The sequence below is a fragment of the Halonotius terrestris genome, from assembly GCF_006861665.1.
Classification (GTDB): Archaea; Halobacteriota; Halobacteria; order Halobacteriales; family Haloferacaceae; genus Halonotius; species Halonotius terrestris.
In genome coordinates, this window is record NZ_RKLU01000001.1 from 179,014 (window position 1) to 221,129 (window position 42,116).

General features: G+C 64.4%; 48 protein-coding genes and 2 pseudogenes (2 of these 50 only partly in view). 30 read left to right on the top strand and 20 right to left on the bottom strand.

Going from position 1 to position 42,116, the window contains the following annotated elements:
• The 4 genes and pseudogenes from EGH24_RS00905 to EGH24_RS00920 all read left to right on the top strand — a co-directional run.
• Positions 1-638 carry the 3' portion of a cbb3-type cytochrome c oxidase subunit I gene (locus tag EGH24_RS00905; protein ID WP_142978776.1) on the top strand. The gene continues 1,138 nt to the left of window position 1, outside the view, so the window shows 638 of its 1,776 coding nt (coding positions 1,139-1,776); the start codon falls outside the window, past its left edge; its stop codon occupies positions 636-638.
• 205 nt (positions 639-843) lie between these two features.
• Positions 844-1,095: pseudogene (locus EGH24_RS00910) on the top strand (DUF7520 family protein); the annotation flags it as partial.
• A 221-nt stretch (positions 1,096-1,316) separates the two neighbouring features.
• Complete coding sequence (locus EGH24_RS00915; RefSeq protein WP_142978293.1) at positions 1,317-1,586, top strand: DUF5816 domain-containing protein; 270 nt, start codon at positions 1,317-1,319, stop codon at positions 1,584-1,586.
• 135 nt (positions 1,587-1,721) lie between these two features.
• The gene (locus EGH24_RS00920; protein WP_142978294.1) at positions 1,722-2,633 is read left to right on the top strand and encodes a MinD/ParA family ATP-binding protein; all 912 of its coding nucleotides are present in this window, start codon (positions 1,722-1,724) and stop codon (positions 2,631-2,633) included.
• A gap of 36 nt (positions 2,634-2,669) precedes the next feature.
• On the opposite strand, the gene acs is transcribed toward EGH24_RS00920, so the two are convergent.
• On the bottom strand, positions 2,670-4,661 hold the full coding sequence (gene acs / locus EGH24_RS00925) for an acetate--CoA ligase (RefSeq protein WP_142978295.1): 1,992 nt from the start codon (positions 4,659-4,661) through the stop codon (positions 2,670-2,672).
• A gap of 235 nt (positions 4,662-4,896) precedes the next feature.
• Here acs and EGH24_RS00930 point away from each other — a divergent pair, with 235 nt between their 5' ends.
• Positions 4,897-6,000, top strand: coding sequence for an FIST signal transduction protein (locus EGH24_RS00930; protein WP_142978296.1), 1,104 nt, complete (start codon positions 4,897-4,899; stop codon positions 5,998-6,000).
• Positions 5,997-7,922, top strand: coding sequence for a sensor histidine kinase (locus EGH24_RS00935; RefSeq protein WP_142978297.1), 1,926 nt, complete (start codon positions 5,997-5,999; stop codon positions 7,920-7,922). The genes EGH24_RS00930 and EGH24_RS00935 overlap by 4 nt, the downstream gene beginning before the upstream one ends.
• A gap of 68 nt (positions 7,923-7,990) precedes the next feature.
• Here the strand turns inward: EGH24_RS00935 and EGH24_RS00940 are convergent, their stop codons facing one another.
• Positions 7,991-8,629, bottom strand: a complete 639-nt coding sequence (locus tag EGH24_RS00940; protein ID WP_142978298.1) for an FAD-dependent oxidoreductase — start codon at positions 8,627-8,629, stop codon at positions 7,991-7,993.
• 205 nt (positions 8,630-8,834) lie between these two features.
• Here EGH24_RS00940 and EGH24_RS00945 point away from each other — a divergent pair.
• From EGH24_RS00945 to EGH24_RS00965, 5 genes and pseudogenes are all read left to right on the top strand, one after another.
• Positions 8,835-10,598, top strand: a pseudogene (locus EGH24_RS00945) (2-oxoacid:acceptor oxidoreductase subunit alpha).
• Positions 10,595-11,458, top strand: coding sequence for a thiamine pyrophosphate-dependent enzyme (locus EGH24_RS00950; protein WP_142978299.1), 864 nt, complete (start codon positions 10,595-10,597; stop codon positions 11,456-11,458). The pseudogene EGH24_RS00945 and the gene EGH24_RS00950 overlap by 4 nt, the downstream one beginning before the upstream one ends.
• Positions 11,459-11,619: 161 nt before the next feature.
• Complete coding sequence (locus EGH24_RS00955; RefSeq protein WP_142978300.1) at positions 11,620-12,393, top strand: DUF4397 domain-containing protein; 774 nt, start codon at positions 11,620-11,622, stop codon at positions 12,391-12,393.
• A gap of 67 nt (positions 12,394-12,460) precedes the next feature.
• Entirely contained in the window at positions 12,461-12,739 is a 279-nt protein-coding gene (locus EGH24_RS00960) for a winged helix-turn-helix domain-containing protein (protein WP_142978301.1), read from the top strand.
• A 28-nt stretch (positions 12,740-12,767) separates the two neighbouring features.
• On the top strand, positions 12,768-13,073 hold the full coding sequence (locus EGH24_RS00965) for a hypothetical protein (RefSeq protein WP_142978302.1): 306 nt from the start codon (positions 12,768-12,770) through the stop codon (positions 13,071-13,073).
• 75 nt (positions 13,074-13,148) lie between these two features.
• Here EGH24_RS00965 and EGH24_RS00970 read toward each other — a convergent pair whose 3' ends face one another.
• Complete coding sequence (locus EGH24_RS00970) at positions 13,149-13,868, bottom strand: DUF6517 family protein (RefSeq protein WP_142978303.1); 720 nt, start codon at positions 13,866-13,868, stop codon at positions 13,149-13,151.
• Between the two features lie 127 nt (positions 13,869-13,995).
• Between EGH24_RS00970 and EGH24_RS00975 the strand changes: the two genes are divergently transcribed.
• The 4 genes from EGH24_RS00975 (at position 13,996) to EGH24_RS00990 (ending at position 17,369) form a co-directional block, all read left to right on the top strand.
• A complete protein-coding gene (locus EGH24_RS00975; RefSeq protein ID WP_142978304.1) occupies positions 13,996-15,369 on the top strand; it encodes a geranylgeranyl reductase family protein in 1,374 nt (457 codons plus the stop codon).
• Positions 15,370-15,453: 84 nt separating this feature from the next.
• Positions 15,454-16,290, top strand: a complete 837-nt coding sequence (locus EGH24_RS00980; protein WP_142978305.1) for an aldo/keto reductase — start codon at positions 15,454-15,456, stop codon at positions 16,288-16,290.
• Positions 16,291-16,374: 84 nt separating this feature from the next.
• Complete coding sequence (locus EGH24_RS00985) at positions 16,375-17,109, top strand: hypothetical protein (RefSeq protein WP_142978777.1); 735 nt, start codon at positions 16,375-16,377, stop codon at positions 17,107-17,109.
• 65 nt (positions 17,110-17,174) lie between these two features.
• Positions 17,175-17,369, top strand: a complete 195-nt coding sequence (locus EGH24_RS00990) for a DUF7333 family protein (RefSeq protein WP_142978306.1) — start codon at positions 17,175-17,177, stop codon at positions 17,367-17,369.
• A 27-nt stretch (positions 17,370-17,396) separates the two neighbouring features.
• On the opposite strand, the gene EGH24_RS00995 is transcribed toward EGH24_RS00990, so the two are convergent.
• Together EGH24_RS00995 and EGH24_RS01000 are read right to left on the bottom strand one after the other, a co-directional pair.
• Complete coding sequence (locus EGH24_RS00995) at positions 17,397-18,491, bottom strand: DUF373 family protein (protein ID WP_142978307.1); 1,095 nt, start codon at positions 18,489-18,491, stop codon at positions 17,397-17,399.
• Between the two features lie 57 nt (positions 18,492-18,548).
• A complete protein-coding gene (locus EGH24_RS01000; RefSeq protein ID WP_142978308.1) occupies positions 18,549-19,460 on the bottom strand; it encodes a coiled-coil protein in 912 nt (303 codons plus the stop codon).
• Positions 19,461-19,776: 316 nt separating this feature from the next.
• On the opposite strand from EGH24_RS01000, the gene EGH24_RS15205 reads away from it, so the two are divergent.
• The 6 genes from EGH24_RS15205 to EGH24_RS01025 all read left to right on the top strand — a co-directional run bounded on the left by EGH24_RS15205 (position 19,777) and on the right by EGH24_RS01025 (position 23,294).
• A complete protein-coding gene (locus tag EGH24_RS15205; RefSeq protein ID WP_185903204.1) occupies positions 19,777-19,932 on the top strand; it encodes a hypothetical protein in 156 nt (51 codons plus the stop codon).
• Positions 19,933-20,031: 99 nt separating this feature from the next.
• Entirely contained in the window at positions 20,032-20,487 is a 456-nt protein-coding gene (locus EGH24_RS01005) for a DUF371 domain-containing protein (RefSeq protein ID WP_142978309.1), read from the top strand.
• 88 nt (positions 20,488-20,575) lie between these two features.
• The gene (locus EGH24_RS01010; protein WP_142978310.1) at positions 20,576-21,091 is read left to right on the top strand and encodes a DUF1097 domain-containing protein; all 516 of its coding nucleotides are present in this window, start codon (positions 20,576-20,578) and stop codon (positions 21,089-21,091) included.
• Positions 21,092-21,139: 48 nt separating this feature from the next.
• Entirely contained in the window at positions 21,140-21,619 is a 480-nt protein-coding gene (locus EGH24_RS01015; RefSeq protein WP_142978311.1) for a hypothetical protein, read from the top strand.
• A 57-nt stretch (positions 21,620-21,676) separates the two neighbouring features.
• A complete protein-coding gene (locus tag EGH24_RS01020) occupies positions 21,677-22,495 on the top strand; it encodes an endonuclease III domain-containing protein (RefSeq protein ID WP_142978312.1) in 819 nt (272 codons plus the stop codon).
• Positions 22,496-22,601: 106 nt separating this feature from the next.
• Entirely contained in the window at positions 22,602-23,294 is a 693-nt protein-coding gene (locus tag EGH24_RS01025; protein WP_142978313.1) for a redoxin domain-containing protein, read from the top strand.
• 3 nt (positions 23,295-23,297) lie between these two features.
• Here EGH24_RS01025 and EGH24_RS01030 read toward each other — a convergent pair whose 3' ends face one another.
• From EGH24_RS01030 to EGH24_RS01060, 7 genes are all read right to left on the bottom strand, one after another.
• Complete coding sequence (locus EGH24_RS01030) at positions 23,298-23,846, bottom strand: DUF7332 family protein (protein WP_142978314.1); 549 nt, start codon at positions 23,844-23,846, stop codon at positions 23,298-23,300.
• A gap of 33 nt (positions 23,847-23,879) precedes the next feature.
• Positions 23,880-24,254 (bottom strand): methylglyoxal synthase, encoded by a 375-nt coding sequence (locus EGH24_RS01035; RefSeq protein WP_142978315.1) that lies wholly within the window; start codon positions 24,252-24,254, stop codon positions 23,880-23,882.
• A gap of 71 nt (positions 24,255-24,325) precedes the next feature.
• Positions 24,326-25,429: an aldo/keto reductase gene (locus tag EGH24_RS01040; RefSeq protein ID WP_142978316.1), complete on the bottom strand. Its 1,104-nt coding sequence runs from the start codon at positions 25,427-25,429 to the stop codon at positions 24,326-24,328.
• A gap of 77 nt (positions 25,430-25,506) precedes the next feature.
• Positions 25,507-26,688 (bottom strand): DHH family phosphoesterase, encoded by a 1,182-nt coding sequence (locus EGH24_RS01045; protein ID WP_142978317.1) that lies wholly within the window; start codon positions 26,686-26,688, stop codon positions 25,507-25,509.
• Positions 26,689-26,821: 133 nt separating this feature from the next.
• A complete protein-coding gene (locus EGH24_RS01050) occupies positions 26,822-27,721 on the bottom strand; it encodes an SDR family oxidoreductase (protein WP_142978318.1) in 900 nt (299 codons plus the stop codon).
• 1 nt (position 27,722) lies between these two features.
• Entirely contained in the window at positions 27,723-28,154 is a 432-nt protein-coding gene (locus tag EGH24_RS01055; RefSeq protein ID WP_142978319.1) for a DUF5791 family protein, read from the bottom strand.
• A gap of 125 nt (positions 28,155-28,279) precedes the next feature.
• Positions 28,280-29,623 carry an alkaline phosphatase family protein gene (locus tag EGH24_RS01060; protein WP_142978320.1) on the bottom strand — a complete coding sequence of 448 codons (1,344 nt, stop codon included), beginning with the start codon at positions 29,621-29,623 and terminating at the stop codon, positions 28,280-28,282.
• A gap of 141 nt (positions 29,624-29,764) precedes the next feature.
• Here EGH24_RS01060 and EGH24_RS01065 point away from each other — a divergent pair, with 141 nt between their 5' ends.
• The gene (locus EGH24_RS01065; protein WP_142978321.1) at positions 29,765-30,202 is read left to right on the top strand and encodes a DUF5788 family protein; all 438 of its coding nucleotides are present in this window, start codon (positions 29,765-29,767) and stop codon (positions 30,200-30,202) included.
• A 54-nt stretch (positions 30,203-30,256) separates the two neighbouring features.
• Positions 30,257-32,053, top strand: a complete 1,797-nt coding sequence (locus tag EGH24_RS01070; RefSeq protein ID WP_142978322.1) for a helix-hairpin-helix domain-containing protein — start codon at positions 30,257-30,259, stop codon at positions 32,051-32,053.
• A gap of 12 nt (positions 32,054-32,065) precedes the next feature.
• Here the strand turns inward: EGH24_RS01070 and EGH24_RS01075 are convergent, their stop codons facing one another.
• The gene (locus EGH24_RS01075) at positions 32,066-33,133 is read right to left on the bottom strand and encodes a DUF7139 domain-containing protein (protein ID WP_142978323.1); all 1,068 of its coding nucleotides are present in this window, start codon (positions 33,131-33,133) and stop codon (positions 32,066-32,068) included.
• Between the two features lie 132 nt (positions 33,134-33,265).
• Here EGH24_RS01075 and EGH24_RS01080 point away from each other — a divergent pair, with 132 nt between their 5' ends.
• The gene (locus tag EGH24_RS01080; RefSeq protein WP_142978324.1) at positions 33,266-33,439 is read left to right on the top strand and encodes a protein translocase SEC61 complex subunit gamma; all 174 of its coding nucleotides are present in this window, start codon (positions 33,266-33,268) and stop codon (positions 33,437-33,439) included.
• Entirely contained in the window at positions 33,439-33,876 is a 438-nt protein-coding gene (locus EGH24_RS01085) for a transcription elongation factor Spt5 (protein WP_142978325.1), read from the top strand. Before EGH24_RS01080 ends, EGH24_RS01085 begins: the two co-directional genes overlap by 1 nt.
• Positions 33,877-33,971: 95 nt before the next feature.
• On the opposite strand, the gene EGH24_RS01090 is transcribed toward EGH24_RS01085, so the two are convergent.
• Positions 33,972-34,268, bottom strand: a complete 297-nt coding sequence (locus tag EGH24_RS01090) for a DUF7565 family protein (RefSeq protein ID WP_142978326.1) — start codon at positions 34,266-34,268, stop codon at positions 33,972-33,974.
• A gap of 86 nt (positions 34,269-34,354) precedes the next feature.
• Here EGH24_RS01090 and EGH24_RS01095 point away from each other — a divergent pair, with 86 nt between their 5' ends.
• The gene (locus EGH24_RS01095; RefSeq protein ID WP_394348358.1) at positions 34,355-35,143 is read left to right on the top strand and encodes a PHP domain-containing protein; all 789 of its coding nucleotides are present in this window, start codon (positions 34,355-34,357) and stop codon (positions 35,141-35,143) included.
• 30 nt (positions 35,144-35,173) lie between these two features.
• On the opposite strand, the gene EGH24_RS01100 is transcribed toward EGH24_RS01095, so the two are convergent.
• The gene (locus EGH24_RS01100; RefSeq protein ID WP_142978328.1) at positions 35,174-35,668 is read right to left on the bottom strand and encodes a metal-dependent hydrolase; all 495 of its coding nucleotides are present in this window, start codon (positions 35,666-35,668) and stop codon (positions 35,174-35,176) included.
• A 154-nt stretch (positions 35,669-35,822) separates the two neighbouring features.
• Between EGH24_RS01100 and EGH24_RS01105 the strand changes: the two genes are divergently transcribed.
• From EGH24_RS01105 to EGH24_RS01120, 4 genes are all read left to right on the top strand, one after another.
• Positions 35,823-36,926 carry a pyridoxal phosphate-dependent aminotransferase gene (locus tag EGH24_RS01105; RefSeq protein WP_142978329.1) on the top strand — a complete coding sequence of 368 codons (1,104 nt, stop codon included), beginning with the start codon at positions 35,823-35,825 and terminating at the stop codon, positions 36,924-36,926.
• A gap of 71 nt (positions 36,927-36,997) precedes the next feature.
• On the top strand, positions 36,998-38,173 hold the full coding sequence (locus EGH24_RS01110; RefSeq protein ID WP_142978330.1) for an ArsA family ATPase: 1,176 nt from the start codon (positions 36,998-37,000) through the stop codon (positions 38,171-38,173).
• 49 nt (positions 38,174-38,222) lie between these two features.
• Positions 38,223-38,603: a helix-turn-helix domain-containing protein gene (locus EGH24_RS01115; protein WP_142978331.1), complete on the top strand. Its 381-nt coding sequence runs from the start codon at positions 38,223-38,225 to the stop codon at positions 38,601-38,603.
• Complete coding sequence (locus EGH24_RS01120; protein ID WP_142978332.1) at positions 38,600-38,971, top strand: type II toxin-antitoxin system PemK/MazF family toxin; 372 nt, start codon at positions 38,600-38,602, stop codon at positions 38,969-38,971. Before EGH24_RS01115 ends, EGH24_RS01120 begins: the two co-directional genes overlap by 4 nt.
• Before the next feature lie 14 nt (positions 38,972-38,985).
• Here EGH24_RS01120 and EGH24_RS01125 read toward each other — a convergent pair whose 3' ends face one another.
• From EGH24_RS01125 to EGH24_RS01140, 5 genes are all read right to left on the bottom strand, one after another.
• The gene (locus tag EGH24_RS01125; RefSeq protein ID WP_142978333.1) at positions 38,986-39,810 is read right to left on the bottom strand and encodes an SDR family oxidoreductase; all 825 of its coding nucleotides are present in this window, start codon (positions 39,808-39,810) and stop codon (positions 38,986-38,988) included.
• A 62-nt stretch (positions 39,811-39,872) separates the two neighbouring features.
• Positions 39,873-40,682 carry an endonuclease V gene (locus EGH24_RS01130; protein WP_142978334.1) on the bottom strand — a complete coding sequence of 270 codons (810 nt, stop codon included), beginning with the start codon at positions 40,680-40,682 and terminating at the stop codon, positions 39,873-39,875.
• Between the two features lie 2 nt (positions 40,683-40,684).
• Complete coding sequence (locus EGH24_RS01135) at positions 40,685-41,605, bottom strand: rhomboid family intramembrane serine protease (RefSeq protein WP_142978335.1); 921 nt, start codon at positions 41,603-41,605, stop codon at positions 40,685-40,687.
• A gap of 120 nt (positions 41,606-41,725) precedes the next feature.
• The gene (locus EGH24_RS15740; RefSeq protein WP_281284918.1) at positions 41,726-41,854 is read right to left on the bottom strand and encodes a hypothetical protein; all 129 of its coding nucleotides are present in this window, start codon (positions 41,852-41,854) and stop codon (positions 41,726-41,728) included.
• Between the two features lie 124 nt (positions 41,855-41,978).
• Positions 41,979-42,116, bottom strand: partial view of an inorganic diphosphatase gene (locus EGH24_RS01140; RefSeq protein ID WP_142978336.1) — the 3' portion only. Its footprint extends 393 nt past the window's final position; 138 of the gene's 531 nt are visible here — the last part of the coding sequence; its start codon lies off the right edge, out of view; its stop codon occupies positions 41,979-41,981.

A 42,116-nucleotide genomic window follows, 5' to 3' on the forward strand; every position in this document is an offset into this window, starting at 1 on the left:
TNCGGCTGACGACGCCGATGCTGTTCTGTATCGNCTTCGTCGCAAACTTCGTCATCGGTGGNATCACCGGCGTCTTCCTCGCNTCCATNCCCATCGACCTCGTGNTNCACGACACCTACTACGTCGTCGGNCACTTCCACTNNATCGTGATGGGCGCGATCGCCTTCGCCGGCTTCGCGGGCATCTACTACTGGTTCCCGCTGGTCACCAAACGGATGTATCAGGCCAGCCTCGGGAAAGCCCACTTCTGGCTGACGATGGTCGGGACGAACATCACGTTCCTCGCCATGATCCTGCTGGGCTACGGCGGTATGCCGCGGCGGTACGCCCAGTACCTGCCGGAGTTCGCCAGCCTCCATCAGTTCGCCACCCTCGGCGCGCTCATCATCCTCGTCGGCCAGATCATCTGGCTGTACAACATGGTGTCCTCGTGGTTCGAGGGCAAACGCGTCGAAAGCGGCGATCCGTGGAACCTCCAGCAGGACGACGTGCGCACCATCGAGTGGCAGTGGTTCGAGAGCAAACTCGACACCGAAATAGCGACCGACGGCGGCGACGAGGAAGTCGCCACCGACGGCGGCACACCCGTCGACAACGAAGCGACGGCTGCCGCTGACGACGACACGGCCGAGAAGTAAGCGACTGCGGATTGCGGAGCGGCTGTTTTCGCGGCGATTGGTCCTAGATCACCAGTACGATCCCGGTGATGAACATCAGCACGGCGATCCCCCCGAGGACGATCCCGAGTAGGTCACTGTCTTCCATACCGGCTCTTGGGCCGTGGCCCGCAAAACAACATCGGTCGGACGAAACCGGTAACTGTCGGCCGGCCCGACTGTGAGTATGAGCTCGGGCATCGGTGGGAAACGTCTCGTTGTCGGCCTCTATCTCGGAATTGTCTGTTTCACCGGCGTCGCCGGCTACCTCACTGCGAGCGTCGTCGATGAGATCACGCCGCCGCGGTTCCTCTTTCTGATCGAGTTCCCGGCGACGGCGTTCGGACTGGCAGCCTACGGCGCGCTGACGATCGCGCTCATCCTCGGTGTGTTGTTGGGGCTAGTGACGGTCGTCTCGGAGCGAATCGACGACGCCTCGCCGGGCACGGACGACGACGTTGAGCGGGCTGGCGACGACGTGGAACACGCCGGCGACGGCGTGGAGCCCGCTGGCGATGAGGGTACTGACGAACTCCCCGACTGAGTTCTGGGGTTGAGATTCGTACAGTAGCTGGCGGGTTCGGAGTGCAAAATCGAACGAACAGCCGGTTTTTCCGACCGCTCAGTAGTCTTTAGTGATCGTACATGATAGATGTGTGTATGGATTTCGATAGCACCGACGGCGATGCCCTCACGGCCGAGGTGGAAACGGAGGACGGCACCGTCTATGCCGCCTACAACGAGCGCGACCACGGCTCGACGGGGCCGTTCTTCGTCGCCTACAACGACGCCGAGCGAACCGAGCGGTACGGCTACGTCTGTGGGGCCTGCGGCAGCCTCGGCGTGTCGATGGACGCGATGGGCCGCGTCGAGTGTACCGACTGTGCGAACAGCCGCAAACCGATGAACTGGGATGCGGCGTACCTCTGAAGGGCTGTTTTCCTCGCTACGTCGCTATCGACTGCGGTGAGTGACCATTCAGAGCCATGAATCCACGCGCCGAGCGGAGTCTCAGAGATAGGTATAAAACGTAGATTTATGCCCGTGTCGTCGTGAATAGGAAACATGGCAGACGGGCGCGTCATCGCAGTCGCCGGCGCGAAAGGGGGCGTCGGGAAAACGACGACCGCGATCAACATCGGCGTCGCCCTCGCGGAGGCCGGCGAAACGGTCGCCATCGTCGAGTTGGATCTGGCGATGGCCAACATCATCGACTTCCTCCAGTTCGAGCCCGAACGGACCCTCCACGACGTCCTCTCGGGGACGGTCCCGACAACCGAAGCGCTCTATCCGATCGAGGAGCGACTGCACGTCCTCCCGGCCGGCACCGAACTCGCGGAGTTCAACGCGATCAACGTCGCCGCGCTCGCGCCGGTGATCCGCAGCCTCCGGCCCGCCTACGATTTCGTCCTGCTGGATACGGCCGCCGGCGTCAGCCCCGAGACGATCTACCCGCTGCGGCTGGCCGACGAGGTGATGATCGTCTCGACGCCGCGGGTCGCCTCGATCCGCGACGCGAAAAAGACCATCGAGCTCGCCCACCGCGTCAACGGCGAGGTGGCCGGCGTCGTGTTCAACCGCGCCGGCACCGGTCGCGCCCCGCCACCGGAACGGCTGGCGGGCTTTCTCGAAACCGACCTCATCGGCGCGATCCCGGAGGACGAAACCGTCGCCGCAGCGCAGGACATGAGCCGGCCGGTGACGCTGTTCGATCCCGACAGCGACGCGGCTGCGGCCTTCCATGAGATCGCCGACACGCTCGTCCTCAGTGACGCGCCGAGTGACGACGAGGACGACAACGTCCTCGGGACGGGCGGCTTCTCGGATCTGCAAAACGCCGAGGAGATCGTCAAAAGCGCGGCCGAGGCCGACCCCGACGGGATGGGCGGGACGACCAAACCGCTGGAAGCCGACGAGCTTTCGACGGGCGACCCCGACGACAACGGCTTCGAGTTCGTCAAGCGAAAAGGGGAGTAGTCGGCTGACGCATTCGCTTCAGCGACCGACGGTGGATCAGTCGTCGCCGGCAGCCGCTTGAATGTCGGCAACGATATCGGGGTTTCGCAGGGTGCTCGTATCGCCTAACTCCTCGCCGTTTGCGATGTCTTCGAGCAGCCGACGCATGATCTTGCCCGAGCGCGTCTTCGGCAGTTCCGGCGTGAAGATCACGGCTTCGGGCCGAGCGATCGGGCCAATGGCGTCCTCGACGCCTGCGATGATGCGGTCGCGGAGGTCGTCGTCCTCCTCGTAGCCGTCTTCGGTGATGACGTAGGCGTAGACGGCCTCACCTTTGATCTCGTGGTCGCCGCCGACGACGGCAGCCTCGGCGACGCCTTCGACGCCGACGATGGCGGATTCGATCTCCATCGTTCCGAGGCGGTGCCCGGAGACGTTGAGCACGTCGTCGACGCGACCCAGCACGGTAATGTAGCCGTCCTCGTCGAGTTTCGCGCCGTCCTCGGGGAAGTACACCCAGTCGGCTGGGTCGTCGCTGTCGACATCGGAGTATTCGCGCCAGTATTCGTCGATGAACCGCTCGTCGTTGCGGTACAGCGTCCGCAACATGCCGGGCCACGGTTTGTTGACGACGAGGTAGCCGGCCTCACCTGCATGGACCGGGCTGCCGCTTACGTCGACCACGTCGGCACTCACGCCCGGCAGCGGCGGCCCCGCCGAGCCGGGTTTCATCTCGCCGACGCCGGGGAGCGTGGTGACCATCATCCCGCCGGTCTCGGTCTGCCACCACGTATCGACGATGGGGCAGGACTCGTCGCCGACGTGTTTGTAGTACCACTTCCACGCACGCGGGTTGATCGGCTCGCCGACCGTGCCGAGCAGCCGCAGCGAGGAGAGGTCGTGGCTTTCGGGGTACTGTTCGCCCCACTTCATGAACGCCCGGATCGCCGTCGGCGCGGTGTACAGTTGATTCGCTTCGTACTCCTCAATAATCTCCCACAGTCGGTTGCGGTCGGGGTAGTCGGGCGTGCCCTCGTACATCATCGACGTGGTCCCNAGCGCGAGCGGCCCGTAGACGATGTANGAGTGGCCGGTGATCCAGCCGATNTCGGCGGCACAAAAGTAGGTGTCATCGGGTTTCACGTCGAGGACCGCGTGGGAAGTCCAACTCGCCCACGAGAGATAGCCGCCCGTGGTGTGTTTGACGCCTTTCGGCTCGCCCGTTGTCCCGGAGGTGTACATCAGGAACAACATGTCCTCGGCGTTGCGGGAGACGGGCTCGACGATCGCGCCTTCGTGGTCGGCGACGAGGTCGGCGTAGCGGTGTTGGCTGTCGGTGCGGTCGTGGCCGAAGGCGTCGGACTCGGGCAAGCGGTCGACGACGACCGTGTCGGTCGCGTGCTCGACATCGGCGAGTCCGTCGTTGGCTTTGTCGAGATGGTCGAGCGGATCGCCACGGCGGTAGTAGCCGTCGCAGGTGACTAGATACTCCGAGTCGGCGGCGTTCATCCGCGTGGCCAGCGCGTCGGCGGAGAAGCCGGCGAAGACGACCGAGTGGGGCGCGCCGATCCGCGCGCAGGCCAGCATGGCAATCGGCAACTCGGGGATCATCGGCATATACATCGTCACCACGTCGTCCTCTTCGACGCCGAGATCGCGGAGAGCCGCGGCGAACTCGTTGACTTCGCGGTGGAGTTCCTCGTAGGTGTAGGTCCGGTTGGCCTCGTCGGTGGGTTCGCCGATCCACTCGATGGCGGCCTCGTCGCCGCGCTCATCCAGATGGCGGTCCAAACAGTTCGCAGCCGCGTTCAATTCGCCGTCGGCGAACCACTCGTAGAACGGCGGGTTGCTATCGTCGAGAATTTCCGTATACTCCGTCTCCCAATCGAGCAGATCGGCCGCCTGCGTCCAGCAGTCGGGCCAGTTCTCATCGAACTCGTCGTAGATCGCGGGATCGCTGACGTTAGCTTGCTCGACGAACTCGGCTGGCGGTTCGAAGGAATCCTGTTCGGCGAGGCGGGCTTCGAGTTCAACATCAGGATCGGACATCGGTATGCTATTTGAGTCAATTGTCCATGATAAACCTATGCCACACCCGCGGGCGACGGTCTTGTGACGCTGAGAGATACTCCCCACCGAACCACGGCGGCCGATGACTGATGCCAACTGACCGATTTCGTGTCAACCGAACAATAATACTGCGACGACGCCGTAGCGACGTCACACCACCGGCGTTGCTCAGGGCACAAAACTATAGTATCTCTCGGCAAAAACAGTCAGAGAAATGGAGGCGACATACAGTACCGCTACCGGAACCGACCTCCGTGAAACACTCGCCGCGGTCGCCGACAGCGACGGCGTCAACGGGCTGTTGCTGTTGGCGACACCGTCAGTCGACGTGGCCAGCGACGAGTTCGCGGCGACACTTGCGGGGCTGTCGGTGCCGGCCTTCGGCGGCGTCTTTCCCGCAGTCATCCACGAGGGCACGGCGAAGGAGTCCGGCCTGCTCGCCGTGGGGCTTCCAGCAACACCCGATGTGACCGTCCTCCCGAATGCAAGCGACCCCGACGCCGACTTCGCCGACACCCTCGATCCCGAACTCCCGGCGAACGGGTACGAAACGGCGTTCGTCTTCGTCGACGCCTACGCCGAGGCTGTCCCGACAGTCATCGAATCGTTGTTCCGCACCTACGGCGTCGGTATGAACTTCATCGGCGGCGGGGCGGGCCAACTGGACGACGACCGCGGGCCGTCAGTGTTCACCAACGACGGCGTCTTTGCCGATGCCGCGGTCATCGCCGCCGTCGAGCAGCCGATCGAGATCGGCGTCCAACACGGCTGGGAAACGCTGGACGGCCCGTTCCGTGTGACCGGTTCCGAGGGCCCGACAGTGACAGAACTCGACGGCTCGCCGGCGTTTTCGGTCTACCAAGAGGTGATCGAATCCCAAACCGAGACGAGCGTTACCCGCGAGAACTTCTTCGAGGTCGCACAGTCCCATCCGTTCGGCATCACGCGCCTCGACGCCGAACAGATCGTCCGCGACCCCTTCGCCGTTGAGGGCGACGCGCTGACCTGCTTCGGCAGCGTTCCCGAAGGCGAGTTCGTCAACATCCTCACCGGCGACGACGAGTCGCTGATCGCGGCCGCCGCGGCCGCCTACGAATCCGCCGTCGGCGACGACACCGACGGCTCGCTGTACGCCTTCGACTGCATCTCCCGGAGCCTCTATCTCGACGACGACTTCGACCGCGAGTTGGCTGCCGTCGACACCGGCGACCGGCCGGTCGTCGGCGCGCTCACGATCGGCGAGATCGCCAACGACGGCTCCGGCCATCTCGATTACTACAACAAAACGGCCGTCATCGGGGCGGTGAGAAACGAATGAGCAGTCGCCAAGAGCGGATCCAGACGCTGTACGAAATCTCGCTGTCGATCGGGCCGAAGGAGACGCTGGAGGAAACCGCCGAGGAAGCCCTCTCGGGGTACCTCCAGAAACTGAACTGCTCGGTCGGCGGCATCTATCGCCGGCGGGAGGACGGCAGCTACGAGCCGACGGCGACGGTGCCGGCGGAGCCGACCGCCAGCGACCTGCTGTCGACGGCCGCCAACAGCCTCAACGCCATCGACACCGCTGGCGGGATCGACGAAGCCCTCCCGATGACAGGCGCGACGGCAAGCGACGAGCACTACTACCTGTTCGAACTCCCTGAGTTCGGCGTCCTCGTGTTGGGGAAACGGACTGGCGAACTCGACGCAGTCACTCGGTCGGCACTGGCCTCGCTCAACGAGAAACTGGCCGAAGCCTGCAACAGCAAGCTGGTCGAACGCCAACTCCGCAAGGAGCACAACCGCTTCGGTGCCGTCTTCGACGCCATTCCCGAACCCGTCGCCAACACGGTCGTCGAAGACGGTACCGAGCGCATCGTCGCCTGCAACAAACCCTTCAAGCGGACGTTCGGCACGCCCGACCGAACGCCCGGCGAGGACCTCCTCGGCGAGCTCACGCCGACCGAAGCCGCCGTCGGCGACCGGCGACCGACCGCCGGCGAGGGGCAAAACCGGTATGTCACCACGGAAACGACGTGTCCGACCCGGGAGGGCAGCGGCGAGTTCCTCTTCCATAGCGTCCCCGTCGAAACCGACCACGAGGCCGAGTACATCCAACTGTACGTCGATATCAGCGATCAAAAGGAGCGGGAACGGGAGTTAGAGCGGTACGAACGCCTCGTCGAGAACCTCCCGATCGGCGTCTACCAGACCACCCCCGGCGCGGACGGCGAGTTCCGCCTCGTCAACCAGGGGCTGGTCGATATCTTGGAAGCCGACTCGAAAGCGTTTTTCGACGACCACACTGTCAGTGACATTTACGTCGATCCCGCCGAGCGGGAGGCGTTCAGCGATCAACTGCTGGCGGAAGGCGAGGTCGACAGCGTCGAACTCCAGCTTGAGACGGCCGCGGGCAACCCGATGTGGGCCGAGATCTCCGGCATCGCCAGCGAAGAGCGCGACGAGACCGTCTTCGAGTTGGCACTGCAGGATATCACCGCCCGCAAGGAGCGCGACCAGCAGTTGAGCGTCCTCAACCGGGTACTGCGGCACAACCTCCGGAACGCGATCAACGTCATCGAGGGCAACGCCGCCCTGCTGGACGAGGAGGTCGAACGCGAGGACCTCCAAGCCTGCGTCAACGGGATCGAACAGCGCGTGAAGAACCTCTCACAGCTGAGCGAGAAGGCCGTCACCGTCCGGTCGCTGTTCGATCAAGGTCGGGAGATCAATACGGCCTGCGACGTGCGGACCCTTCTCGAAACAGTTGCCGACGAGTTCGAGGACCGCCATCCCGAGGCCTCGTTCACCGTCGACGATTTCGAGCCGATGTACGTCAGAGCCGACGTGCGGCTGAAGATGGCACTCACCGAGTTGGTGAGCAATGCCATCGTCCACAACGACCAGTCGACACCGACGGTGACGGTAACCGCTGGCCCCTCGGAGACCGGCCGGGCCGGCGAGTGGGTCGACATCGAGATCACCGACAACGGTCCCGGAATCCCGCCACACGAGCGGAAGACCATCGAGAGCGGCGACGAAACACCGCTCCAGCATGGGACCGGACTCGGGCTGTGGCTCGTCTACTGGGCCATCTCGCTGCTCGGCGGCGACATCACCATCGACGAGGCTGAGGCAGGGACGCGGATCACGCTGACGCTGCCCCGCGTGACGGTCGACGCTGCCGACGAGGCGAGCGGCGACGACAACGACGAAATGCTGGTTGGCGATGTCGGGACGGAGTTGACCGAGGACGAATAACGACGAAGCGGAAGCACCAACGCTGCGCGTCGGTAGTACCGCAAAAAAATACGAGCGGAGCGCGGCGTTCAGCCGAAGTTCTCGACCTTTGATTCGTCCGGGTCGCCACCCGCGGCCTCGACGGCGTCGGCCGCGTCGTCGACGAACTCGGCGAACCCATAGACGAAGACCTGTTCGTCGGCGTCGCCGGTGAGTGCGTCGGCGACCGCGTCGGTGATGTCGTCGTCGAGGATCGTGACGCTCGCCCCACGGCCTTCGAGCATCGAGAGCCGCTCCTCGTGGGCCGGCGAGTCAGTCCGATAGACGATAGCGACCTCGCCGCCGTCATCGAGGGCGCGTTCGCCGATGCCGACCGCAGGACCGATGCCGGGGCCGCCGGCGAGGACGACGACGTGACCCTCGCCCTCGTAGTAGTCGGCGCCGAACGGACCGCTCATGTCGATCGTGTCGCCGGGTGCGAGAGCAGCGAGGTGTTCGCTGAACGGGCCGCTCTCGGCGGGATCGATCTCGACGGTGATCTCGAAGCCATCGCGGACGGTCGGCGATGAGAGGGTGTAGAACCGCGAGTAGCTCTCGCCGTCGACCGTTGCGGTGAGTTTGACGAACTGGCCGGGCTGGGCGTCGAAGCCATCCGGCGTGTCGAATTCGAGGGCAACCGTCTCGGGGCCAACCGTCGTCACGTCGGTGACCGTAACCGTCGCATCCATGCCCGGAGGTTGGCGACCGCTCCTAAAGGGTCTTTGCTCCCGTCGGCGACACTGGAGGTCGATCGCGTCCGGGATCCGGTATCGTTGTCGACAGAACTGCGTATTCGTTCACTATTGATTGCAGATGATAGACAGTAAACGCGGTATCGGGGGTGCCTCTTTCAGAAGTCTTTTGATTTGGGGTACGTAAGAGGGGCTGATACCAATGCCTGCGGACTTCAACTGGGCNNTCGGCGGCGANGCCGGCGANGGNATCGACTCCACTGGGAAGATCTTCGCCCAGGCCCTCTCGCGNGCNGGNCGNCACGTNTTTACCTCGAANGANTTCGCNTCNCGTATCCGCGGNGGGTACACNGCCTACAAGATCCGCACGTCCGTCGACAAGGTCCAGAGTGTCGTCGACCGTCTGGATGTCCTCATCGCGCTGACGCCGCGGACGATCGAGGAGAACCGCGACGAACTCCACGACGGCTCCGTGATCATCTACGACGGCGAGCGCACCACGATGCAGGACGCGCCGATCCCCGACGGCGTCGTCGGCCTCGACGTCCCCCTCAAGCGGCTGGCCGAGGAGGCCGGCGGCGCGATCATGCGCAACGTCGTCGCCCTCGGGGCGGCCTGTGCGGTCACCGGGTTCCCGATCGAGAACCTCGACAGCGCGCTCGAAAAACGGTTCGGCGCGAAAGGCCAGAAACTCGTCGACAACAACAAGGAGGCCGCTCGGAAGGGCCAAGCCCACGTCGAGGAGAACCACGACCACGAGTTCGAGTACGACCTCGAAACGACCGACAACGACTACGTCCTGCTGAACGGCGACGAGGCCATCGGCATGGGCGCGATCGCCGCGGGCTGTCGCTACTACGCCGGCTACCCGATCACGCCCGCGACAGACGTGATGGAATACCTCAAGGGCCGGATCGAACAGTACGGCGGCCACGTGGTGCAGGCCGAGGACGAACTCTCGGCGATCAACATGGCACTGGGCGCGGCCCGAGCCGGCGCGCGGGCGATGACCGCGACCTCCGGCCCGGGGATCGACCTCATGACCGAAAGCTTCGGGCTCGTCGCNACNNCNGAGACNCCGNTGGTCATCNNNNACGTGATGCGNTCCGGNCCNTCGACGGGAATGCCGACGAAACAGGAGCAGGGCGACCTCGACATGGCGCTGTACGGCGGCCACGGCGAGATTCCGCGGTTCGTCCTCGCNNCGACGANCNTCNNNGANTGNTTCTGGAAAACGGTCGAGGCATTCAATCTCGCCGAAAAATACCAGATTCCAGTGTATCTCGCCGGCGACCTCGCCCTCGCGGTCACCGAACAGACCTTCGAACCCGACGCCTTCGATATGGATGCCGTCGAGATCGACCGCGGGAAACTCGTCGACGAGGAAGGCCTCGCTGAGTGGCAGAACGAAAAGGGGCAGTTCCAGCCCCACGCGCTCACCGACGACGGGATCAGCCCGCGAGCGATCCCCGGCACCGACGACGGCGCGCATATGACGACCGGCCTCGAACACGACGAGTTGGGTCGCCGGACCGAAGACACCGAAATGCGTGTCAAACAGGTCGACAAACGCGACCGGAAGGTCGAGACCGCCAAAGAGCGGGAGGACTGGGAGCCACGGGAGTTCGGCGACNCNGACNNCGANANNCTCGTCGTCTCGTGGGGGTCNAACGAGGGNGCNATCGTCGAGGCGATNGANCTGCTCGACGACGAGGGGATCGACGTGCGGTTCATCTCCGTTCCCTACATTTTCCCGCGGCCGGATCTTAGCGACGCTATCGAGGCCGCCGAAGACGTGCTGGTCGTCGAGTGCAACAACACCGGCCAGTTCGCCGACCTGATCGAACGCGACGCGCTCGCGCGGGTCGACCGAATTAACAAGTACAACGGCGTTCGCTACAAGGCCGACGAACTCGCCGAGGAGATCAAGCAGGCAGTCAGCGGTACACAGGAGGTCCCACAATGAGCTCAGACGTACGCTTCACCGACTTCAAATCNGACAAACANCCNACGTGGTGTCCCGGCTGCGGCGACTTCGGGACGATGAACGGNATGATGAAGGCGCTNGCGAACACGGGGAACGACCCCGACAACACGTTCGTCGTCGCCGGCATCGGCTGTTCGGGCAAGATCGGGACNTACATGCACNNNTACGCGCTGCANGGCGTCCACGGNCGCGCGCTNCCGNTNGNNNCNGGCGTNAANATGGCNAACCCCGANCTNGAAGTNATGGNCGCNGGCGGCGACGGNGACGGCTACTCNATCGGCGNNGGNCACTTCNTCCACGCCGTNCGCCGGAACGTCGACATGACNTACGTNGTCATGGANAACCGNATNTACGGGCTGACGAAGGGNCANNNCTCGCCNACCTCNCGNGAGGACTTCGAAACCTCCACCACGCCCGAGGGGCCGAANCAGCNGCCNGTGAACCCGCTCGCGCTCGCNCTCNCNGCGGGNGNNACGTTCATCGCNCAGTCGTTCTCNTCGGANGCNNNGCGNCANNCCGAGATCGTCCAGNAGGCNNTCGAACACGACGGNTTCGGCTTCGTNAACGTCTTCNNNCCGTGTGTNACGTTCAACGACGTNGACACNTACGACTACTTCCGCGACNNNCTNGTNGACGTGGGCGAGACCGACCACGATCCGACCGACCTTGAGGCCGCCCAAGACGTGATCCTCGATGCCGAAAACGAGTATCAGGGCGTCCTCTATCAGAACGAGCAGGCCAAAGCCTACGGCGACCAGCACGGACTCAGCGAGAGCATGGCTGAGATCCCCGACGGCGCGCCCGAGGACGCGATGGATCTCGTTCGAGAGTTCTACTGACGCCAGCGCGGTCGGTCACGCGGTCTTTTTGCTATCGAATATCAGCTCACCCGCGAGGGTTTCCGGTCGAATTTGGGAAAGACTCCGGACCCAACCCGGTGTGACCCCGGAGAAACCTCGGAAATGATTCATGTTGAAGTCGGTCGTTGGCTGAGTTGACGATGTCGACCCACAACCGACGAACGGTACTGAAATCCGCTGGTGGTATCGCACTGATCGGCACCCTCGCTGGCTGTGCCGGCGGTGGCGGTCAGAGCGGCGACGACGGCAGCGACGAAGAAATGAGCGACGAGGAGATGGAAAGCGACGACGGCGAGTCCGAGCCGGACGCGAGCATCCGGGTCGCCCACCTCTCGCCGGACGCGCCGAACGTCGACGTCTACGTCGCTGGCGACGCGGTGCTCGAAGACGTGCCCTACCGGACGGTCAGCGACTACCTCGATATCCAGTCGGGCACGTATCAGGTCATGATCACCGCCGCTGGCGACATGGACACCGTCGTCTACGATCAGGAACTCGAAGTCCCCGCCGGGGAGTTCACCATCGCAGCCCTCGGCGAACTCGCCGAGGAAAACGAGGCCTTCGGCGTCGAGGTCTACGAAGACGACATCTCCGATCCTGGCGAGGACGCCCGCATCCGGCTGGTCCACGCCGCGCCGGACGCGCCGAACGTCGACGTGACCACGGGCGGCAACGCGCTGTTCGAAGACGTACCCTTCGGCGCGGCGGGAGCGACCACCGTCGCGCCCGGCGAGTACACGTTGAACGTCCGCCCGGCGACCGAGAACAACGACGGCGATGTGGTCGACAGCTTCGATGTCGCACCGGAGGCCGGCACCGTCTACACCGGGTTCGCGGTCGGCTACCTCGCGCCCGACGACGCCCCCGCTGACGCGCCCTTCGGTCTCGAACTGGTCGTCGACGCGGAGAACTGACCCCCCCATCGGCAACTGCTGTCGCAACAACGACATCTTTAGGCCGAGCGCAGCCAACACCCGGTGTATGGAGGCCGTTCTGTGGTACGTGCTGACCGGTACCCGCGGGGGGCCCAACCGGCTCCGCATCCTCCGGGCTATCGACGAGCGACCACGGAACGCCAACCAGCTGGCCGAAACGCTGGAACTCGACTACTCGACGGTCCGCCACCACTTGGACGTGCTGCTGGAACACGGGATCATCACACGGACCGGCGACGACTACGGGGCGGTGTACTCGCCGACCGAAACGGCCCAGCACAACTGGGATATCATCGAGGAGATCGCCGAGGAACTACCAGTATGAGTACGAACAACGACAGCGGGGAGAACCGATGATCGGATTCATAGATATCGCTCGCGTGAGCGTCGCGGTCAACGTTGGGATGCTCCTCGTGTTGACGGGGATCTGGCTGCGCAACTACCGGGCGTTCGAATCGAAACACGGCCTCGGGTTGGCGATCTTCGGGGTCGTGTTGCTCGCCCAGAACGTGCTCACGCTGTACTTCTATCTGTTCCACCCGGTGTTGGCGTCGTGGTTTGCGACCGACATGCCGCCGCTGGCATGGCAGGCGAATATCGTGATCCACGTCTTCCAGTCGGTCGCCTTGGCGTTCCTGCTGTGGGTGACGTGGGACTGACAGCCGGTAGCGACATGGAAGCAAGACGGACGCTGCCGGAAGATCCCGTTACTTACTGCGACACCCGACTGACGGCTATTGCTCGCTGTCGCTCGGCGGATCGACCGGATGTTGGAGCGATTCGACGAGCGAGTAGATCGTCTCGGAATCCATCGCATCCTGTGGGTGAATGCCGAGCGTGAACACCACGTCACTGTTGCCGTCGCCGTACTCGTGAATGATCGAGGTGAGGTAGAGCCGGATCGGGATCTCGCCGCCAGTGGCTGCGCCGTCGCCGGTTGCTGATCCGTCGCTGCCGTCGCTCCCGCCGGCCATCTCGATGTCGCCGCTGGTTTGGAGCACGCCGGTGAACTCCTCGATCGTCGCCGACTGATCGAAGACAGTGACGGCCGTTTCGCCGGCCGGTTCGATCTCGCTGATCGCGTCCTCGCCGCCGGCTTCCTGGAGGAGCCGCGAGATGAGTTCGCTGCCGCTGAGACGGGCCAGCGGGTTCACCGACTGGCCGGCGACCGTGACGTTCGGCGTGCTGAGAACGATGAACGGGCCCGTCTCGGACTCATAGCCCGTCGTCCACGTCGTGATCGCCACCTCGCGCGTCTCGCCGCCGAGTTCGAACTGTTCGGTGATTTCGATCGCCTCGGGCCCCTCGGTTTCGTAGCCAGCGTCGTTGGCGACGCTCGAATCGAGTGTCGCCGGGGCTGCCGTGTAGTCCAAATCGCCGGTAAGGCCGCTGCAGCCAGCCAGCCCGACGAGCCCGACCGCCCCCGCCGCTGTGAGCACCTCTCTCCGGTACATATCCGAACCTTGGAAGCAACCGGTATCTGTTTTTCGGGTAGCGGAGTGCACAAGAGCCGAGGACCGGCTCTGCTGGTCGCCGCGGCGGATGGCGGCCTTTTTTAATCACTACCGGTATACAGCGTGTATGTCCTCCGACGCCTACGATATCGTGGTGGTCGGCGGCGGGACCGCCGGCGCGTTCGCCGCGGCGACCGCTGCCACCGAAGGCCTCGATGTCGTAATCCTGGAACGCAAAACGGAGTCCGAGGCCGGCCACATCGCCTGTGGCGACGCCATCAAGGGCAAGAGCACGTTCCCCGATGTAATCGATCTTGATTACCTCAAAGACGAGTCGTTCACCAACCGCGAGATCCGCCGGGCCGTTTTCGAGAACCCCGCCGACGGCGAGGATATCGAAATCGAGTTCGGCGAACCCGGCGCGGTGCTCGACCGGAAACGATACGGCGAAGTCCTGTTGGAAGAGGCCGACCGCGTCGGCAGCGAGATCCACTACGACACTGTCGTCCAAGACGTGACACAGGCCGACGACGGCACCGTCACCGGCGTCACCGGGACCCGCAAGGGCGAGCCCGTCTCCTACGACGCCGAAGTCGTCATCGACGCCGCGGGCGCGCTGTCGATCCTCCAAGAAAAAACGGATTTCGACGGCAGCTACTTCGATACGAACGTCCGGTACTCGCAGTTCTGTTCGGCCTACCGCGAGGTCATCGACGTCGAGGAGCCCGTCGAGTGGCGCGACGCCATCGTGTTCAAGCCGACGAAGGAACTGGGCTATCTCTGGTATTTCCCCCGCACGGCAACTGAAATCAACGCCGGGCTGGGCTTCCAGATGGACCAACCCGAGATGCAGATGATTCCCGAACTCAAGACGGCGATCGAAAACCGGCCGGACCTCGTCGAGCCGACGGTGAAGGACAAACTCGGCGCGGCGTTGCCGACGCGACGCCCGTACGATTCGGCGGTCGCACCGGGCTACATGGCGGTCGGCGACGCCGCCGGCCACGTCAATCCAACCACCGGCGGTGGGATTCCGGGCGCGGCGAAATCCGCCTACTGGGCGACCAAACGAGCCATCTCGGCGATCAGCGACGGCGACGTGAGCGAGTCTGCGCTCTGGGAGTACAACCGCGAGGTGATGACGAGCTTCGGCAAACACTTCGCCGCCATCGACCTCTACAATATTTGGGGCACCACAAGCAGCGTGCAGGAACTCACCGAGATGGTGTCGTCGGTGCCGGGCCAACACCTCGCTGACGCCCTCGCTGGCACCGGGACCGCGTCGATGCCGCTGTCGCTGAAACTCCGGACGCTCGTCGACACGTTCGGTCACTGGGGCGAACTCACGGAACTCGCCAAAGTCAGATCGAAGGCGAAAGAGCTCTCGGCGCACTACGAGCGGTATCCGTCCGATCCCGCCGGCTTCCCGACCTGGAAATCAGTGCGGGACGGCATCATGGAAGACGTGTACGAGATCACCGGCGCGGACCCGAAATACTGACCGCTTGCCACGTTGATTTCAACGCGGTGACACGCGAGGGCGGCGACCCCAACCCATTTTCACGCGCAGTCCGTTGAAACGATGATGGCTACAAACGAACGCCCCGTCAGCGACGACTGTCCGACTGCCAACGGCATGCCGATGTTGGGACTCGGAACATGGAAGAACAGCGACCCGGCAGCCTGTGCCGACTCGGTCGCCACCGCACTCGAAACCGGGTATCGCCACATCGACACCGCCCAAGCCTACAACAACGAGGCCGCCGTCGGCGACGGCATCGAACAGGCCGCCGTCGACCGCGAGGAGGTCTTCCTCGCCACCAAGATCTGGATCGACAACCTCGCATACGACGACGTACTCGAAACCGCCGAAGCGAGTCTCGACCGCCTCGGCGTCGACAGCGTCGACCTGCTGTACGTCCACTGGCCCTCCCGAACCTACGACGCCGAGAACACGCTGGCGGCGTTCAACGAACTCTACGAGCAGGGCAAGATCGATCGGATCGGCGTCAGCAATTTCGAGCCCGAACAGGTGGCCGAAGCCATCGCGGTCTCCGACGCGCCGATCTTCGCCAACCAAGTCGAATGTCACCCCCTTCTCCAGCAGCCCGAACTCCGGAAAGTCTGTGCCGACCACGACGTGGAACTCGTCGCCTACTCGCCGCTGGCCCGCGGAGCAGTCTTCGACGTACCCGAAATCAACGACATCGCCGACGATCACGGCGTGAGTCCGGCCCAGATCAGCCTCGCGTGGCTTCGCGCGGAGGGTGTCACCGCCATCCCGAAGGCGACCGGCGAAGACCACATCAGCGACAACTGGGCGTCGCTGTCGGTTGAGCTCTCGGAGGGCGAACTCGAGACGATCCGAAATATCGGGACGACCGACCGCCGGGTCGATCCCGGCTTCGCGCCGTGGAATTAGCGGAAAACAGAGCATGGGGAACACAAAGTTCACGTTCCCCCGAGTGGTGAGTACCGACAAATGAAACAGCGGTCCCCTGGGCTGATCGGTGCGATCCGCATCGACATCACGCGGCTCCACGAGACGTGGATGGAGGTGCTCTTCCCGCGACAACTCGACGCCGGCCACGTCCTCGGCAAGTGGCAGCCGGAAACGAGCGCGGAGACGCTGGGCTACTATCTCTGGGCACTGGTCGGCCTGCCGCTGGTGCTGGTCGGCTACCCGCTGTTGCTGATCGGCTACGGGACGCGGTTCTACGCCGGCAAACTCGACAGCGCGGCGACGCGGCTCGGCGTCATCGGCGTCGTGTTGCTGTCGGTCGTCGTCTGGGGCGCGCTGTCGGTCGCGGCGAGCTTCCAGTTCGGCGATGCCGGGCAGTTCAGCCTCGCCGCTGAGGGGTTCCTCGCCGTCCTCGCCGCCAGCGTCGTGGCGACTGTCGCGGCCGCGCTGGCGATCCTCTTCGGTCGCGTCGGCGGGCGCGCGACGAGCGTCCTGCTCGCGTATCCGGCCGCCATGACCGCGCTGTTCCTCCCGCCGGTGGTTGCCGCGCTGTTCGTCCCGACGCTCCAGCAGACTATCTTCCCGGCCAGCGAGGAGTTGGCGATCACGATCCTCGATGAGATCCTGTTCGTCGGCGGGCTCAACGAGATCATCCGCAACCAGTTCACGCTGGAGGGCACCGGCTACGTGCTGATGTGGCTCTCGCTGTCGGTGCCGCTCGGCTGGTTCCTCGGTGGATTGGTCGCCCTCGCGGACTTCATCCGCCCGAAGGACGAATAGGGTGCCGACCGCGCTCTGGCTCGGGGCTTCGCTACGTTTAGGCCGCTGGCAGCCCAACCGACGGTATGGAGTTTACCGCCAGTACGACCGGTGGACTGTTCGTCGCCGTAATCGCACTCGGAATCGCCGGGCTCATCTTCTCGCCCGTGCCGATGGGAACCTCGACGATCCTGATGATGGTGCTGCCGTCGATGGTGGTTTTCGGCCTCATCGCCTTCGCCCTCGGCCTCAAACACGGCGAATACCGCGCGAGCAACTAAGTAGCGTCCGTTTTCGACCCGGCGTTCCTACTGATCGACCGCTGAGCCGGTCGTCCGTGCCTCCAGCAGGGTTGCGATTTTGACGCCACCGAGACTGACGAGGACACCGGCGAGGATCACGACGGCCAGCCGCTGGGTCGGCGTCAACACCACCGGACCGACAGTCAGCCCGGTTTCGAAGACGTACCCAGTGAAGCCGCGGATGACGATACCGACCGACAGCAGGCCAAAGGGGAGGCTCAGCGTCGGCATCCGGAGCGTGTCGGCCTGAATCAACTCGTCGAACAGCCGACCCGTGCTGGCGGTGACCGCCGCGAGTGTCAGCCACGGGATGCTGTCGTGGAGAAAGGCGACGCCGGCCAGCGGTGAGAGCGTCGCCCCGGTGGTCGCTGTGACTGCGAGCCCGCCGGAGAAGACGCCGATCAGCAGCAGGCCGACAGCCGTAACGTAGGTGACCACCGAGACCTGTCCGGAGTACAATAGCTCCTGGCTCCGCTCGGGAACCTGCGCGAGGTAGTCGTCGATCCCCAACCCCTTGTACAGCAGCGCGATTCCGAGCAGGGCCGCCAGCCCGGCGACGGCGACAGCAGCGGAAAACCAAAACAACAGCGCGGGCACCAACAGCAGGCTGATCCCCAGCGGCACCAACACGGTCGTCCGCAACTCCTCGTCGGCGAGGAACTGNTTNAGCAGNTAGTANGTCGACTCGATGTCGCGGGCCTGCCGGACGACGACGCGGTCGACGCCATCGACCTGGAGGCGACTCTCGATCACCGGCAGCAGGCGTTCGTCCTCGGCCGCGCCGATCACGACGAGACAGCCTGTCGGGTCGTACTGCTCGATTAGTGTTTCAAGCTGGTCGCCGACCGCCCGGTCAGGCGCCGTCGCCGACTCGCCGGCTGTCGAGAGCACGGCGACGACAGCATCATCGCCGGAGTCCCGTAGCTCGCGGGCGACACGGAGCGATTCGAGCAAGCAGTTGACGGTCGTCGCCTCCGGGTCTTCGAGGCCGACATCCGTCACGAGCGAGCGAACCGCTTCCCACCCCGCCACCGGCGGCGTGACACCGGCCGCGGTGGCGATAACGCCCTCACGATCGAGACAACAGACCAGCGTCGTCACACGCGGCTACACGCGGTGAGTGCGTAAAAAGCCAGTCGTCAGAACAGCTAAAACAGCTTAGAGCAGGCCGGTCTTCTGGAGCTTCATCAGGTCCTCGGTTTCGAGAGTTTCGCCTTCCTTGAACTTCTGGTAGATGTCCTCGGCTTCCTGTTTTTCCTCCTCCATTTTCTCCTGCCGCTCGTCTTTGCGCTCTTCTTCTTCCTCNTNGTCCAGNTCGCGGAGNCGNTTCTGGACGCGGACGAAGTCCTCGTGGTGGCGGTCGGCGGCCTCCTGGGCCTCGACGAACTCCTCGTGCCACTCGTCGGCCTCGTCGCGGATCTCGTCGGCCTCGCGGTAGGCCTCGATCATCTGGTTGTGGTGCTCCTGGGCCTTGTCGGCGAGCTCCGTCACCTTCTGGTGGTGCTNGNNGGCNTNCGNGCGGACNTCCTNGGCNTNCTCGACGAGTTCGTCGAGGTCGCCGCTGTCGTCGACTTTGTCCTTCTTCTCGGCGAGCTCTTCGCGTTTGTCCTCGATCTTCTCGATGAGCTCCTGTTCGTCCTCTTCGGAGAGCACTTCGGTCTGCTGTTGGAATTCGAGGTCTTCGATTTCGGACTGGAGCTCCTCGATCGACTTGCCGTCGTCGAGCTCGAGGTCCTCTTTCATCTCCTCGACTTGGTCGAANAGNTCGTTGGCCTTNGCGTTGAGNTCGTTGCGNTNNTCCTTGTGCTCCTGTACCTGCTCGTTGAGCTCGTCGCGTTTCTCGCGGTGCTCNTGNGCNTCGTCGACCTTCTCNCGGGTCTTGGCGTTGANNTCGTCGCGNTTGGAGGCGCGCTCCGATGCCATCTGGTTGAGTTCGTTCCGCCGGTCGCGGAGCTGCCCAGCGAGTTTGATCAGTTTGCCTTTCGAGCCGTCTTCGAGCTGTTCGTCGGTGAGCTCGACGTTATCCGCGTCGTCGAGCGGTGCGATGTCGTATTCGTTTACTACACTCATTGTTGGATCCTCGGTACCATTGTTGCTCCGGACATGCCAGTAGCCAACTGCTGTGCGACGGACCGTGGATAAGAATTCCCGATCATTCGTCGTGCGATGCCACCAGTGCCGGAGGCGTTCTGGTACTACCAACTTCAGCGTGATCCAACATAAAGACTTCGGTGGCCAAGACCCTGTAAAGAGCTACCATACCGCCCGAATTCGGCGTATGCGGATGTTTCACACGGGCGGAGTTGGTATATAAATATCCACACCAGTTTCACTTTCACTCCGCGGTTGGATCGCCTTCATAGGGAGCGTTGTCCTAACAAGAGATATGCTCGAAGAACTAACGCTCACCTGCGAAGCGGCCGACTGCGACCGGCGGCTGGCGGCGGAGTCGCCGGCGATTGCGATGTCGACGCCGGACGGCACGCGCCGCGCCTACGAGTGTGACTGCGGCGCGGTGACGATCACCGTCCTGCGGGAGTAGTCGCCAGCAGCACCGTCGCCAACGGCATCCGTCGCCAACGACACCCGTTGCCAACGAGGAATCGACTGTTCTTTGCCGCTGTGCGGTCGACCGGCGCGTATGACAGCGACGGAATCGGATGCGACTGCCGAATACACCGAAACCATCCACGCACACGGCCACGAACACGTCCAAGCGACCCACGAGAGTACCTTCGAGATCACCAGCGACGACTGGCTGACGCCCGCCGGCGACTGTATTCTCGCTATCGATGCCGACCGCGTCCCGGCTGATTTCGACGACAAGTTCGTCGCGGCGGCGCAAAACGCTGATGCTGAAATCACCGCCACGATCGCAACCGACGACCACAGCCACACGATCACCGGCCGCGGCGATCCTGACCTCACGTTCGACGGCGATCGCAGCGCGGTCGGTCGCACCAGCGAGTACGTCGACGACCGAACGATCATGGTCGATGCCGACGCCGCGGCAGCCGATATCGACCGCGAGTTAGTGGCCGCGCTGGCCGAGGGAGCCGAGGCGACGCTCACGCTGCGCGTGACCGAACACGAGTAACGGGGCGGTTCGTACCCGTTGATAGCGCGGCCGCAGCCAGCAACGTGGGTATCAGAACCGCTTTTTGTTGCAGTGGCCACCGCTCGATATGCGCGTCGTCGACTGGAGTGCCGCAACCGAGTGGAACAAGGGCTGGTCGCTGGCGATCGTCTTCGGGCTGGCGTCGATCCCGTGGACCTACGGCTTCGTCGCCGGGATGAAAATCCCGCTGTGGCCGTCGTTTATCGCCTCCGCGACGTTCTACGCCGCCGGGAGCGGGCTCGACGGACTCAGGAAAGCATACAGCGCGAACCTCGCGGGGATTCTCTATGCGGCGGCGACGCTGTTCATCGTCGAGACGCTGTTCGGCGGCGGAGTCGTCGCCCTCAGCGTCGTCGTCGGTGCGTTCATGCTGCTGGCAAGCCTGCATGAGTTCGTCCCGCTGCTATCGTTTACGCCGGGGGCGTTTTTCGGCTACGCGACCATGTTCAGCGTCAACGCCGCGGAAGCGACGGCCTTCGGTGTCACCGGCCTCCCGGGAGAGACGCTGGCGGCGGTCGTCTCGATGCTTATCGGCGCGGGCATCGGCCTCGGTACCGACGAGTTGAGTTCGGCGATCGCGTAGCCGGCGGGCGACCGGAGAGTTAAGTCCCAGCCGGTCGCATGCGGGTGTATGCCAACCCGTCGTGACACGGTGCTCGCGCTCGGAACGACGGTCACACTCGCCGGCTGCAGCGGCGTGTTGCCCGAAACGGAGCCGAACGTGCCGACAAGCGACGACATCGACAGGACCTTCGAGGACGCTGAAGTCGAGGTACGCGATCCAGAACTCGAGATTCAGGGAAACATCGTCGCTATCGATGTCTCGGTCACCATCGCCAACAATAGCAGCGAGAGCCGTCGCATCCGCGTGCGGGCGCAGGTATTCGACGAAGCAGAACTGTACAACGGCGGGTCGACGACGATCAACGTCCCCGCGGAATCCGAGGTAACCGAGAACATCGGAATCGGCGAGATCACCTTCGCCGATTCGGCTGACGGCCAGCGACTTACGCGACTGATCGTCGCGGCGAAAGTCGGCGATTTCGACTCCGAATTCCAACCGATCGCAGTCTACACCGGCGAGGAAGTCCGCGAGTTGGCAGCCGAGTAAGCGCGCTAGAGCCAGCGACGCCGACGGTTTTTGTCGATCCGTGGCCAACGAATCGGTATGGTCGAGGAGCCAGCCGAAAATATCAGCGGCGGGCCGGAGAGCCCGGCACAGCGAGCCGCCTTCGAGCCGGGGGCCGCCGAGACGCACGCGGAGCGCGTCGTCGACACGCTGGGCGAGCTCTACTGGCAGAAGGCCTACGGCGGCCGCGACGCCTTCGAGTGTCTGGTACGAACAATCCTGAGTCAAAATACCAGCGACAAAGCCAGCCAGCCGGCCCACGATTCGCTGCTGGAACGATACGACAGCGACGACACCGCCGGCGATACCGACCTCGTTTCCGCTCTCGCCGACGCCGAGCAATCGAAGTTGGCCGAGACGATCAGCAGCGCGGGCCTGTACAACCAGAAATCCGAAGTCATCATCGACGCCGCGACCGAAATCCGCGCGGAGTTCGACACCGCCGCCGACTTCGACGCGTTCGTCAAAGCCGAGTCGCCAGAAACCGTCCGCGAGCGGCTGCTTGAAATCCGCGGCGTCGGCCCGAAAACCGCCGACTGTGTCCTGCTGTTCGCAGGCGGGCGCGGCGGCGTCTTCCCCGTCGATACGCACGTCCACCGGATCGCCCGGCGGATGGGACTCGCTGCGGCTGATGCCGACCACGAGGAAGTCCGCGAAGCACTGGAAGCGGCGGTTCCAGCTGAAAAATGCGGCTTCGGCCATACGGCGATGATCCAGTTCGGTCGAGAGTACTGCTCGGCCCGAAAGCCGGCGTGTCTCGACGGCCCGGAGGCCTGTCCACTGTACGACGACTGTGATCGCGTCGGGATCGACGAGGTTGCGGAATCGGTAGTCGATCCAGCTGAAACGCTCGACTGAGCTGTCGTGGAAGCAGCGAGACAGCGGACAGCCGGCGGAGAGTTGGCACGGTTTCGAGACGGTTTTTGAACAATCGATTTTAGCCGGTGGTGCGTACGCCAGTCCAATGATCCTCGGGACCGCGCTGGTGGTGAACGCGGTGCAAAATCCTGCCGTTCTCGTCGTTGCGGCCGCCGCGGTGGTCGTCGCCGGCTGGAAGATGGACCGCTCACTCGGCTTGTTCGGTAGCACCAGCGATACCCCGTCGGCGATCGGAGACAGCAACGCACGGATCGTTGTCGAAGCCGATGAAAGCGAGGGCGAAGTTCCCGAGCGCATCAAACAGAAGCGCGAGCAGTACCCACGAGCCGTCGAACTGCAGCAGCCGACCGGCTTCATCAACACTGACTCGCTCCGGCTCAGCGAGGCCGTCGGCCAGCGGGTGATCCTGCTTGAGTTCTGGACGTTCGGCTGTTACAACTGCCAACAGACCCACCCGAAGCTACAGCGGTTCTGGCGGCAGTACGCCGATGAGGGCCTGCTGGTCGTCGGCGTCCACTACCCCGAATTCGACCGTGAGCGCGAGCCAGCGAACGTCCGCGCCTACGTCAACGACGCCGACATCACCTACCCGGTCGTTCTCGACAACGACGGCGGGACGTGGGATGCCTACGACCAGCGATACTGGCCGGCGCGATACCTGATCGACATCGACGGCTTCGTTCGCTACACCCACGCTGGCGAAGGCGCGTATGAAGAAACCGACGAGCGAATTAGAGACCTCCTCGCGGAGCGCGAGCAGGTGCTGGCTGAATCGTAGCGATTAGGCGCAGCGCGACTCGCCGACAGGCCCGGAGATCGGGGCCTCGGTCGTCTCGTAGTCGATCCCGACGATCGGCAGTTGGAAGCGGTACTCGAAGGCGATCGAGAAGACGCTGAAGGGGTTTTCGAGGAAGGCACCCGTGTCGTCGACGCCGTGGAAGACGGCTCCGGTGCGGAGTTCGATCAGCGGCTCGGCCTCGTCGGCTGAGCCTGCGAGTTCGACGCCGAAGGTGCCGGGCGCGCCGAGGTTCGTCAGCAACGAGAGGTGGACGACCATGTCGATCCGCGGCCCGAGCGTCCCGATAGTGAAATCGTAGCCGCTGTCGGGGAAACAGGCGACGCTGCCATCGGTCTGATAGAGCGGCGCGTGACCGCCAGACGCCGCCCCGATAGCCGACGGCGCGCTGATGGCCGCCGGTGACGAGCCAGCCGTTGGCGACGATGAGCCAGCCGCCGCAGCGGGCGCGTTGGCGACGGCAGCAGCCGGGACCGTCATGAGCAACAGGCTACAGCAAAGGGCAGCCAGCAACCCCGTCCCCTGTGAGACCATACCATGTCTTTCGGCTACTGCTACAAAAACACCTCACTCCGCGGCGTCGAAGAGCCCTTCCAGTAGGAACCGCGCCGATGCGAGGTTCGTCGCCAGCGGGATGTCGTGGACATCACAGATCCGCAGCAGCGCGGACACGTCCGGCTCGTGCGGTTGGGCAGTCAGTGGGTCCCGCATGAATATCACGCCGTCGCAGGTTTTCTCGGCGATCTCGCCGCCGATCTGCATATCCCCGCCGAGCGGCCCCGACTCCTTGCGCTCGATGTCGAGATCAGTCGCCTCCATGAGTCGCTTGCCGGTCGTCCCCGTCGCCATCAACTCGGCGTCGGCCAGCCAGTCCTCATACTCCTGGGCGAACTCGATCAGGTCGTCCTTCTTCTCGTCGTGTGCGATCAGTGCTAATCGCATTGAGAACCGATGTGTCCGCCGGTGGCTTGAACTTTCCCCGTCGTCGCTTCGACGACCTGCTCGACGGGGACCTACTCGAAGATCGCGTCGAACGCGCTCGCCCCCAGCGGATCGAACGTCCCCGCGGCGATGTTTTCGGCGACGTGCGCCGACGAGGACATTCCGACCAGCGCGGTCGTCACGCCGGGCGCGCTTCGGGCGAAGTTGATCGCTCGCTGAGCAGTCGTATCGCCGGCCAACTCCGCGGCGATCGCCGGCGGGATCGAGTCGGCCAACGCGCCCTGCCCGAGGCTCGCGCTCGTGACGACGTGGAGACCCGCCGCGTGGGCGTATTCGAGCACGCTTACCGGGCCGTCGCCGTCGCTGCCGGGCGGGGCTGGCTGCGCAGCGAGGGTGAACGCGTCGGCCATCTCGATGTTGAACGGGAGTTGGATCGCTTTGAGGCAGTGGTCGTCGACACCGACTGCGTCAGCCGCACGCTCGGCGCGATCAAGGACGGTCGCCAGCGAGAGGTACTGTTCGGCCGATTCAGGCACCCGGAAGGCCTCCCACGTCGCCAGCCCGTAACAGCCGATATCGCCAGCGGCGCGGCGGCGTTCCAGCAGTTCGAACGTCGCTTCGAGGCTGTCGTAGACCGCTTCTGGGTCACGGTCGAGTAGCTGCGTTTCGGGGTTGTGAACGTAGTAGCAGTCGATCGTCTCGACGCCGAGGTTCGACAGCGAGCGGTCGAGCAGGTGATCGATGACGCCCGCCTCGATGCTGTGGCTGCCGCGAACGAGATGATCGGTGTCGACAATGCCGGGCTCGACGTACTGCTCGTGGATGTATCGGCCCGGCTCGGCAGGTCGCTCGCCGTCGAAGGGGAGAAACCCGCCCTTCGTGGCGAGGACGACTGACTCGCGGTCGATATCGCTGTCGGCGAGTGCGTCGCCGACGACGCGCTCGCCGCGCTGACAGCGGTAGTTGATCGCGGTATCGACCATGTTGATGCCGCCGTCGAGCGCGGCCGTGATCGCCGCGCGGTAGTCGTCGTCGACGGCGTCGGTCGGCTCGCCGAGGTAGGTGCCGATTCCGATCGATGAACAGACGCCCGGCGGGAACCGCCGGAAGTAGGTCCGACCGAAGCTGTCGCCGAAGCGGTCCCGGTAGCCCCACGTGCCGGATTCGGTCGCCATGGGGTCGCTATCGGGGCGCGGCGAATAAGACTGCGGGTCGCACGCGAAAGAAAGGGTGCGGCGGGTGACTGGCGCCGTTACACGTCGCCGGAGAGCGACGCGAAGATGCGATCGACCAACTGGTCGCGGGCGATCTCGGGGCGATCGGTCGGCTCGCCACCGTCCGAAAGCTGGCGTTGCGGGGAGATCTGGCCGCCGCCCATGCGCGCGTGACCGCCCGCACTCGCGTTCGGGATATCCTCGGTCGCCTGCTCCAGCGCCCGGCCCATGTGGACGCGGTCATCGCGGGAGCGACCCGAGATGTGGATCGTCCCCTGTCGCTCGCCGCAGACGACGACCGCGGTGATCCCCTCAAGGCGGATGATCTCGTCGGCGGCCTGCGGGATCGCGTCGGCGTTGGTGACGGTGCCGACATCAGAGACGGCGAAGGAGCCCTTCGTCTGCCGACCGGCGATCGCTCTGGCTTTGACTTCCAGCACTTCGGCGTCGACTTCGGGGTTGGCGATGCGATCGAGTCGGTCCTCGTCGACACCGGGATAGAGGTAGGAGGCCGCCTCGAAATCCGCGGCCGTCGCGCCGACGGTCAGATTGCGTGTATCCGAGAGAATGCCGTAGAGTAAGCCGGTCGCCGACTCCGAGGAGAGCACGCGGTCGGCCCCGGTTTCGCTTGCGTGTTGGTCGGCGGCGACCGGGACCGCACCGATATCCCGGAAATATTCGGCGACGATACTCGAACAGGAGCCGTAATCGGTTCGCACGTCGGTGAACAGTTCGCCCGTGCCGTCGCCGGGATGGTGATCGACGACCGCCGCCGGGAGTACCCCCTCACAGCCATCGAACCCGCGCGGCGTGTTGTGATCGACGAGGATCACGTTCTCGCAGGCGAGTTCGGTGACGTGATCGATCGGGTCGATATCGAGATCGAGGACAGTACGAAAGGCGCGGTTTTCCTGATGGCGGATCTGGCCGGGGTAGTTGACGGCGATGTCGGTGTCGTACTGCTCGCCGAGGTCGCTGATCGCCGTCGCCGCCGCCATCGCGTCGGGATCGGGGTTCGGATGCATGAGGACGACCGCTTCCTCCCAGTCTTCGAGCAGGGCGACGAACTCCTCGCCGCGTGTCGTCCGCAGCCACCAGTAGGCGACGACAGCGACGACGACGCCGAGGACAGTGAGAATGACCGCCAACAGGAGGGGTTGGGACTCGACGGCAGCCTGAATGGACGCCGCGATACTGCCCACGGCCGCGAACGGAGCCATACCTAGACCGTCCGACGCAATCGATAAGAATGTTCCCGTGAATTCGATGGACGATCACAACGGAATCAACGCGAGGTTGTGACCAGTTGGCGACAGCGACGGGTCGAGGAGTGACCACGTCGCGGCCGACGCCCTACGCGTCGGCAGCGAGATACGCGTCGATAGCGGCCCGGTAGCCCTCACGGAACGTCGGATAGGTGAACTCGTAGCCGAGGTCGCGGAGGTAGTCGTTCGAACACCGCTTGCTCGTTTTGACGCGACGACGACCCGCATCCGAGAGGTTGCCCTCAGCGAGGCGTTCTGCTTTCGTTCGCTTCAGCGGCGCGTCACGGCCGCACTGCTCGGCCAGCCAGTCGGCGAAGTCCCATTTGTCGGCCGGTTCGTCGTCGGTCACGAGAACGACCTCGTCGCGGGCGAGGTCTTCGGTGAGCAGGTAGGCGACCGCACCGGCGGCGTCGGCTTGGTGGACCATGTTGAGATAGCCCTCGGTGACCGGACCCTCCAGATACCGCTCCAGCCGGTAGCGATCCGGCCCATACAGGCCGGAAAACCGAGCGACGGTGCCGTCGATTCCGTGGGCGGCGGCGTCCTCGCGGGCGACGCGTTCGGCTTCGGCGAGCACCTCGGTTTTGTCGGTCGTCGGATCGAGCGGCGTCTCCTCATCGACCCACTCGCCGTCGTGATCGCCGTAGACGCCCGTACTTGAGGTATAGACGAGTCGGTCCGGCGACGACGCACGCGTGCCGTAGCTCTCGACGACATCGCTGAGCGCATCAACGTAGATCTCACGTGCCGCGTCGGCCCCGCGGCCACCCGAAGAAGCCGCGAAGACGAGCCAGTCGGCGTCCGGGAGGGCATCGATGTCGTCGCGGTCGGTGAGGTCGGCTTGGTGCGCGCTGAAGCCGGCGTCCTCGATTGCCTGACAGCCCGAATCGGAGCGGCGGACGCCGACGACCTCGTGGCCGGCGTCGGTAAGCTGGCGACCGAGTTCGATCCCGATGTAGCCACAGCCGAGGATGGCAACCGTCGCCATCTTACTCCTCCAGCCGTTGCTCGATGACCGACTGAATCGCAGCGAGTTCGGCCAGCGTCATATCGATGCGGCCCTCGATGGCCTGTTGGACTTCCTGTCCCGTGAGATCGACATCGAGATTGGCGGAAATGGCGTCAACGTCGAGGACGGCAGTCGTCATCCCCATCAGCAGGTGATCCCGGGTTTCGAGGACGATCGCCTCGGCGTCAGGGGCATCGTCGTCGAGAGCGGCGATGGCAGCCGCTTCGGTGAGCGTGAGGCCGGCGACGTCGCCGTCGACGACGGCCTCGATGGTGTCGCGGTCGAGATCGGTTTCGGCGACAGCGGTATCGACGCCGACGGTGTCGAGGACGGTCTGTAGGTGTGCTTCGTAGGCCGAGAGTAAGCCATCCGGCGACAGGTCGGCAGTCTCGTCAGCAACGGTATGGAGCATACCGTGGGTTTTCGTGTCGGCGACAAAACGCTTGCCGCTCGCCGCATGGAGTGTGCGGATGGTCGGTTTTGGCCGGAGTGAGAAAAGACGGGGTCGCAGACGGCGGGGCGGTGGGGAGTTGTAGCTTACAGCAGGCTCGCGCCGTCGAAGTCGGTGCGGTCGTAGTCCATCTCCATCAGATCGAGGATCGTGGGCGCGATGTCGTAGAGGTCGGCGTCCTCGATGGTCGCGTCGGGGTCGTCGATGAGCAGCGTCGCGTTGTCGAAGCTGTGCATCCCGTTGCGCGGGCCGGTGTCGAAGACATCGTCGTGGCCGCTGAATCCGGATTTCAAATCGAAGCCATGGTTCGGGATCGCCACGAGGTCGGCGGCGATGTCGTCGTGGTCGCCACGGAAGGCCTCCTCTTTCTCGACGACACGCTCACAGACCGGCCTGCCGTCGGGACCCTCCAAGTTTTCGAGCCGTTCCTTCAGGTCGGCGCGAACTTCCTCGTATTCGGATTCGGGGACGCTTCCGCGCGGTTCGCGGCCTTCGAGGTTGATGTAGAACCGCCCCGGAATGAGCGAGTAGGCGGTCGCGTCGTCGGCGATATCGCCGAGTTCGCTGTGGTCGTCGTCCTCGAAGGACAGCAGGCCCTCTTCCTGGAGCCACGCGTTGCAGTGAACCTCGTAATCGAGGCTGGTGAAGCCGTGATCGGAGGCGATCATCAGCGTCACGTCATCCGGCACCATCTCGCGGATGTTGCCGATGTACTCGTCGAGCTGTTCGTAGANCTCGANNAANNCCTCCTTGTNNTCNCCGTCGNNCTCGTAGTCGCCGAACAGGAAGTGGTTGACCCGGTCGGTCGTCATGAAGACGCCGAAGAAGAGGTCCCAGTCGTCNNCNGNNANGTAGTGCNNGAANGCNTCGTANCGCNGGTCGAGCGTCTTGTGGGCGTGATCCATGAACTCGCTTTTGTCGTCCTTGTGGCCGAGTTTGGCGTTCACGTCGATGATGTAGCCGCCCTCGTCCAGCGTCTGTGTCAACTCCTCGGGATGGCTGGCCTTCTCGACGCNCGGCGAGAGGAAGCCCGAGACCATCCGCTGGACGTCCCGCTGTGGCGGGAACGTGACGGGGACGTTCAGCACGGTGGCGTCGCGGCCGTCGTCGGCAACGCGGTCCCACAGCCGGGTCGCCTGCACGTCNCGGCCCATCGGNACGTANGTGTCGTAGGAGCCGACTTCGCGGTCCTGAAAGCCATACACACCCGTTTCGCCGGGGTTGACACCGGTCGTCAGGGCGGGCCAGCAGGCACTCGATTCCGGCGGGACGATGCTGTCGATCGCACCCGCCGAACCCTCCTCGGCGATGGCCGTGAGGTTCGGGAACCGGTCGCTGTGCTCCGAAAGCAGACTGAAAGGAACGCCGTCAATACCGATGAACGCGACACGCGGCGTTTTATCGCCACGTAGCCGTTCGAACAAACCCATACGCCCCCTACTGGCGAGTCCCATAAGAAGGTTCAGTTTCGTGGCGAGTTGCGAGGCTTTCTCTGACGCGTTCGCCACCCGAGCGTCGCGTACCACGTCGCAGCCGACGGATCGAAGTAGACCGATCTCCTACGGAGCGGCGTGCAGGAGTACCAGCGGAAACAGCTCCTCGAACGGATCGGCCGCGACGGGGCCACCGTCGGCGCGGAGCTACCCAACGCGATCGAGATCCAAGGCGAAACGCTGGACCTCAAGCAGTTCGTCTTCGAGATCAAACGCCGCGACACGGTCCCGCCCGGCGAGCGCGAGCGCGTCGAAACCGCCAAACGCAACCTCCGCCGGGAGCGTGTCGAGCGCGTCGAGTTGATCGAGAACAACGAAGTCAGCTACGAGGAAGGCGTCGATCAGGTCGACGCGATCGTCGGCATCGACCGCGCGCTCAACGCCCTCGATCAGTTGGAGCCGGTCGATCTCGAAGCCGAAGCGAAGCGGCAAGCCGCGGCGGACAAGAAACGCTGGACGAAGTTCCTCAAGAAAGCTCTTGGCCACGAGGACGACAACAGCCGAAACCGCCGGTGAGGCGTCACGACCACGAGCCCGGAGCTAAGTAGCCGGCTCTACAAGCCGTTCGCAATGAGCTACAACGACGAGGTCGCCCGCCTGCTCTTCGAGTTCGCCGACCGACTCGAAGCCGAGGGCGTCGAGTACAAGCCCAACGCCTACCGACGGGCCGCCGAAAACATCCAGGAGTATCCCGAACCCATCGACCAACTCGCGGCGACTGGCCAAGACGCAGTCGAGGAGATCGACCGCGTCGGCGACGCCATTGCCTCGAAAATCGTCGAATACTTCGAGACGGGCGAGATCAGCGAATTAGAGGACCTCCGGGAGTCGATGCCGGTCGATATGGCCGCGCTCACCAGCGTCGAAGGCGTCGGCCCGAAAACGGTCGGCAAACTCTACGACGCACTCGATATCACCGACCTCGACGAACTGGAGGCAGCCGCCGAGGCCGGCGAGATACAGGAAGTCTCGGGGTTCGGCGCGAAGACCGAGCAAAATATTCTCGACAACATCCCCTTCGCCCGCCAGAGCCAAAAGCGGGAACGACTCGGCGAGGCCCGCCCCGTCGCCGACGCGGTGACCGGCTACCTCGCTGAAAGCGGTGCCGTCGAACGTGTCGAGGTCGCCGGCTCGATCCGACGATGGAAAGACACCATCGGCGATATCGATGTCCTCGTCGCCAGCGACGACAGCGAGGCCGTCGTCGACGCCTTCACCGCGTGGGACGATGCCGACGACGTGATCGAAGCCGGCACGCACAAATCCAGTCTCCGGGCCGACAACGTCCGGGTCGACCTCCGGGTCGTCGTGCCCGACGAGTTCGGTGCGGCCCTCCAGTATTTCACCGGCAGCAAGGACCACAACGTGAAACTCCGCAACGTCGCCATCGAGCAGGGCTGCAAACTCAACGAGTACGGGCTGTTCGACGTGTCCGATCTCGACGACGCTGAGGGGACAGCGGCCGACTCGGTCGACGACAGCAACGAGACAACCGACACCGGCAGTCAGCGCGAGGGCGTCCGTCTCGGCGGCGAAACCGAGGCGGAGATGTACGAGGAACTCGGCATAGACTGGGTACCGCCGGAACTCCGCGAGGACACCGGCGAGATCGAGGCCGCCGCCGACGGCGACCTGCCGACACTCGTCGAGACCGACGACATTCGCGGCGACCTGCATACCCACTCCGAGTGGTCGGACGGCCGGTTTTCGATCAGCGAGATGGTCGCAGCCGCCGCGGAGCGGGGCTACGACTACCACAGTGTCACCGACCACGCATCGGGACCAGGAATCATCGAGGATATCGGGCTCACTGACGACGACCTCCGCGAGCAGATGGCCGCCGTCGACGACGTGCGCGCCGACGCCGCCATCGACGTGCTCCACGGCGTCGAGACCAACATCGACGCCGACGGCGCGCTGAGCACCGACGACGACCTACTGGCCGAACTTGATCTCGTCGTCGCCTCGCCACACAGCGCGCTCGGACAGGATACCGAGACGGCGACCTCGCGGCTCTGCCGGGCGGCCGAACACCCCGCCGTCGACATCATCGGTCATCCGACCGGCCGGATGATCAACAGCCGCCCCGGCCTCTCTGTGGATTTCACCGCCCTCGCCGAAACAGCCGCAGAGAACGGCACCGCGCTCGAAGTCAACGCGAACCCAGTCCGACTCGACCTTCACGGCGAGGCAGTGCGGGCGGTCGTCGGGGCTGGCGGGACGGTGGCGATCAACACCGACGCCCACAGCCCCGATAACTTCGAGTACGTCCGCTACGGCGTCCACACCGCGCGCCGTGGCTGGGCGGAGGGTGGCGACGTACTCAACACGAAGGACATCGACGGGTTAGAAGCGTTTCTGGAGTAACTTCGCGGTTCGCTAACTCCGCGGTTCCCACGACTCACAGGACTCCATGTCGTCCATGAGTTCGTCGTGGTAGGCGCAGTATGGCTGAATGCCGTTGTCGGTGCGGACGTATTTGAACTGGGCGCAACTGCCACAGTAGCGATCGATCGAGGACTCGTCGCTGCCGCCGGACTGTGAGCCGTTGGTCGCGCTTGGTTGTCCGCCGCTACCCCGACGGCTCGATTTCGGTGAGACCTGATCGACGCCGCCCTGCGAGGCTGTTGTCGTGTCCGTGGCTGAGGGCGTGGTCGATGTCGACGCTGACTGGCTACTCGTCGATGATCCCGTTTGCGTTGTCGTCGACGGTGTCGTCGGGTCCGTCGTTGATTGCGGCTGCGACGGGGTGTCGGTGCTTGGGGTCGAAAGCTGCTGGGTCGCCGCGCCGCCGTCGCTCGTGGCGGCTGCGGCACCGGCCGGCGACGACGCGCCGGGCGTGTTCGTCTGTGTCGCCACGTCGCCCTCGGGCTCGCTGCCGAAGAGGCCGACGCTGCCGAAGCTGCCGAAGCCGGAACTCTCGTCGCTCTCTACGGGCGGCGCGGTCATCTTCCTGATCTCCATCGTGACCGTTCCACCGGGGTCGTTGCGGGTTTTGAAGTTGGCGACGGCGGTGAACAGACACCAGAACGTCGTCAGCGTGCCGGCGAAGTAGACGCCCGCGGTCGGTAGCGTCAGGTTCGCGGCGTCGGTCGCACAGGTGTTGCCGATCCACTGACAGGGGTAGGCATGCGCGAACAGCGCGACACCGAACATGGCGACCGACGCGCCGATCAGTGCGGTCCCGCGGGTCGTCCGGGAGGCCGGGAGGATCGTGAAAATCCCGAGGAAGACCGCCGGGACGCCGATGCCGCCGAGGATGCCGGCGAGCCACCGCGCCTCGCCCAGCGAGACGCCGCGGGCAGTCAGTACGCCTGAGCCGGCGGCGACGATGCCCGCGACGACGAGGATCGACCCGAGCAGGAAGAGTGCGACACCGAGCACCAGCCGGTGGCGACTCCGCTCGGCGGCGACCGTGCCCGCGTAGGCGTCCGAGAGCGCAGTCATACGCGTGTCTATGGGGGCATCCTACAAAACAGTACGTCAGACGTTTGGCTGTCGCTGCGGCGTCGGGCCGCCGAGAGCGGGCGAGGCAGCATCAATAGATAAAAAAAGCCTCGTCTCCAATCCGTCGCTAACATGGATGTACCCTACGATCTCAACAGTTACGTTCGCGTGCTGAAACTGGCGAGCACGCCCTCGTGGAACGAGTTCTCCCAAGTCTCGAAAATTGCCGGTGCGGGAATCCTGCTGGTCGGCTTCATCGGCTTCGTCATCTTCGCCATCATGAGCTTCATCCCCGGTGGTGTCTGATGGGTATCTACGCTGTCAAAACAACCGCGAGTCAGGAGCGGACGGTCGCCGACATGATCGCTACCAAGGAGGAAGACGAGATCCACGCCGTCCTCTCACCCGATTCGCTGACGAGCTACGTGATGGTCGAAGCCGACGGCACAGCGGCCCTCGAACGGCTCTTCGATGAGATTCCGCATGCTCGATCGATCGTCCCCGGCGAGTCGGGTCTCGCTGAGGTCGAACANTTCCTCTCGCCGANNCCNGACGTCGANGGGATCGCNGAGGGNGACATCGTCGAACTCATCGCCGGNCCGTTCAAAGGCGAGAAGGCGCAGGTCCAGCGCATCGACGAGGGNAAAGANCAGGTGACNGTNGANCTNTACGAGGCGACNGTCCCGATCCCGGTGACGGTNCGTGGCGATCAGATTCGCGTGCTGGACAGCGAGGAGCGGTAGCTCCTCGGGCCGTGCGAACGGGTGCGAAGCACCCGTGAGCAGATACCGAATGAGCGATAGCAGCGCGGCGAAAAAGTCTATTCAAGCAGAAAGCGTCAGTTAACGGCGTCGAGGTCGGCAACGACGGATTCGAGGTCGGCCTCGGCTTCGATCTTTTCTTTGAGTTCTTCGCGTCGCCGCACGGCTTCGGAGTCGGCGTCGTAGGCGCGGACGTACTCCGCGCGGGTGTGTTCCTCGACGGCGTGCCGGATAGCGAAGTAGCCGTCGGGGACGATGGTGCCGCAGACCTGACACTCGTGTTTCGCGTGTTCCGTGGTCTGGTGGTGGATCAGCTCCTCGACCGCGTCGGTCTCGGTGCCACAGTCGTCGATCCCACAGTGCCACGGTGCCATATCCATATCTTGCTCGGCTGCCGTATAACGGTTGCTGTGATCGTGGCAGGAATCCAGCAAGGGGAGCGGGAAAACGTCATCCACTAATACGTCTAGTCGAATGTTTCCCCGTGACCGACGCCGAGGGGACCCGGATCGACCTCCATACCAAAGTCATCAGCGACAGCGTCATCGAACGCGCCAAGGAGCGCGGACTGGACGCCATCGTCTACGCGCCGCATTTCACGCGGCTCCCGCAGATCAAAACGGCCGCCGAGCAGTACAGTGATTCGGAGCTGCTCGTCATCCCGGCACGGGAGGTCTTCACCGGCGACTGGAAGAACCGCCGGCATCTACTGGCGATCGGCCTTGATGACCCGGTCGCGGATTTCATCACCTTCGAGGGGGCGATGGCCGAGTTCGAACGACAGGACGCCGCCGTGGTGATCCCCCACCCGGCGTTCATGAACGTCAGCCTCACCCACCCCGAAATCCGCGCCCACGCCGCTCGGCTCGACGCCGTCGAAACCTACTGCGCCAAGCTGTTTCCCTACCAGAACCGTCGCGGCCAGCGGATCGCCGCCGCGCTCGACCTGCCGGGCTTCGGCTCCTCGTACGCCCATCTCCCGGGGACGGTCGGCGAGGCATGGACGCGGTTCGACCGCGAAATCGACTCGACGGATGCCCTCGTCACCGCGCTCAGAGAGGGAGCCCCACGGCAGGCCGTCCACCGAAACGGGCTCGGCCACCGCGCCCGGCGGCTCCTCGAATACGGCCATCTCGGCTACGAGAACAGTTGGGAGAAAATCGATCGCCTGCTGCTGTCCTGCGACGAACCGACTCATCCGCGAAACCTCGTCTACGAGGGTCGGTTCAACGACGTGCGCGTCTATTGAGCCGCCAGCAATGAGTATTTTTGCGCCGAATTACAGCGGCATCGTGAGTCCCATCTCGGCTGCGACCGTCGTCGCTTCGGGATAGACGTAGAACAGCACCCCGGCGAAGACGCCGACTTCGAGGACGGTAACGAGGATCGTCACGAAGTCGGATTTGCTGCTGGAGACCGGAATCCCGAACGGGAGGTTGTACTCGTTTGACGATAGCGGGTAGAACAGCGCGATCCCGCGGGTGCTGCCGACGACATCGAGGATGTAATGCGTTGCAATCCCGATCCAGACGTAGTTGAGATTACCCGTGTAGATCGGCCACGCGGCGAAAATCCCCAAGACGAGGAGGTTATGCAGCGTCTTCCGGTGTTTGCCGAAGGCGGTGTCGACGTCCGGGAACAGCGCGCCCAGCGTCACCGGTAACAACAGTTCGACCATCGTCCGTGCCGTCTCGATCGTGCCCGCCGGCTCCAAGACGTATCCCAACCCGACGCTCAACAGGACGGCGTTGAGCACGTGCCCACGTTTGTTCATCAGTGGGTCAACACAGCCACGGTACGTGTATCTTTGTGATCGGCGCAGTCGCTGGCGACGCGGCCGCCAACAACAACGCCAGCGTCGACCGCGAGCGACGACATCGACAGCGAAGTGACGAAAGACACAGGGCAGCGGCGCGTCAGCCGTCGGTATGGAGTATCAGACGCCGAAGTTCTTCCACGTCATGCAGTACGCCGACGCCGCCGACGGCGACACCATCGACATGGTCAGCGGCAATCCCGACTGGGAACCGCCCGCGGCGATCCGTGAGGGGCTCCACGAGTACGCCGACGGCGACGCCGACGAGTTCCAGTACCCGCCGAGCGACGGGCTCCAGTCGCTCCGCGAGGAGATCGCCGCCCGGCGCAACGTCGACGCCGGCCGCGTGATCGTCACCAACGGCACCGGCGAGGCCAACTACCTCGGGATGGCCCGCGCGCTCGACAGCGACCGTGGCAACGAAGTCGTCCTCATCGATCCCGTCTACCCCTACTACCCCGGCAAGGCCTCGATGCTCGGCGGCGAGACCCGGCTGGTCGCCGCCGACCGCGACGGCAGCCTCGACACCGAAGCGACCTGCGAGGCCATCGGCGACGACACTGCCCTCGTCGTGCTCAATACGCCCAATAACCCGACCGGCGCGGTCTACGACCTCGATGCGATCGAGGCGGTCGTCGAGACCGCCGCCGACCACGACGCGCTCGTCGTCGTCGACGAGGTCTACGACCACTTCGATTTCACCGGCGACTTCGAGAGCGCGCTGACGCTCGACGCGGACAACGTCATCGTCACCAGCGGCGTCTCGAAGTCGATGGCGATCACCGGTTTTCGCGTCGGCTACGCAATCTTCCCGCCCGCCCTCATCGAATCCGCCAAAACCCGGCACATGCTCGTCAACGTGACCACCAGCCGACCGGCCCAGCAGGCCGTCTACGAAGCCTATCGTGAGACCGACCCCGACTACTACGCCGACGCCCGCGAGCGGCTCGAATCCAGGATCGAGACGTTCACCACCGCGCTCGACGCGGCCGGCGCGGAGTACACGAGGCCCGACGGCGCGTTCTACGTCCTCGCCCGCTTTGAGGACTTCCCGGGCACGATGGCGAACGTGAAGACGCTGATCGACGAGGCCGGCGTCGCGGGAATGCCGGGGGCGACGTTCGGGACCGCCCGCGAAGAGTGGATCCGGTTCGCCTTGGTCACGCCGCGCGTCGAGGCGGCGGCCGAGCGACTGGTCGACTATTTTGCTGACTGACAGCCGATCACCGTCGTCGACGACTATGCCCGACCGACGGCTACACAAGTCCACGCTGTCTGGAGGGGAATATGAGCGATATCGACGTCGAGGCGGTCGAGGAAGTCGACGACGAGGGCGACGGGACTGACGAGTCAGTAGCCGTTGACGCCGGTGGCGACGACACCGAAATCGAAGTCACGGCGACGACGACCGACCTCCCGGACGGCGTCGACGCCCCCGAGTACGTCCTCTACGGCGGCAAAGGCGGCGTCGGCAAGACGACGATGGCCGCCGCGACCGCGCTGTCGAGTGCGGCCGGCGGCGAGGCGACGCTGGTGGTCTCGACCGATCCGGCGCACTCGCTGTCCGACACCCTCGATACTGACATCCCAGCGCGACCGACGCGTATCCGCGAGGAGATCCCGCTGTGGGCCGCCGAGATCGACCCCGACGCCGCGATGGAAGACGGCATCTTCGGCGCGGACGGCGAGCCGATGGGCGGGATGGGCGATCTCGGCGACCAGCTCGGCCCGATGGGCGACATGCTCGGCGGCATGGGCGAGGGCGACGATGACGACGCCGGCCTCGGCGTGATGATGGGCATGGGCGGTTCGATGCCCGGTGCCGACGAGGCCGCAGCGATGCGGCAACTGCTGGAATACCTCGACGATCCACGGTTCGACCGCGTTATCGTCGATACCGCCCCGACCGGCCACACGCTGCGCTTGCTCCAACTGCCCGAGATCATGGACTCGATGGTCGGCCGCGTGATGAGCATCCGACAGCGCATGAGCGGGATGGTCGACGGCCTCAAGGGAATGTTCGGCGGCGGGGACGACGATCCCGACCCCTCGGCCGACCTCGACGAACTCCGCGAGCGGATCGAACGCCTGCGGGCCGTCCTGCGCGACCCCGATCAGACGGATTTCCGGGTCGTGATGATCCCCGAGGAGATGAGCGTCGTCGAGTCCGAACGGCTCGTCGACCGCCTCGGCGAGTTCGGGATTCCGGTGCAAACGCTGGTCGTCAACCGCGTCATGGAGAGTGTCGACGACATCACCGACGCCGAGATCGATCCCGAATGGATCGTCACGCCGAACCTCGAAGACTGCGAGTTCTGCCAGCGACGCTGGCAGGTCCAGCAGGACGCGCTGCAGGCGGCGACTGATCTCTTCCGGAATCGAACGGTCAAGCGCGTGCCGCTGCTCGCCGATGAAGTCCGCGGCGAGGGCGCATTGCGGGTCGTAGCGGCCTGTCTGCGGTAGTTGGCGCGGCCAAAGTTATTTGCGTTACGTCGCGCTACATACTGATACAATGGCGATCCCGAAAGACGAGTTCGACCGGCTCAAGAGCCGCGACGACGACCTCGCAGTCTACGAGCAGGGGACGAATGCCCACACGATCCTCCAGTTCCTTGCGACCCACTCCGAACAGGCCTTTCCGCCGAAAGAGATCGCTGCCGAAACCGGGATTCCACCGGGCAGCGTCCGCGGCACGCTCTCGCGGCTCGCGGAGACCGGCCTCCTCGAACACGTCGACAAATACTGGTCGATCAACGAGGCCGAACTCGCCACGCGTCGGGCCGCACTCGTGAGCCAGCAGGCAATCGACACCGACCAGTACGGCGGCTACGACCGCGAGGCGGAAGCCGACAACGCCGAACTACCGCCGGATCGAGAGCCACGCAAGGAATGACCCGCGGCCAACTCCCGAACCGCATCCGACGTGGCGATGTCGTCTGGGTCGAAGACCCGTTCGGCTTCGACGCGAGCGACGGAACAGACGATCCCGACGACCACCCTTACGTGATCATCAGTACGGACGCCCACCCGTTCCACGGCACCGAGTATCTCGCCATGCTCATCACGACGACGGAGCGAGACGAGGCTATCGGCGTGCAGGATACGGACTGGGAATACGGCTCGCTCTCGAAGCCGTCGTATATTTCGCCGTGGACAGTCGTGACGGTGAAAGATTCAGCTCTGTTCGGCTATCAGGGGCAATTAGAACCGATCGTCGTCGATACGGCTGTCGAACAATTGCCGCCCTACGTCGGACTGTAGCCGAAAACGCCGCATTAGCTCAGTCGCTGTAGCAACGACCACACCGCATCACGCGCGCTATCGGGAACAAACCGAGCCAAGACGGCAGCCGACGCGGCTTTGCCGACCGGAATCCGGGCCGGCGGTTTGGTCGAACTTGCCGCGTCAACGATATCCTCGGCGACGCGTTCCGGTTCGACCGAACCGGGGCCGTCGCCGCCGATGGCTTGGGTGTCGTCGAACATCGTGTAGAACTCCTCGTAGGCACCCGAGCGGTCGATCCCGTCGACTTCGTCTTCGGCGCGCTCGGTGAAGCCAGTCTTGACCGGGCCGGGTTCGATGACGACGACATCGATGTCGAAGGGTTCGACCTCCGCCCGCAGCGCGTCGGACATCCCTTCGACCGCGAACTTCGAGCCGCAGTAGACGCCGCCGCCAGGGAACGAAACACGGCCGGCGACCGAGGAGATGTTGATGATCGTGCCGTCCTCCTCGCGGCGCATGTGCGGCAGGACGGCCTTGATGAGGCGGTGGGGGCCGTAGACGTTGACCTCGTACTGCTGTTCGACCTGGTCCATCGGCACGTCCTCGACCGGGCCGAACTGGCCGTAGCCGGCGTTGTTGACGAGACAGGAGATGACGCCGTGCTCGTCGAAGATGCGGTCGACGACGCGGTCGATGTCGTCCTGCTCGGTTACGTCGAGCCGGGCAGTCTCACAGCCGGCGTCGGCCAGCGTCTCGATGTCCGCCGGATCGCGGGCGGTCGCGTAGACCGTCCAGCCCTCGTCGGCGAAGGCCAGCGCCGTCGCCCGCCCGATCCCCGATGAACAGCCGGTGATGAGTACCGTCTTCGGTTGCACATGTTCACGTTGCTGCCGGGGGTGTTAATTATGCGGCATCTTCCCGGAGCGACCGCGGTCGCTTACGACAATTCGGCTTTGATTTCGTCGGCATAGCTGTCGGCCAGCCGCGTCGGCTCGGGGAGTTTGTAACCGTCACACAGAGCGGCGACGAGGTCGACAGTCGTCTCGGCGGCGACGCGGTGGCCCGGACTGATGTACAGCGGATTGATGTGGCGGTTCGACGACTCGTACTGCCGCGACTGGTAGGCGTGGCCGATGACCGTGCCGTCGGCGCAGTCGACCGCGTCGGCGGCCTCGATTGGCGTTCGCCAGCCAGCGGGCCGCCCATCGACCGACTCGCGGGGCGTCCCACAGAGCAGGTTCTTGGCGATCCCGATACTCGGCGTGTCGAAAACGACGCCGAGATGCGTCGCCAGTCCGGCCTGCCGGTAATGGATTCGTCCGCTGCCGTCGAAACACAGCAGGTCGGGCTCGCAGTCGAGCGTCGCCAGCGCGGCGGCGATGGGGCCACCCTCGCGGAACGCCAGCAACCCCGGAATGTAGGGAATCGATAGCTCGCGGACGGCGTGAGTTCGTTCGACAACTTCGCCGACCTGCAGCACGACGACCGCGCTGATCGCCCGATCATCGAGGAAGGCTTGATCGACGCCAGCGACGAGCGGGGCGTCAGCAGCTGCATCGCTGTTGGGATCACTGGCAGCAGTAGTCAATTGTTGCTGCGACGGCTCCGAAGAAATCTGCACCGCGGCGGGGTCGAATGCGAAGCGATCCTCGAAAACGGCGTTGTCGGCGATCTCTCGCTGAAGTGATTCTATCTCTTCGCGCGACAGCGACGCATCCGGCAGAAATTCGGCGTGAACGGGCTCCACGGTTAGAACCGTCCGCGGCCGGGGCCACCGGGACCGCCCGGCCCACCCGGGCCGCCGCCGAACTGGAGTTGGTTCGGCAGCCGAACCTCGCCTTTGAGCTGGCGGCCGTACCACAGGCCGATCACGAGGCCGGCGAGGTGAGCGAAGTGGGCGACGTTGCCCATGCCAGCCGAGCCCGCTGTCTCCGGACTAATGAAGAACAGCACCGAGAGGATCGCAAAGCCGAACGTCAGAATGTACAGCGGCAGCGGGATAACGAAGAACAGCAGGACCTTCATTTTCGGTTTGAGGACGGTGAGGACGCCCATGATGGCGAAGACGGCTCCGCTGGCACCGAGGACGCGGGAAGATTCACCGAGTGCCAACGAGACGCCGACGTGGCCGAGGCCGGCGAGGGCACCCGACACCAGAAACAGCAGGGCGAATTTCTTCGAGCCGGCATAGCGTTCGACCAGCGGACCGAAGAAGAACAGCGCGATGCTGTTGGCCGCGAGGTGGTAGAGGCTACCGTGAGAGAAGATCGAGGTGAGCCACGTCCAGACGTATTCGGGATGAGCGGTCGAGAGCGTGAACAGCGAGACATAGGCGTCGAAGCCGATGAACAGCCCGACGAGCTGTTGCAGCAGGAAGGTAATCCACATTAGCCCGAGGAACGCGTAGGCGACGTTGCCGCGGAAGTAGCCCAGCGGGCCGCCGGTGCTGCTCACTTTACTGAACAGTTGTTGGACCCTCGATGTGCCACCCGGATTATCGACCGAGTCGTCGAACCCGCTGTCGAAGACGCCGTCGGGGTCGTTCCAGTCGCCCAACCCCGGACAGTCGTGGTTTTCGGGCAGCCGGTGGTCCGCACAGAAGGTCTGGCCACACCGTCGGCACTGGTATGGCATGTTTTCGTCGGCACCACACTCGTCGCAGTGAGCCATTAGCAGTCCCTTACAGGGGCGGCATAAAATGGGTTTGCCTCTCGTTGGCTGCAGCAGGGAGTAGCAACGTCGATCACAACAGACAACAGCGACGACAAGCCGGCGACACCGAGCCGACAGTCACGTCTCGTCGTCGGCCTCGTCGGAGTCGTCGCCCGGCGTCGGCTGGTCGGTCGCTGCCGCCGACTCGAAGTTGGTCGGGACGACCGTGAGGTGCTGGATGCCGAGGGAGCTGTTTTTCGCGCTCATTGTACATGGTTCTTCACGTCCTGCGTACTAATAATTACCCATACGCATAACACATCGGTGACGACGCTGGTATGCGTCTCAGGCATACGTATGCGTCACAGGCCTAAAAACAGCGACCGCGTCGTCAGAACTTCTCGTCGTAGAGTTCTTGGCTGTGTTCGATCGCGTCGAGGGCGGTCTGTTTGTCCTCCCAGCCGAGCGTTTCGGCCGCTTTGCCCTCTTCGAGGTTTTTGTAGGTGTTGAAGAACTCCGAGACCTCNNC

Bases quoted from the DNA above. Each gene is read 5' to 3' on its own strand.
- EGH24_RS01090 (WP_142978326.1), bottom strand. From the start codon at position 34,268: ATGGCACCGTGGCACTGTGGGATCGACGACTGTGGCACCGAGACCGAC.
- EGH24_RS01020 (WP_142978312.1), top strand. From the start codon at position 21,677: ATGGTCGAGGAGCCAGCCGAAAATATCAGCGGCGGGCCGGAGAGCCCG.
- EGH24_RS00960 (WP_142978301.1), top strand. From the start codon at position 12,461: ATGGAGGCCGTTCTGTGGTACGTGCTGACCGGTACCCGCGGGGGGCCC.
- EGH24_RS01075 (WP_142978323.1), bottom strand. From the start codon at position 33,133: ATGACTGCGCTCTCGGACGCCTACGCGGGCACGGTCGCCGCCGAGCGG.
- EGH24_RS01025 (WP_142978313.1), top strand. From the start codon at position 22,602: ATGATCCTCGGGACCGCGCTGGTGGTGAACGCGGTGCAAAATCCTGCC.
- EGH24_RS00915 (WP_142978293.1), top strand. From the start codon at position 1,317: ATGGATTTCGATAGCACCGACGGCGATGCCCTCACGGCCGAGGTGGAA.
- EGH24_RS00975 (WP_142978304.1), top strand. From the start codon at position 13,996: ATGTCCTCCGACGCCTACGATATCGTGGTGGTCGGCGGCGGGACCGCC.
- EGH24_RS01055 (WP_142978319.1), bottom strand. From the start codon at position 28,154: ATGCTCCATACCGTTGCTGACGAGACTGCCGACCTGTCGCCGGATGGC.
- EGH24_RS00920 (WP_142978294.1), top strand. From the start codon at position 1,722: ATGGCAGACGGGCGCGTCATCGCAGTCGCCGGCGCGAAAGGGGGCGTC.
- EGH24_RS15740 (WP_281284918.1), bottom strand. From the start codon at position 41,854: ATGAGCGCGAAAAACAGCTCCCTCGGCATCCAGCACCTCACGGTCGTC.
- EGH24_RS01050 (WP_142978318.1), bottom strand. From the start codon at position 27,721: ATGGCGACGGTTGCCATCCTCGGCTGTGGCTACATCGGGATCGAACTC.
- EGH24_RS01070 (WP_142978322.1), top strand. From the start codon at position 30,257: ATGAGCTACAACGACGAGGTCGCCCGCCTGCTCTTCGAGTTCGCCGAC.
- EGH24_RS00940 (WP_142978298.1), bottom strand. From the start codon at position 8,629: ATGGATGCGACGGTTACGGTCACCGACGTGACGACGGTTGGCCCCGAG.
- EGH24_RS01010 (WP_142978310.1), top strand. From the start codon at position 20,576: ATGCGCGTCGTCGACTGGAGTGCCGCAACCGAGTGGAACAAGGGCTGG.
- EGH24_RS01035 (WP_142978315.1), bottom strand. From the start codon at position 24,254: ATGCGATTAGCACTGATCGCACACGACGAGAAGAAGGACGACCTGATC.
- EGH24_RS00970 (WP_142978303.1), bottom strand. From the start codon at position 13,868: ATGTACCGGAGAGAGGTGCTCACAGCGGCGGGGGCGGTCGGGCTCGTC.
- EGH24_RS01045 (WP_142978317.1), bottom strand. From the start codon at position 26,688: ATGGCTCCGTTCGCGGCCGTGGGCAGTATCGCGGCGTCCATTCAGGCT.
- EGH24_RS00955 (WP_142978300.1), top strand. From the start codon at position 11,620: ATGTCGACCCACAACCGACGAACGGTACTGAAATCCGCTGGTGGTATC.
- EGH24_RS00980 (WP_142978305.1), top strand. From the start codon at position 15,454: ATGGCTACAAACGAACGCCCCGTCAGCGACGACTGTCCGACTGCCAAC.
- EGH24_RS01110 (WP_142978330.1), top strand. From the start codon at position 36,998: ATGAGCGATATCGACGTCGAGGCGGTCGAGGAAGTCGACGACGAGGGC.
- EGH24_RS01105 (WP_142978329.1), top strand. From the start codon at position 35,823: ATGGAGTATCAGACGCCGAAGTTCTTCCACGTCATGCAGTACGCCGAC.
- EGH24_RS01135 (WP_142978335.1), bottom strand. From the start codon at position 41,605: ATGGCTCACTGCGACGAGTGTGGTGCCGACGAAAACATGCCATACCAG.
- EGH24_RS00930 (WP_142978296.1), top strand. From the start codon at position 4,897: ATGGAGGCGACATACAGTACCGCTACCGGAACCGACCTCCGTGAAACA.
- EGH24_RS01030 (WP_142978314.1), bottom strand. From the start codon at position 23,846: ATGGTCTCACAGGGGACGGGGTTGCTGGCTGCCCTTTGCTGTAGCCTG.
- EGH24_RS01040 (WP_142978316.1), bottom strand. From the start codon at position 25,429: ATGGCGACCGAATCCGGCACGTGGGGCTACCGGGACCGCTTCGGCGAC.
- EGH24_RS01015 (WP_142978311.1), top strand. From the start codon at position 21,140: ATGCCAACCCGTCGTGACACGGTGCTCGCGCTCGGAACGACGGTCACA.
- EGH24_RS00965 (WP_142978302.1), top strand. From the start codon at position 12,768: ATGATCGGATTCATAGATATCGCTCGCGTGAGCGTCGCGGTCAACGTT.
- EGH24_RS01115 (WP_142978331.1), top strand. From the start codon at position 38,223: ATGGCGATCCCGAAAGACGAGTTCGACCGGCTCAAGAGCCGCGACGAC.
- EGH24_RS00990 (WP_142978306.1), top strand. From the start codon at position 17,175: ATGGAGTTTACCGCCAGTACGACCGGTGGACTGTTCGTCGCCGTAATC.
- EGH24_RS01100 (WP_142978328.1), bottom strand. From the start codon at position 35,668: ATGAACAAACGTGGGCACGTGCTCAACGCCGTCCTGTTGAGCGTCGGG.
- EGH24_RS15205 (WP_185903204.1), top strand. From the start codon at position 19,777: ATGCTCGAAGAACTAACGCTCACCTGCGAAGCGGCCGACTGCGACCGG.
- EGH24_RS00935 (WP_142978297.1), top strand. From the start codon at position 5,997: ATGAGCAGTCGCCAAGAGCGGATCCAGACGCTGTACGAAATCTCGCTG.
- EGH24_RS01005 (WP_142978309.1), top strand. From the start codon at position 20,032: ATGACAGCGACGGAATCGGATGCGACTGCCGAATACACCGAAACCATC.
- EGH24_RS01080 (WP_142978324.1), top strand. From the start codon at position 33,266: ATGGATGTACCCTACGATCTCAACAGTTACGTTCGCGTGCTGAAACTG.
- EGH24_RS01120 (WP_142978332.1), top strand. From the start codon at position 38,600: ATGACCCGCGGCCAACTCCCGAACCGCATCCGACGTGGCGATGTCGTC.